This window comes from Ruminococcus sp. MCC718, assembly GCF_018783905.1.
GTDB classification, from domain to species: Bacteria; Bacillota; Clostridia; order Lachnospirales; family Lachnospiraceae; genus Hominisplanchenecus; species Hominisplanchenecus faecis.
The window spans coordinates 57672-106081 of the sequence record NZ_WQNP01000131.1 but is presented as its reverse complement, the minus strand read 5'-3'; the positions used below and the strand labels follow the sequence as shown (position 1 = coordinate 106081).

The window sequence follows — 48410 nt, the reverse complement described above, 5'->3', positions numbered from 1 at the left end:
CCATCGGCAGTAAGTGTGGCAAGCTGGCTGTTACAGCTCTTATCAGAATAGACACCAAATGTCGCACCCTCAAAGGAATAGTTGGCGTTGTCATCTGTGACCGTGGGATTGGAAGAAGTCTTTTTGACCTTTGCATTTCCTACATTTAACTTTGCCCAGAACTGTCCAATGTCCTGTCCCTCGCCAGTGTAGATATAACCACCACATTCATAGCGTCCTTTATTTGCTTTCACAAATGCTTTCGCACCAGCGTAAACTTCATTCTGAACTGCCTGTGAGATTTCATTATAGGAAGCTCTGACATTATCGCATTGCCAGCCAAGCTGTTCGCTCAATCTCTGCCAGACAACACACTGTTCCAGCAAATACTTCTGGTTGTTATTCAGCCCTGTATGAGTAGCGGTATATTGCTTGACGTACTCTAAGGAAAGAGCAACGTCCGCAATCTGATCACTACTCATGCGTGTACTTGCGTCAGACCTTGTTTTATATCCATTCTTGAAATTGGTATTGATGTCCACGCAGTAGGCAGTTTCGCCCTCAACTTTCATGTGTCCCTCATGGAACGTGGATTTGATAGAACCGTCATTCATAATTTGTTCAATGTAGCCGACACGTTCTGCTGATTCTGTCCAGTATTGATTGCCGGAAGCATGAACCGCCGTCACTGGTAATGCCGTAAGAATGGTTGCAAAAGCAAGCGTTCCTATCAGCAATCGCTTTACTAGCTTATTCATATTTTCTCTTTCTCCTTTCGATTTTGGGTATGAAAAAAGACGCTCATTTCTGAACGCCTAAATATCGAAAACACTGGAACTATGTAGGATAGCTTGTTTTATCTTCATATTATATTGTGTAATGTTGTTCTTACGAAGTCGCCCCAGAACAAAAAGCACGCAGCACGTATGATAACATTTTGAGAATGGTAAAAGATCCGGATGTTGCAGATCCGATACGTTTTCTCAGAGCAAGAGAAATCGTACATTTTCAGAGATTCGGTGAAGCACTTCGCATTTTGCAGGATGAACTGGATTCTAAAAATTTTTATGCATACAATCCAAGTTTTGATAAACCCGTCAGTTGTCCTTCTTCTTCAAATGGATGTATGAAAAACAATTAATATAGAAAAAACAGAAAGGGGCTGTCGCTGTCACGGCAGCCCAACAATTCTCGATTGCAGCATAACAGGTATTTTTCACTTGAAAGTGCATAAATACCTCAATAATATACGAAAGTGCAGCGGACTAAAGTTATGTTTTCTTAAAAATGCTGTCTGATATGGGTTTTCTTTGACTTTAAAATATGTTATGATACATAGTAATCCTAATAGAAAGGCAGGATTTTATATGGCACAGACAAACACAAAAACCGTCAGGAGAAAACGTAAGGTAAGACTTCTGACAAGAAACGGTCAGTATTATGATTACAATCTTCTGGCCTGTGTAGTCCTTCTCACCTGTTTTGGGCTTATCATGCTTTACAGTACAAGTGCTTATGATGCCCAGGTTGAGTATGGAAGTGATACATATTTTCTTTTCCGGCAGGCATTGTTCAGCGTTGGTGGATTGGCAGCGATTTTTGTTTTTTCCATGATCGATTACCATTTTTACGCCAGATATGCCGGCTATTTTTACCTTTTCAGCAATCTTTTGCTTTTGGTTACCAAATTCATCGGTCACGAGGTAAACGGTGCAAAACGATGGATCAAAATTGGTCCGATCCAGTTTCAGTCAGCAGAACCTGCCAAACTGGCAATCATTCTGTTCCTTTCTGTACTGATCGTGCAGTTCGGCAAAAAGTTAAAAGGCTTTAAGGCACCGGCTGTTCTTTTTGCTTTTGGTGCACTTACGTTCCTTCTGACCTGGAAATTTACCGAAAACTTAAGTACCGCCATCATCATCCTCGGCATTACCTGTGCACTGATTTTTGTTGCACATCCAAAGACTGCACCGTTTGTTCTCACAGCCGGCATTGGTCTTCCTGTCGGTATCGTAGGCGTGCGTGGATATGTTTCTTCGCTTGGTGCAAGTGGAAACTTCCGTTTCAACCGTGTCCTTGCATGGATCGATCCGGAAAAATATTCCGATGGCGGCGGCTATCAGGTACTTCAGGGATTATACGCTATCGGCTCCGGCGGTCTGTTCGGCAAGGGTCTTGGCAACAGTACTCAGAAAATCCAGTCTATCCCGGAAGCTCAGAATGATATGATCTTTTCGATCATCTGCGAAGAACTTGGACTCTTTGGTGCTGTTCTTCTGACCATCCTGTTTGTTTTTCTGCTGTACCGACTGATGTTTATCGCACAGAATGCACCGGATCTACTCGGTTCTCTGATCGTTACCGGTATTTTTGCACATATCGCTTTGCAGGTCATTCTGAATATTGCCGTTGTATTGAACGTAATTCCTACAACCGGTGTTACGCTCCCATTTATCAGTTACGGCGGTACTTCGATTCTCTTCCTGATGACGGAAATGGGAATCGCCCTGAATGTCTCGCGGCAGATCCGGATAAAAGACAACTGATGATTATTTCTGCAAAGGGAGGTTCTTAATTATGATCGATCTTCATGTTCATTCTACCTTTTCAGACGGAACACTGACACCAACGCAGCTGGTAGAACATGCCATGGAAAATCATCTTACGGCTTTCGCTCTGACCGATCACGACACCGTAGATGGTCTCGGTGAGGCGTTTCAGGCTGCCGAGGACAAACCAATAAAAGTCATTTCCGGCATTGAGTTTTCTACTGAATACAATGGTCAGGATATCCATATCGTCGGTCTCGATTTTGACTGGCACGATACTTCTTTCTGCCAGGAACTGGATCATTTCCGCAATGCCCGTTTTGAACGGAATCGTAAAATGGCTGAAAAGCTTGCCGACTGTGGATTTCCGATCACTATCGAGGCTTTGCAGGAAATGTTTGGTGATGCCGTTCTGACAAGAGCACATTTCGCACGTTTTTTATATGAAAAGGGCTGTATTCCATCTATGAATGATGCTTTTTTTCATTATATTGGAAATGACGGACCTTGTTTTGTCCCACGTGAAAAGGTAACCCCGGCAATGGCCGTGCACCTGATCCATAAACTGGATGGAATTGCCGTCCTTGCACATCCAATGCAGTACCACCTTTCTGATTCTCAGTTAAAGGAACTGATCCGTACCCTGAAGCCAGAAGGCCTCAACGGGATCGAAGCCATGTATTCACGTCACTCGGTTTCTCAGGAAAACCGTGTACGCCGGCTCGCCCAGGTTATGGGACTTGCCGTTTCCGGTGGTTCTGATTTTCACGGCAGCAATATACCGGGGATTGATCTGGGTGTGGGACGCGGCAATCTTCGCATACCGGACACGACTTTTGAGAACCTCAGAAAACATCGTGACAGACAATACTAAAAGGAGTTTTTATGATGAAATTCAGAGAACGTTTTATGATGGGAGAAGTCCCATTTGATGATATCTTTTCTTTAACAGACAAATGGAACTTCAGTGATGAAGCATGTACTTTGCGTGAATATCTCGGCCTTACTGCCAAAGAAGAAGATGTGTGGATCAGCGACAGTGACGATGCCCTGGAAGAATTAATGGAAAAAGAAAAAAATACCAAGGCAGTTTTCCTGGATCTGGACGGAACGCTCTTTACCGACGAAAAGACTTTTTCTGCCGGCAACTGTCAGGCGATCGAAGAGGCTCTTGCAGCCGGGCACCATATCGTGATCTCCACCGGCCGCCCTCTTGCCAGTGCGATCATGCAGGCAAAAGAACTTGGTTTTACGAAAAAGGGCTGTTTTGTGATTTCTTTTAACGGCGGTGAAATCTACGATATGTACCGCAAAAAGAGTATTTTCAAAAAACCGCTTGCAATGCCGCTCGTTCGCCGCATTTTTGACGAAGCCCTTCAGTGCGGTCTTCACTGCCAGACCTATTCCGACAGTGAGATCGTTACAGAGCACGATACCGAAGAGGTAAAACGCTACTCTTCCATCGTCAAGATTCCATACAAAGTCGTTCCGGATGTGACCGCTTTTCTGAAATCAGAACCGGTCAAAGTGCTGGTTGTAAATTATGAAAACAAGGAGCATCTCCGTGATTATCTTGAAAAGACCGCTGACTTTGCAGACGGCAAGATCAACCGTTTCTTCTCCAGCAATGAATACCTGGAGCACGTCGCTCCCGGTATTGACAAGGGCTCTGCCGTTCGTTTTCTCTGTGAATACACCGGAATCCCACTGTGTAATACCATTGCTGCCGGAGATGCCGAAAATGATATTTCCATGATCCGGGCCGCCCATATCGGCTGTGCTATGAGAAATGCCGAAGAAGAAGTGAAGCAGGCTGCTGACTATATCACAGAAAATGACAACAACCACGACGGCGTTGCCGAGATCATCCATAAATTTGTATTAAAATAAGATATCCGGATAAGTACCTCTGCAATCCGCCGCTTAAAAAGGAGATGTGCCTTTCACTGCACATCTCCCATTTTTATACGAGTTTTTCCAGTTCTGTAAGATATTGTTCAAACACCTTCAATGCCTCTTCTACCGGTTTTTTCTTTTCCATATCAACACCACAGAGTTTCAGCAGGTCGATCGGATCCATAGAACAGCCACCGCTTAAAAAGGCTTTATATTTCTCAACAATCCCTTCTTCCTTTGCAAGGATCTTGGTGCTGATCGCAATGGCCGCTGAAAATCCGGTCGCATATTGATAAACATAAAACGGTGTGTAAAAATGTGGAATCCTTGCCCACTCATAGCGGATCAGATCATCCGAAACCATTGCTTCTCCATAGTATTTCTGATTTAATGCATAGTAAGCATCGCACAACACATCCGCTGTCAGTGTTTCGCCCTGTTCCACTTTCTGATGCATTTCCTGCTCAAAATGTGCAAACATGGTCTGACGATACAGAGTTGTGCGAAACTGCTCCAGGAAATAATTGATCAGATATGCCTTTTCTTTTTTATCTTCGGTCTTTTCCATCAGATCATGGATCAGCAGTGCCTCGTTACAGGTAGATGCCACTTCTGCAACAAATATGCGATATCCGGCATTCAGATAATTCTGGGCATGATCGGAATACCAGGAATGCAGAGCGTGCCCCATTTCATGGGCCAGCGTAAATACATGGTTTAAATTTCCCTGATAGTTCAGAAGGACATACGGATGCGTTCCATAAGCTCCCCAAGAATAGGCTCCTGAACGCTTTCCCTCATTTTCATAAATATCGATCCAACGCTCATGAAATCCTTTCTCAAGCAGGCCTGTGTATTCGCTTCCAAGAACGGAAAGTGCATTCAGCACCATATGTTTTGCCTCTTCGAAAGAATATTTTTTCTCGGTCTTTTCAATCATCGGAACATAGACATCATACATATGAAGCTGTTCTACGCCCAGCAGCCTTTTTCTCAGTTCCAGATAACGCTGCATCGGCTGCTGATGTTCTTCTACTGTGTGAATCAAATTAGTATAAACACTGATTGGAATATTTCCGCCATCCAGTGCTGCTTCCAGAGAAGAACTGTATTTGCGTTCTTTTGCAAAAAAAGCTGCCTGACGCACATTTGCATCAAAAACGGCCGCAATCGTATTTGCAAACCCTTTGTAGCCGCTATACAGGTTTGTAAACGCTTCTTTTCGGATCTCTCTGTTTTTATTTTCCAGATAATGTACATAGCGTTCCTGCGTCAGCGGCTGCTCATTTCCATTTTCATCTTTTACCGGCTGAAAGGTAATATCTGCATTATTAAACATACCGTAAATATTAGAAGGGGCACGGCCAAGTTCACTTACCCTTGCCAGAAGTTCTTCTTTCTCTTCACTGAGACTGTGCTCTTTTGTTCGCAGGATTTCTTCCAAAAATCGTCGATATTCCGAGAAAGGCTCATCCGCCAGATACTCCGTTAATTTTTCATCCGGAATTTTCAAAATCTCCGGCTCCAGAAAGGCAGACACTTCATTGACCTGATTCATCAGCACCTGTACCTGCCCGGAACATTTCTGGCTTTCGCCATTTGCCATATCCTGATGCAGAAGCTGATTTGCATATACATATGCTTTTTCGAATCTCTGATTCAGTTCACTGTAAAAATTCAGTGCCTTTTTCAGATTTTCTGCACCTTCCACAAGCGTTCCTTTGCAGGAATACAGCTCCTGTGCCAGTTTTCGGATTTTTTCAAGATCTTCACTCCATGCTGCCTGATCCTGATATAAATCTTCCAGTGCCCAGGTAAATTCTTTTGAAATTTCTTCTCGCTTTTTTACATGTTCCATTTTACGCCTCCTGCAGTTTTGCGACCACTACTTTACTGTTCTGCCGTTCATTCAGCACTGCCGTCTTCAGTATCGTAAGATTATTCTGTCTGCGGCACATTTCTTCAAGTAATGTTCCCTGACGATTATACAGCACAAGAACAGCTCCTCTCTTTAAAAGCGTTTCTGCTTTTTTAAAAAATGTCCTATAGAATGCTTCATCTGCGGAAGCCGGCATATCTGTAATCAGTTCATCAAACAGATAGTCATGTTCAAAGGTAAAGAAGTCTCTGGCAATATAATGGATCGGCATTCTCGTCACCGCAGTATTGTCTCTTGCTTTCTGAATCCCTTCCGCATAGATATCAACACCATACAACGGATCTGCAGAACGAAAATACTTGCGTTCGATCAGCATGGTTCCGACACCGCAGAACGGATCGAGTACCTGTGCATTTTCTTTCAGATGATCTCCGGCGATCTGCATGATCAGTGCTGCATTCACCGGGGCAATGGAAGCGGCAATGCTCTCTTTTCGATAAACAAAACGTTCATCTTCCATCGTATACAACCTCAGAAACGGCAGATAACCACCTTTTTTGCTCTCGACAATGCGGATTTCAATTTCATAATCCGAAATGGAATTGATCAGCATCCGTTCGCTTTTTTCTTCCAGCAAAGCTGCCGTTTTTTTCACAAATTCGCTTTTTTTGCGTTCATCCAGAGAACCTTTGTACTCGATGCGAAACAGAAACGCTCCTTTTTCCTCATGCAGACTTTGAAGCAGTTCCATGATCTCGGTGTTCCATACCGTCTGTGCCGCCGCCTCCGCCGTATACTCCCGTTCCACTTTTCCGTGAAGCGGAAATAGGAGCTCCTGCCAGGTTCGTATTTTCGCGATTTCCTGCAGATCTGCCCCCTGAATGCGAACGCCTCCGGCAAGCATGGAGACTTCACCGGTCTGGATCTGTCTGGCTGTGATCTGGCGGTTATTCCGATTGCACAAAAGAATCACATCTTCCGTCTTTCCCCCACAGAATGTATGATGTTTTGGCTTTTCATATTTTAAGATCATGCGGGAAAGAACGGCTGCTTCTTTCTGGAGATGTTTTTTCCCCTCGTCTGCCGCATAGAGCAGTTCTTCCTGCAATGTTTTCTGTCTTTTCTTTAATTTGGGAAGCATCTGTGAAAAATTCAGTTTTTCCATCGCTTTTAAATAAGACTCTCGGACAAAGAGCTGTTTTTCTTTCTCATAGGCTTCGTAGAGCCACGGAAGAACATCTTCGGATTCCAATTCTCCGAGGATCAGTGCTGCATTTTTCCGTATCTTGGCGTCTTTATCCTTTAATAGAGCTGCCAGTTTTCGAAAATCGCCTGCCAGCATATAAGCAAATGCACTTTTTTCTTTCTTATCTGCTATCAGCTGCTTTAAACAGATCAGATTTGCCCGGACATCTTCTCCCCTGCAAATACTTTCATATATATCTTTAACCATACCTTTCCTTTCTATACCTGTCTTCTCTTCCTGTTCTTATAATGGCTGCATATTTCTACTGTTCAGATTTTTGGATTAATTTCCATTTTCTTCAATATACTTTGCCACATCTTCTTTAAATGCATTCCATGCATCTTCATGCTCCACAAAATACTTTGGACAGTCTTTTCCGGTAACATCATAATGGCGGATCACATTGTCCATCGTCAGATTAAACTTTCCGCACAGAAATGCAACCAGCTCCACAAGAGACTGATACGTTACCTCCTGGAACGCTCCTGACTCATCCGGATGACAACATTCAATGGACACTGTATCGTTGTTGCGGTTGTTAGATGCATAGGCGATCTCATTTGTCGGAATGCACTGAATGATCTCTCCGTCCAGTCCGATGATAAAATTGCTGCTGACCTGATTTTCTCCGGTGTCCTTGAGGCTTTCAAAATAATCCCGATTATTCTGTGCGGTACTTCCTGGATTAGCCGTATAATGAACCACCACACCACGCACTCCATCGGTTGCAATCCCTGGTCTGGAGTATTCGTTGACAGTCAGAAGCTGCACATCAAGCTCCGGCTGTGGAACCTGTTTTACAGGATCTCCGATATCATACTGCTCCCATGCATCCATCCCTGCCTTCTGGTATGTCATTTTTTTCGTACCGGTGTTCCTGTGAAAGAAAAAGACAAAAAGCAGTACCAGAACAACTGCTGCCAAACTCGCCGATACGGTGATTCTTTTTTGAATTTGCCTTTTCCTCTCTGCCATTTTTCTTCGGCTTCTGTCGTTCTCCCACATATCTGCCTCCAATGTAAAATGCGATAATTGCAGTCTGCTTTCACTCCCGCCGGCGTGCAAAAAAGAAAGGCGGATTCCTTTTTCGGGAAATCCGCCTGTTCCGCTTTTATTCATCAACGCTGTAGTTTGGTGCCTCTTTTGTGATATGAATATCATGCGGATGAGATTCTTTCAGAGATGCTGCAGAAATCTTGATAAATCTTCCGTTCTCTTTCAGATATTCAATATCTTTTGCTCCGCAGTAACCCATACCGGAACGAAGACCGCCCATCAGCTGGAATACGGTATCTTCTACGCTTCCCTTATAAGCTACACGTCCTTCAACACCTTCCGGTACCAGCTTCTTCGCATCAGACTGGAAGTAACGGTCTTTGCTTCCGTTTTCCATTGCTGCGATAGATCCCATACCACGGTATACTTTATATTTTCTTCCCTGGTACAGTTCAAATGTTCCCGGGCTCTCATCACATCCAGCAAACATGCTTCCCATCATACAAACATTCGCACCGGCTGCGATCGCTTTTGTCATATCTCCGGAGTACTTAATACCGCCATCTGCGATAATCGGGATACCATACTCTTTTGCAACACTGTAGCAGTCCATAACAGCTGTGATCTGCGGTACACCGATACCTGCAACCACACGTGTTGTACAGATAGAACCAGGTCCGATACCAACTTTGACTGCATCTGCTCCGGCTTCAATCAATGCCTTTGTAGCTTCTGCTGTTGCCACGTTACCTGCGATAACCTGCAAATCCGGGAATTTCTCTTTGATCATGCGAACACAGTTCAGAACGTTTGCAGAATGTCCGTGTGCAGAGTCCAGAACAACGACATCGACATGTGCATTTACCAGCTCCTGTGCACGATCTAGAACGTTTGCTGTGATACCAAGTGCAGCACCGCACAGCAGACGGCCTTTGGAGTCTTTGGAAGAGAGCGGATACTTGATCTGTTTTTCAATATCCTTGATCGTGATCAGTCCTTTGAGATTGAAGTTATCATCCACGATCGGCAGTTTCTCTTTTCTTGCTTTTGCAAGGATCTTTTTTGCCTCTTCCAGTGTGATACCTTCTTTTGCAGTGATGAGGTTTTCAGAAGTCATGGATTCTTTGATCTTTTTGCTGAAATCCTCTTCAAACTTCAGATCACGGTTTGTGATGATACCTACCAGTTTTCCGTTTTCTGTAATCGGCACACCGGAAATACGGAACTTTGCCATCAGATTGTTTGCTTCTTCCAGTGTATTGTCAGGGGATAAATAAAACGGATCCGTGATAACACCATTTTCAGAACGTTTTACCTTATCAACTTCCTCTGCCTGCTCCTGAATGGACATATTTTTATGTATAATACCAATGCCGCCCTGTCGTGACATCGCAATCGCCATTCTGTGTTCCGTAACTGTGTCCATTCCTGCACTCATCATCGGGATATTCAGTCTGATAGACTTTGTCAGATAAGTAGACAGATCCACCTGATTCGGAATCACTTCCGAATAGGCCGGCACAAGGAGTACATCATCAAAAGTAATACCTTCGCCTATAATCGTACCCATTTTATTATCCTCACTTTCTTTCCTGAATTTCTAACATCTGTTGTTAGTTGTCAAGTTTATCAAATTTGTCGAAACCTGTCAACCCTGTTTTCAGGCAAATTGTACTTTTCCCGGAGAACGTCTTTGCATATCCAGGAGCATTCCCTGATCTGGTTCAAAAATCAGCAGATCCTTCTGCTCCGCTCTCGGTATCAGCATGCCATAGCGCATGCCTCTTCGCCCGGCGGAACAGTCTCTGATCTTGATGTTCTTATCTTTTCGATATTCTCGAAAACGTTTTGCATCCAGCGGAAACAGAGCTTCCATATCCGCCACTTTGTAAGTACCGATGTGTTCCCGTCTCTTTTTCAGGTAAATGCAGTCAATATCCAGCTCTCCATTCAGATACAGGTATTCATACTCCAGAATGGAACCGAAAATGGATCTTGAGACTCTTTTTTCTGTGTACCAATCCTTCATACATTTTCTTCCTGCTTTCTTCTGATTTCATACTATTATATGCCTTGTTTTTTATTATACACGAAATTCTCATCTTGTAAAAGGAATTTTTAAAAAAAGCAGTTACAGATTTGTTCTCTGTAACCGCTTTTTCTTAGCTCGGTTCTTTTATTACATCATTCCGCCCATTCCCGGGGCTCCGCCTGCCGGCATTGCTGGTGTTTCTTCTTTGATGTTCGCAACACAGGATTCAGTTGTCAGGAAAGTGGATGCAACACTGGTTGCATTCTGCAGTGCACTTCTTGTCACTTTTGCAGGATCCAGGATTCCTTCTTCTACCATGTTTACATATTTCTCATTGTATGCATCAAATCCGACACCTACCTCAGATTCTCTTACTTTGTTAATGATAACAGCTCCTTCCAGTCCTGCATTTGCAGCGATCTGATGCAGTGGAGCTTCCAGTGCTTTGAGGATCACGGATGCACCGGTCTTCTCATCTCCTTCCAGAGTATCTACCAGTTTTGCAACTTCCTTGGATGCATGGATGTATGCAGATCCGCCTCCTGCTACAATGCCTTCTTCTACGGCTGCTCTTGTTGCATTCAGAGCATCTTCCATACGCAGTTTTGCTTCTTTCATCTCTGTTTCGGTAGCTGCACCGACACGGATCACTGCTACGCCGCCTGCCAGTTTCGCAAGTCTCTCCTGCAGTTTTTCTTTATCAAATTCAGAAGTTGTAACTTCGATCGTAGCTTTGATCTGTGCGATTCTGTTTTCGATTTCTTTCTTATCGCCCATTCCGTCAACGATAACGGTATTCTCTTTTTTCACTTTGACAGATTTTGCACGTCCAAGCTGGCTGATCTGTGTATCTTTCAGTTCCAGTCCCAGTTCTTCGGAAATGACTTCACCGCCGGTCAGGATTGCGATATCTTTGAGCATTTCTTTTCTTCTGTCACCATAACCTGGAGCTTTTACACCGACTACCTGGAAAGTACCACGCAGTTTGTTCAGAATCAGAGTCGTCAGAGCTTCTCCTTCGATATCCTCTGCGATGATCAGCAGTTTCTTACCGGACTGTACAATCTGCTCCAGCAGAGGCAGAATCTCCTGGATATTGGAAATCTTTTTGTCTGTGATCAGGATGTACGGATCATCCAAGACAGCTTCCATTTTTTCCATATCGGTTGCCATGTATGCGGAAATATAGCCGCGGTCAAACTGCATACCTTCTACCAGATCCAGTTCTGTTTTCATGGTCTTGGACTCTTCAATCGTGATAACACCATCATTGGAAACTTTTTCCATAGCATCTGCTACCATATTTCCGACTTCATCATCACCTGCGGAAATAGCTGCTACTCTTGCCATCTGATGTTTGCCGTTTACTTTGCTGCTCATAGCTGCGATAGCATCCACAGCTGCCTGTGTTGCTTTTTTCATACCTTTACGCAGGATGATCGGGTTTGCACCTGCTGCCAGATTTTTCATACCTGCCTGGATCATTGCCTGAGCCAGAACGGTAGCAGTTGTGGTACCATCACCTGCTACATCATTGGTCTTGGTAGCAACTTCTTTTACCAGCTGTGCACCCATGTTCTCGAATGCATCTTCCAGCTCGATCTCCTTTGCAATGGTAACACCGTCGTTTGTAATCAGCGGAGCACCATACTGTTTATCCAGAACAACGTTTCTTCCTTTCGGTCCAAGTGTTACTTTTACTGTATTTGCCAGTTTATCAACACCTGCTGCCAGTGCTGTTCTTGCTTCTGAACCGTATTTAATTTCCTTTGCCATATCAATCAACCTCCAGTTAATTCTTGATTTAATCTATCCTGTTATTCAACAACTGCCAGAATATCATTCTGTTTTACGATGATATATTCTTCGTCTTCCAGTTTTACTTCATTTCCTGCATATTTTGAATAGATAACTTTATCTCCGACTTTCACCTGCATGGTTACTTCTTTGCCGTCTACCATTCCGCCAGGTCCGACTGCAACAACTTCTGCTTCCTGTGGTTTTTCCTGAGATTTGCTTGCCAGAATAATACCGGACTTTGTTGTCTCTTCTGCTTCAAACTGTTTTAATACAACTCTGTCACCTAATGGTACTAACTTCATTTTATATTCCTCCTTAAATTATAATCGCCTTATTTATCATGTTATTAGCACTCACTTTTATCGAGTGCTAACTTTAGTACATATAATAGTGAACTTTCTCAAAATGTGCAAGCGGAATTATTTTCGTATATTTATTTATATTCTCTTTAATTCTTTTTATTCCTCGTATTTTCTCATGTTTTCTCATTTTTTTGTATTTTATACTTTTTTTATAGATGATGTGGGTGTCAAAAGTAATTGTACAATCTCTTCTGACTTTAACATTATACTTAGAAAAAGAACCACTGCAAAAACTGAAAATCCCGTTTTTCTGCAATGGTTCTTTTCCTGTTTAAATCGTTTCAAGTCGAACGCACGTGAGACTTGGTGCGTGATTCTGGTCAGCGAAAGCTGACATATTCTTCTCAGAATCACTGCACATTCTCGCGGAGCGTTTATCTCAGTCGGAGATTGTACTCCCACTGAGAAAGACTTGTTATTACTCACCACTTACAGAAGTGGGAGTCTTCTCGACTGAGATAAAACAATTTTACGTGCTTATCCCTGGGCGTTCTCTTTTCGTTTCTTTTTAATATCATCCAGTTCCTGAAATACCACATCATTCAGGACTTTGATGTACGTTCCTTTCATTCCGGAGGAACGGGACTCAATCACACCTGCACTTTCAAATTTCCGAAGTGCATTTACAATAACCGAACGTGTGATTCCGACACGGTCTGCGATCTTGCTGGCTACCAGAATGCCTTCTGTTCCGTCCAGTTCATCAAAAATATGGATGATCGCCTCAAGTTCTGAGAAAGAAAGTGTACTGATAGCTGATTTTACGATTTGAACTTTACGATTTTCCTCCGCATTCTCTTCATGCACAGAACGCATCATTTCCAGACCGACCACGGTCGTACCATACTCGCTGAGGATGATATCATCAATATCATATCCTTCTCCGCATTTGTACATAAATACCGTACCGAGACGCTCTCCTGCAATATCGATCGGATTGATAATCGCCTGATATTTTTTCACATCTCCGCTTTCAAATCCCAGTGTCTCCAGATTGACATTTTCTTTTGTAGATAAAACACCCAGAAAACGTTCATTCAGAAGTTCATCAATGTGGCCCCCAACTTCATCATCGATCAGTTCTTTGATTTCTTCTACGTTTGGTGTGATGCTGATTCCAAGTACTTTTCCTTTTTTGCTGATCACAAGCACATTGGACTCCAGAATTTCTGACAGTACTTCACAGATATCATTGAATACGACTTTACTGCTGTTGTTGTTGTGTAAAAGTTTGTTGATTTTTCGAGTCTTGTCTAATAACTGTACACTCATCGCTCTTCTCCCTTCTGCCTTTTTTGTCTTTTGCACGATTTCCCCTGCTATTCTTGGCATATTTTTAATTTATCATAATTCTTTTGAATTTTCAATATATTTAACGCAAAAAAGCTGCAAACAGCAGCTTCTTTTGCTTTTCTGGCGTGAAATTTCGCACAATTATTCTTTTTGAGATTTATTTTCAATATAACCGCATGCTTCATTGATGCAAAGAAGCTTATTTCCCTTCTCAACCATAATGCCTCCGCATTTCGGACATTTTTCTTTGGAAGGTTTCTGCCAGGACATGAAATCACAGTCCGGATTATTTTCACATCCATAATACTTTCTGCCCTTTTTGGTCTTTCGAAGCACAATGTCCTTGCCGCATTTCGGGCATGCCACACCGATCTTTTCCAGATAGGGTTTGGTATTTCGGCACTCTGGGAATCCCGGGCAGGCAAGGAATCTGCCATGCGGACCATATTTAATGACCATGTTGCGGCCGCACTCTTCACAGACAATATCGGTCACTTCGTCTTCAATCTTGACTTTTGCAAGTTCTTTCTCTGCATTTAAAACTGCTTCGTCCAGATCCGGATAGAAATTGCTGACAACCGTTTTCCAGTTGACCACGCCTTCCTCCACTTTATCCAGCAGAGATTCCATGTTTGCTGTAAAATTGACATCCACAATACTCGGGAATGCCTGTACCATGATATTGTTTACGACTTCTCCAAGTTCTGTCATATACAGATTTTTATTTTCTTTTGCCACATAGCGGCGGTTGATGATCGTGGTGATCGTCGGTGCATAAGTACTTGGACGTCCGATTCCAAGCTCTTCCAGCGTTTTGACAAGAGCGGCCTCTGTATAATGTGCCGGCGGCTGTGTAAAATGCTGCTTTTCCTCACAACTCTTAAAGTTCAGCTGTGTCTCTGAGGAAATTTCTTTCACGAGAAGATTTCCCTCGCCCTTTTCTTCTTCGTCCTGCACATAAACTGCCATAAAACCGTCAAATTTTTTCTTGGAGGCGGATACATGGAAACGGTATCCGGCTGCATCGATTTTAACGGAAGTCGTAGTATACTGTGCATTTGCCATACGGCTTGCGGCAAATCGTTTCCAGATCAGCTGATACAGACGGAACTGATCTCTTGTGAGCGATTCTTTTAAAGCAAACGGTGTCCTCGTGATGTCCGTCGGACGGATTGCTTCATGAGCATCCTGGATCTTTTTACCGCTCTTTTTCTCCTGCACAGCTGCAGAAACGTATTCTTTTCCGTAGTTTTCTTCGACATAAGCTCTCGCTGATGCATCGGCTTCATCTGAAATACGCGTGGAATCCGTACGCAGATAGGTGATGATACCAACGGTCCCGCTGCCCTTTACATCCACTCCTTCATATAACTGCTGTGCAACACGCATGGTTTTCTGTGTGGAGAAATTCAGCACCTTGGAAGCTTCCTGCTGAAGCGTACTGGTTGTAAACGGAACCGGAGCTTTTTTGGTACGTTCTCCTTTTTTCACTTCCGCCACCTGGTACTTTGCACCTTCCAGCTTTTTCGTGATCGTATCCAGCTCTTCTTTTGAATGAATCGTTATCTTTTCTTTTTCCGTACCGTAAAATCTGGCAGTCAGCGGTTTTCGCTCTCCCTGAATCGTAAAATCGGCATCCAGGGTCCAGTATTCTTCCGGTATAAAGGCTGCGATCTCTTCCTCGCGGTCTGCAATGATCCGTAGAGTGACAGACTGTACACGGCCTGCACTTAAGCCTCGTTTGACTTTCGCCCACAGAAGCGGACTGATCCGGTATCCAACCATACGGTCCAGCATACGTCTTGCCTGCTGTGCATCCACCAGATCCATATCGATCGCACGCGGATGTTTCAGAGATTCTTTTACAGCTGTTTTCGTAATTTCATTGAAGGTAATCCTGTGGATATCTTTTTCTTCTAGTTTCAGTGCCTTTGATAAATGCCAGGAGATTGCTTCTCCTTCGCGGTCAGGGTCCGTTGCAAGATATACTTTATCTGACTTTTTTACAGACTTGCGAAGTGCTGCCAGAATATCTCCCTTTCCGCGTATGGTAATATATTTCGGTTCATAATTATTTTCAACATCAAACCCCAGCTGACTTTTTGGCATATCACGTACATGTCCGTTTGATGCTGCGACATCATAGTTAGAGCCAAGAAATTTTTTGATGGTTTTTACTTTGGTAGGTGACTCAACAATAATCAGATATTTTGCCATATGTTTACCCCTTTTTCAACTGTTTACGCCCAAAATCGGTGCAACGGCTTTCACAGTGCTTATTGTTTTTCCTCAGACCTTCGAATAATGATTTTTTACATCCTCCGCAACAAGCCCGCACAGCATCAGGCGAACCAGTATTGCACTTACTTTCTGCGGGGTGAGGTTTGTCTCATCTGCTATGCTCTGAAGATTTTTCGCCTGAAATTCCAGAACACTATACACCAAATTTTCTTCGCTTTCAAGTGCAATGTATGTTTTTTTTGTGTTTGTATGATTTTTTTTCTTAATTTTAAGACGTTCCAGGATCTGATCTGTGGAGAGAAAAATGCCGGCTCCCTGGTCGATCAGGCGGTTGCATCCGGCACTGAGTGCATCTCCGGCTCTGCCCGGCAACACCATAACATCTCTGCCCTGTTCCAGTGCCTGATCTGCTGTGATGAGTGATCCGCTTTTTTCTCTTGCCTCTATCACGATCACCAAATCCGAAAGGCCACTGATAATGCGATTTCGCATTGGGAAATGAAAAGGAAGCGGACTACTTCCCGGCGGATATTCCGATAAGACTCCTCCATTTTTCAGTAAATTCTGATACAGATCCCGGTTTTGCATCGGGTAACAGATATCCGGTCCGCATCCAAGTACCGCATAGCTCTTTCCGCCTCCTTTTATGGCAGCTCTCTGGGCAGTGCCATCGATTCCTCTTGCCATGCCGCTTACAAGTGAAATATCATATCCTGCCAGCTCTTCTGCGATCTTTACCGCAAAATGTCTGCCATAGGCACTGCACAGTCTGGCACCGACGATCGCCACGGTCTTCTCATTTTCCTTTGGAAGCTCACCTCTTATAAAAAGTCCGAACGGATAATCATAAATTTCTTTTAATTTCTGCGGATAGGATGTATCTTCACAGCTGATAAAACGTATGCCTTTTTTCTGCATTTCATTCCATGCCTTTTTCGCATCCCAGGCAGCTTTTTCACGAAAAAAGGCTTTCTTATGTTCTTCATTTTCCCAAAAAACTTCACCGATTTCTCTTTCATCGGCCTGCCATATTTCTTCCGGCGTACCGAAAAAATCCAGCAGCATCTGTTTTTCTTTTCTTCCAAAGCTTAAGATACTGCAAAGCCAGAACCATTTTTCTCTCCGTTTTTCATCCTCTGTTTTTTCTTCTTTTTCCTGCATCCCTTCTGTCTCACCTCCAGATCTGCCGCTGTTCAAAAATGCGGTAACCGATCGCCTCATACAGATGTTCTTCGGCAATCTGCTCTTTCTGCTCCATATCCGCAATAGTACGGGCTACCTTCAAAATCTTATGACACGCTCTTGCCGTAAGATCCATTTTCTCATAAGCATCCCGTAAAACTTTCTTTTCTTTTTCTCCGATCCTACAATATTTTTTAATACCCGCCGCATCCAGATCGGCATTATAGCGATAACCGGTATCCCGATAACGCTCCCTCTGGATCTGCCCCGCCAGCTCAACTCTTTTTCGTATCGTCTTGGAATCTTCACTCTTCTTTTCACAGATCAGTGCATCGTAATCTACTCTTACGGCCTCCACACTGATATCCATGCGGTCAAGGATCGGGCGGCTGATCCGGCTCTGATAACGGCGTATCTCCGCCTCACTGCAGATACATTTCTCAAGATTGGGAAAATTCCCACACTTGCAGAAATTGGTGGCTGCAACGATCATACAGTCTGCCGGAAACACATAGCTCCCATACACTCTTGAAATATGGACTCTTCGCTCCTCCATAGGCTGCCGCAGGATTTCGATCGTTTCTCTTTTAAACTCTGCCAGTTCATCCAAAAACAGGACACCTTTATGTGCAAGACTGATCTCTCCCGGCCGCGGAATCCTGCCTCCGCCTGCCAGGGCAGAAGGCGATATGGTATGGTGCGGTGCACGGAATGGACGCTTTCTGATCAGCGGCTGTTGACTGGACAGTAAACCTGCCACACTGTAAATGGAAGATACTTCCAGACTCTCTTCCATTGTCAGGGACGGCAGAATACCCGGCATGCATTTTGCAAGCAGCGATTTCCCGGCTCCGGGCGGTCCCATCATCAGAAAATGATGTCTTCCGCCGGCCGCAATCTCTGCGGCTCTCCTCACTGCACTCTGACCGTGAATATCTGCAAAATCAGGAATTTCTGTTTCTTCTATATTATATACATCTTTTTTGATTTTCCCGGGGATTGTGCCTTTCTGAAGATAGCGCAATACTTCTTTTAAGGTACTTACTCCGACAATGTGGATATCCGATACCATTTCTCCTTCTGTGCGGTTTCTCTCCGGCAGGATACAGGTATGACATCCGTTTTTTTTTGCCAGCTGAACAATGGGCAACGCCCCTTTGATCCCTTTGACTGCTCCATTTAATCCCAGCTCACCTGCCACCAGGACACCTTTTAAAGTCTCCATGGGCAAAAGCTGGTACGCTGCAAGAATGGCAAGTGCTACCGGAAGGTCATAGCTGCTGCCGTCTTTATGTATGTCTGCCGGAGAGAGATTGACTGTGATTCTTTTCGGACGAAGCTGGATTCCGCTGTTGCGAAATGCTGTCATAACCCGATCCTGTGCTTCTTTTACTTTCGCTGACAGATCTCCCACCATGGAAAATCCCGGAAGCCCTTCACTGACATCTGCTTCTACAAAAATCGGCAGACCCTGGATTCCGCAGATGGCTGCGGATAAGACTCTGCTGAACATATTCTTTTCTCCTTTGATTCGTTGTGATAATGTGCCGAAATGGCGGAAATAATGATAGATTGTTTCCAGTTTATCATATTTTCTTTTAAAATGCAACACTTTCTTTTCAAACGTTACAGATTATTGTTTTCGTTTTCTTCCATATAAATAACAGAAAGGTTCGAAAGCATTTTTTTTGTTTTCAGACAGACTGCCGCCTGAAAATCTTCTCCGTCCAGAAAGAAAAAATGATACACTTCCTCATAGGTCTTTCCATCGAGCACTTCGGAAAGATCCAGATTCGAAAGCTTCTGCCGGATGCCTGTTCCGATGCATTTCAGATAACTTTCTTTTGCCGTCCAGATTTTGCTGAAGTATCTGATCTGCACGGCAGGATCTTCGATTGCGAGTAACATCTTTTTTTCATTTTCATGGCATACCGCACGGATCAGACGTTCCGTCGGATGGATCAGACGTTCTATGTCCACGCCAAGCGGTGTTTCTGCAATCCCGCATAAAATGCCGGCATCCGCATGACTGTAATTAAAACAAATCTCCGGGTATTCCGGAAAGTAAGGCTTTCCGTAGATTCCTTTTCCAATAGCCGGCAGTTCCTTTAACGAATATTCTTTTCTGATGCCGTAAAGGAGTACTCTTTTTGCCATATTGCTCTGTATTTTATGCCGTGCGGCACTTTTTTCCATTCTTTCTTTTGTTCTCATAAGATAGATCACGTTCTTTTCCTCCTTCGCACAGTGTAACACGCTTTTTTTTTCCTGTCATCTGCTTTCGCGTATGCCTGTTTTTCCTTTTTCCCGAAAACAGGAACGCAGTTTGCTCAGGGCATTTTTCTCAATCCTGGAGACATACGATCTGGAAATACCAAGTTTCTGTGCAATTTCCCGCTGTGTTGTTTCCTTCTGTCCAAGGATCCCATAACGCAGACTCAGTATCTGTCGCTCCCTTTCATTTAACTGTGCCATATAATGATACATTTCACGGATTTCCTGCTTTTTATTGATCATCTCTGCCAGGTCTGTATTTTTTCCTTCCACAATATCTACCAGGCAGATTTCATTTCCTTCTTTATCCATACCGATCGGTTCGTAGAGAGAGATTTCTTTTGAAGTCTTCTTTTTTAACCGCAGCATCATCAGCAGTTCATTGTCAATGCATCTTGCCGCATAGGCCGCCAGTCTGTTGTTTTTCGTATGATCAAAGGTCAGGACTGCCTTGATAAGGCCAACCGTCCCTATGGATATCAGATCATCTGCATCTTCATCCGGATGCTGATACTTTTTAGCCACATGGGCAACCAGCCTCAGATTACGTTCAATGAGAATCTGCTTTGCCTCCTCGTCGCCTTCTTTATACTTCTGGAGATAGTATTTTTCTTCTTTGACGGTAAGTGGTTTTGGAAATGTCTTCAAAGAAAAACCTCGAAGCAGATTTATATTATCATATGCTGATTTTCTTTTTGCTGTGCCTTTCCACTTTTTTCTTTTTTAATCCTGTGCTATACTGACAGAAAAGATATTAAGATCAAAAGGTCTTTTGACCCTGGCATCACAGAAAGTAAAGTTTTCACGATCACAAAGGAGATTCTTATGGCCGCACTTTTTCTTGCACCCTTTTATCTTGCGGTGTGCTTTTATGTTTTAAACTGGATGTTAAAATGGATGGCCGTCTGCAATAATATTTTTGCTCTGGCTGCTTTCCGCTATGGATTTTCTGCCCTGTACATTCTGACAGCTACCACTTTGCTGTCTTCTTTTCTGATCAAAAAGCCCGATGGACTGCATCGGACTTTAAAACACATCAGCAATCTGTGGCTGGGCACATTTCTCTATGCCCTGATCGGTATCGGCATTGCAGATTTCATCCGCATCCTGCTCTATTTTTCTCCGCTTGCCGATGCTTCCTGGTTTCATTCCAGACTGATGTTTGCAGCCACCGGCTTTTTTACCGGCGTTCTGATCCTTTTTTTTAGTTTTTATGGATTTTTTCATGCCAAAAAACTCTACACAACAACCTGGAATATCTCCTCTGCCAAAAGCTGCAGCGGACATGACACTCTGAAGATTGCCCTGATCGCCGATCTGCATTTGGGCTATAACACAGACGAAATTTTTCTGAAACGCCTTGTAAAACGGATCAACAAACTGCAGCCGGATCTGATCATCGTGGCAGGGGATACGTTTGACAATGATTTTCATGCGATAAAACATCCTCAAAAATGTGCATCCATTTTATCCGCTCTGAAAAGCACGTACGGAACTTACTGCTGCTATGGAAATCACGATCTGGACGAGGCGATTCTCGCCGGTTTTACTTTCGGAGGACAGAAAGAAAATGCCGATGAACGGTTTGAGCAGTTTTTTCACGATGCCGGCATGACTCTGCTGGATGACGAAGTCCGTCTGATCGAGAACCACTTCTATCTAGTCGGAAGAAAAGATCCTGCACGCTGCAAAAAACTGATTTCCGAAAAAGAACGCTTAACTCCGAATCAGCTTACACAACATCTGGACAAGTCCAAACCGATCCTGATCATCGACCATCAGCCAAAAGAACTTTCGCTTCTTGCGGATGCCGGTGCTGATCTGATCCTTGGCGGTCATACACACAACGGGCAGCTTTTCCCCGGCAATCTGCTCCTGCCGCTGATGTGGGAGAATCCTTACGGTCTTCTGAAAAAAGGAAATGCCTACAGTGTTGTTACCTCAGGTGCCGGTGTATGGGGACCGAATATGCGTCTTGGAACAAAAAGTGAAATCTGTCTTGTAAAAATGCAGTTCCATTCTTGAACAGTTCTTCTTTAAGACAAATTTTCACCGATTTTATATGGTAATTGTGAAATCTTTTCACAGTTGCCATATTTTTTATTTTAGGTATGGTCATTTTTACCTGTTAGTGTTAAAATTGTAACACACGTTTGTACATCAGAAACAAATTTGCCCTTTTCAAAAAGACGGCTTCCAAAGTGACCGTAAGTGTTCCAAAGAGCATCCGGAACAATAAGAAAAAAGCTGCTGCTTTCCAGAAGAAGCTGACCAAGAGTGGCATGAGCAAAAAACCGAAGCTCAAATGACCAGTATCTTTTCTGCTTTGGCAGAAAATGGTCAGATTTATCAAAACAATCCTGTATGCGAAACCTGTATTTTCAGGTTTCGCATATTTTTTATGGATTTCCACACATTTTTCTGGTCATTTTGTTCAAAAACTGCTAAGATAATATCATGGTATTTTTAAACCATTTTATTTTTAAGAAGGAGGAACACATGAAAAAGAACATCAAAAAACTGCTGACAGTCACATTAGCCGCTTCTCTTTGTATTCCGTCAATTCCGAGAAGCATGACAAACGCTGCCGCCTCTTCTGCCACGTTTGGGGAGGCAGAAGACATTTCCGTAAGCCAGATCGTTACGGAACGCACCAACCTCTTCAATTCCGGATGGAAATTCTTTCTTGGAAATTCCACCTCTGCACAGAATCCAGATTTCAATGATGCTGACTGGCAGTCTGTTGATCTGCCGCACGATTTCAGCATCAGCCAGAATTTTACAACATCCGGTGAAGCAGAAAGTGGATTTTTACCGGGCGGCACCGGCTGGTACCGCAAATCTTTCACACTCCCTTCCAATCTTTCCGGCAAATCACTCGTTCTCAATTTTGACGGTGTTTACAACAATGCCTATGTCTATGTGAACGGAAAACAGATCGGGGAACATCACTACGGTTATACGCCGTTTTCCCTTGATATCAGTGATTACGTCACCTGTGACGGCAGTACACAGAATGTCGTTGCAGTCAAAGTCGTACATACTACACCGTCCAGCCGTTGGTATTCCGGCAGCGGTATTTACCGTGATGTCAATCTGATCGTTACCGATCCGATACACGTTGCCGTAGACGGAACGACTGTCACTACACCGGATATCGAGAGCGGAAAGGGAACCGTCAACACAAAAGTAGAAGTGGTCAATGACAAAAATGCTTCTGCAAATGTTACCGTCCGCACAACGGTTTATGATTCCAACGATCAGAAAGTTTCGGATACTGTCCAGAAAACCGTAAGCGTGGCCGCAAATTCCACTTCGGAAGCAGAACTCTCTGCCCTAGTTGCAAACCCATCTCTCTGGTCTGTGGACGATCCGACCCTTTACTATGTCCGCACAGAACTTGTTTCCGATGGAAAAGTAACTGATACTTATGATACAACCTTTGGATTCCGCTGGTATAAATTTACAAGCGGCAGCGGATTTTCTCTCAATGGAAAAAATGTAAAATTAAATGGTGTCTGCATGCATCACGATCAGGGTGCCTTAGGCTCTGCCGCTTACTATGATGCCATGTATCGCCAGCTTAAGATCATGAAAGATATGGGAGCCAATGCAATCCGTATCACACACAACCCGGGTGACAAAGATTTTATTGAAATCTGCAACAAACTCGGACTTCTTGTGATCGAAGAACTGTTCGATGGATGGGTAGATCCGAAAAACGGAAACAGCTATGATTTCAGCTCCTATTTTACCAAAACACTTGGCGATGACAGCTTGCTTGGCAGCAGCAGTGACATGACCTGGGCAGAATTTGCAGCAAGATCCGTCGTTCGCCGTGACCGCAACGATCCTTCCATCATCCTCTGGTCTTTGTGCAATGAGGTACAGGAAGGTACCTACTGGAACAATGTCGGCTCCTACGCAGGCATCGCCCAGAATATGATCAACTGGATCAAAGAGGAAGACGCTACAAGACCGACCACCAGCGGTGACAACAACCGTGGCGGTGATTCCAGACTGGTTGCCGTTTTAAATACGATCCTGAAAAACGGCGGTGTAGTCGGCTTCAACTATGCAAACACCAGCAGCCAGCTGCAGAGCCTTGCTTCACAGTACGGCGGTGTGATCCTCGCCAGTGAAACATCTTCCCATGTCAACAGCCGCGGTATTTACAGTACACAGGCAACCCGTGCCAATGCCGACGGTAAATTCCATCTGACCAGCTATGATACTTCTGCTGTTGGATGGGGAATCACAGCACATGAATCCATTTACAATACCTATCAGTCCGACAGTGTTGCCGGTGAATTTGTATGGACCGGTTTTGATTACATCGGTGAACCGACTCCATGGAACGGCACCGGAAGCGGTTCTGTCAGCTACAGCGGTGCTATTCCAAACAGCAGCTATTTTGGTATTGTAGAAACCAGCGGTTTTCCGAAAGATTCCTATTATCTCTACCGCAGCCAATGGAATAAAGAAGAAAACACGCTTCACCTTGTCACTGCATGGGACAGCAACAATATGCTTACCTCAGGCGGCAAAACACCGGTATGGGTATACAGCAATGCACCGAAGGTAGAACTTTACCGCAACGGTACTCTGATCGGTACCACTACTAGGCAGGCACACACTTCTGCTGCCGGTCATACTTACTACACTTACTCTTCTGTAAGCAACAACAGCAGCGTTTGTACAGCTTCCAATGGAAACGGTTCCGATGCCACCTACGCCGTATTCAATGTTGCATTTGAAAAAGGTACGATTTCTGCAAAAGCCTTCGATGAAAACGGCGAAGAAATCACAGAGTTTGAAGGCAATGCTTCTGTTTCTACTCCGGATGGAGCAACAAAACTGAAAGTCAGTGCTGACAAAACAGAACTTGTCGCCGATGGCAGCAGCCTTGCTTATGTCACCGTTGATGTGACTGATGCAAACGGAAACCTGAACACCAAAGCAACCAATACCATCAACTTTACTCTGGAAGGCAACGGCAGCATTGCCGGCGTGGACAACGGAGACCAGGCAACCACGGATAAATTCCAGCAGGCAAGCGTTCTTCCAGACAGCACATCTGCCAGGATCAATGCTTACGCCGGAAAAGCACTGGTGATCATAAAATCCACCAAAGATGCCGGTGATATCAAACTGAATATTACATCTGGCGGCATGACTGCCCAGAGTATCCGCATCCAGACAAAAGCTGCTGCAAATACTTCTTCCGATGCGATAAGCAGCTACCGCATGTCAAAACACTGCTATATTCTCAGCGGTTCTTCCAGTATCCCGCTTCCGCAAAGTGTAGAGGCTACTTTTGCAAATGGAACAACGAAAAATCTTCCAGTAACCTGGAATGATTATGACAAAGATGCCCTGAAAAAGAGCAAAGCCATCTTCCAGGTGACTGGTTCTATCAAAAACGGAGAAGAAAAAATCCCGGTAACAATGACGATCCACGTATACAGCCAGATTGTCACTGCCCAGAATTATTCCGGTATTACAGCACCGGATACCATGCCAACCCTGCCAACGGTTTCCATGACCTACAGCAAAGACGGTTCTGCATTTGAAGAATTTCCGGTAACCTGGGATACTTCAAAACTGACAAATACAAGCTTTTCCAAGGTTGGCGGCCTTGTGACCATAAATGGCAGTGTAACCGCTCTCGGAGAGACTTATCCAGTAACTGCGAGCATCCGTGTTGCTTCCCCGGTTTACGGCGAGAGTGTCAATATCGCTCCGGATTATCTGGATCTGACACAAAGCTGTAAGAGTGCATCAGACAACCTTCTGGCGATCGTAGACGGTATCCGCAGCGATACAAACGGAGGCGGAAGTTCCAGTTCTCTGCGTTGGACCAACTGGAATACAAGAAACGATACAGATTCTCCGGTGATTACCCTGACATGGGCTACTGCTCACCTGGTAGATCAAATCAATCTCTACTACTATACCGAGAATGTTTCCACTTCCCAGGAACCAACCAGCGTCAAATTTGAATATTCCCTGGACGGATCCGATTTCGTGGAGATCGACCATGAAGAGGCTGTAAAAATCCCGGATGTGACAACCGGTTCTGCTACTGATAAAATCTCCAACGGTTACAGCTTCAAACTGAAAAGTACCATCAATCCGATCGCCGTTCGTATTATCCTCGGACATGATACCGGCAAATTTATTGGTCTGACGGAAGTAGAAGTTATGAGCAGCAGCATTTCTTATACAAGAAACAGATCTGCATCCTTAAAAGGTATTACTTACGGAACAAAAAGCATTACGTTCAATCAGAATACCAGTTACAAGATCACAGGAGATTCCTTTGACAGCAATCTTCTGAAGATTTCCAACGATGTGAACGCAGCGGTAAGCGTCATACCGGTAAGCGACAAACAGTTTACTCTGATTTCCGTATCAGAAGACGGTTCTGAGACAAAAACTTACACGATCACCTTGACCGAAAATGGCAGCGGTGAGACTGAGACCGAAACTCCAGCTACTGAAACTGAGACCGAAACTCCGGCCACCGAAACTGAGACCGAAACCGAAACCCCGGCTACGGAGACCGAGACTCCGGTTACGCATCCGCCACTGACGGAAAGGCCAGAAACAGAAGCACCGGAAACTTCTTCCAATGATAAGAATGAAAGTCAAACGCCCGCTGCCAAACCGGAAACACCTTCTACGGACAAACCGCAGACACCTTCCACTCCAGCTCTCAAAAAAGGTGACACCTTTAAGGTTAAAAACATCCAGTACAAAGTCCTGAATGTTTCCAAAAAGACGGTAGCCGTTGTCAAGGGAACAGACAGAAAACCGGGTAAAGTAACAAAAGTAACGATTCCAAACACTGTAAAAAATGCTGCAAGCAAAACCACCTTTACGGTAACTCAGATCCAGGCAAATGCATTTAAAAACTACAAAAACCTGAAATCTGTCATTATCGGAAAGAACGTTACGTCCATTGGCAAAAACAGCTTCTACGGATGCCAGAAACTTGCAAAAGTAACTTTCAAGGGAACTTCTGTAAAAACGATTAAATCCAAAGCCTTCAAAAAGACGGCTTCCAAAGTGACCGTAAGTGTTCCAAAGAGCATCCGGAACAATAAGAAAAAAGCGGCTGCTTTCCAGAAGAAGCTGACCAAGAGTGGCATGAGCAAAAAACTGAAACTGAAATAAGAAAGTTTGATTATCACACACAAAAAAGATGCGAGTCCATTGCGGATTCGCATCTTTTGGTTTATAAAGGACTATTTTCTTTCATTTAATTGTTTTCTCATCTAAAGCTTTTTGGCTCATCTTATTCTTTTCTTCTTAAAATATCATATGCTTCCGCTCTTCCGCCTTCCAGCTCCACATGCAGGATCTGTTTGGAATGCGGTGCACTTTCCTGTTCTTCACCGTCCTCATTGAGGATCCTCTTTACTGTAACCTCTACATTCTGACCGTCCGGTTTCATGATCTCAATCTGCTCACCGACACTGAATTTATTTCTCTGCTCAATGCGACAGCGACCTTCTGCATCGACTTCCCCGACGATACCAAGATAGGTATATTCTTTCACGTAAGTATTATTATCGTATATCTGCGTGTTCTCATCCGGTCTTCCATAAAAGAAACCGGTCGTGAACTGGCGGTAGGTACAGCTTGCAATCTGTGTGCGGTACCACGGCATATGCTCTTCATAAAGTTTTGGATCTTCCAGATAATCATCGATCGCTTTGCGATACGTTCTCGCAACCGTTGCCACATAGAGGGCCGTTTTCATTCTGCCTTCGATCTTAAAGCTGTCAATCCCCGCATCAAGCAGATCCGGGATATGTTCGATCATGCAAAGATCCTTGGAATTAAAAATATAGGTGCCTCTTTCATTTTCATAAACCGGAAGATACTCACCCGGTCGTTTCTCTTCCACAACTGCATATTTCCAGCGACACGGATGCGTACAAGCTCCCTGGTTGGCATCTCTGCCTGTAAAATAACTGCTGAGCAGACATCTTCCGGAATAAGAAATGCACATAGCTCCATGCACAAAGGTCTCAATCTCCAGATCCTCCGGAATGTTTGCACGGATCTCTTTGATTTCCTGCATGGAAAGCTCCCTTGCAGAAACCACTCTCTTCGCTCCCAGTGTATGCCAGAAATGATAGGTAGCATAGTTTGTGTTATTCGCCTGGGTACTGATATGGCGTTCGATTTCCGGACAGATACGTTTTGCGATCTCAAACACCCCCGGATCGGCAATGATCAGTGCGTCCGGTTTCACTTCTTTTAATTCTCTGAAATATTCCTCAACGCCCTCCAGATCCCGGTTGTGTGCCAGGATATTGGCTGTCACGTAAACTTTCACGCCATGCTCATGGGCAAAGGCAATGCCCTCTTTCATATCTTCCATCGAAAAATTCTTGGCTTTTGCACGCAGTCCAAATGCTTCGCCGCCAATGTAAACGGCATCCGCTCCAAAGATGACCGCCGTCTTTAATACTTCCAGGCTGCTTGCCGGCACCAGCAATTCCGGTTTCCTCATCGTTCTTCCTCCCATTTATCTATTCCTTTATTTTCACGCTGAGTGTTGCTCCATCCCCGATAGGCACAATGCTGGTCACCAGATGCTCATTGTGTTTCAGTTCATAGAGATACTCCCGCATCCGTTTGTATATTGTCCTGTTTCTTCGCTCTACTGCATAATGGGACTCGATAATGTCACCATCCTGCAGCACATTATCCGAGATCAGGATGCCGCCGACTTTCAGCAGACGCATCACATCCGGCAGAAAATGAATATACTGCCCTTTTGCAGCGTCCATAAAGATAAAATCATAAGAACCCTCAAGTTCTGCAAGAATCTCTGTGGCATCCCCTTCCAGAAAACGGATCTGTGACTCCTTCCCGGCTTTTCTGAAATTTTCTTTTGCGATCGGAATGCGTTTTTCATACTTTTCAATTGTTGTGATTTTGGCTTCCTTTGGTGCATATTCACAGAACAGCAGTGTGGAAAATCCAACTGCTGTCCCTACTTCCAATATATTGACCGGACGCTGCATCTGCAGCAGCACCTTGAGAAAGCTCTGCATTTCTCTTCGTATGATCGGCACATGATCTTCCAGTGCTTTTACCTCAAGCTCCGTCAGGAACGGGGTATTTCCCGTATCCAGGGAGTTGATAAAAGCTGTCATTCTTTCATCTACTATCATATCGTTACTCCGTCTCAGTCTCTTTTTCATCCGCCCGGCTCAGTACTCTCAGCATCTCTTCTGCTGTCTGTGAGGTGTTCAGTACATAGCTTCCGGGCTCAATTTCTCCTTTATATTCAGAAAGCATATATTGAATGCGAAAAACATTCTTATCTTTGATCAGTTTCTTCTCTTCCAGAAGCTTTGCGATTTCACCAAAGGACATATCTTTGGTGATCGTAACTGCTACCTTTTTTCCGGGAGCCTCACTCATCGCTTCCTGTGCAAATATCTGATATCCGAATGTGTAGGCCCGTCTGCCGGTAAAAATCAGAACAAGCACAAGAACCGCCAGCAATACGATTTTCACGGCAATGCCGACTGCAATTGATTTTGCACTGTTCTCTTTCATGCACCCTCTCCTGTCTTACCAGTACATTAATCCTGCAAGGAACAGTACTAGTCCGTTTCTATGATATCTGCAAAATTTTCAATTTCCATATCCACAGATGTCAGTATCTCATCCGCACATCTCTGAATGATCCTGCATATCTGAAGCTCCGCTGCCAGATACTCCTGTATAACCGGATTCTTCTGCATATCTTCGTATTCCCGCTCCAGATTCTGCACATCATCAAACAGATCGTAAGCATTGCTTCCATTCTGAAGCAGATAATTCTTTTTGCGGAACTCATCCAGCCTCTGTCGAAGCTGCGGCTCTTCGGATACTTTTCTGCTCACTTCCCGAAACGCTTTGTACGCTTCGCTTCCGCGAAGTGCAGCCGAAAGCTGCACCGTATATTCCTTTATTTCATCCATTTTCTATCAGCCCCATCATACTTCCATAATGATCGGCAGGATCATCGGGCTTCTCTTTGTTCTCTTCCAGAGGAACTCGCTTAAGCTGTCACGGATTGCTGTCTTTAAACGTCCCCAGTCGGTCACTCTTCGATCCATGCAGTCCTCAATAGCTTCTTCTACTACATGTTTTGCTTCATCCATCAGTCCTTCGGATTCTCTGACGTATACAAATCCTCTGGATACAATATCCGGACCTGCAAGAACTTGATTGCTGTATTTTTCAAGCGTCAGTACCACGATCAGAATACCGTCCTCCGCCAGATGCTGTCTGTCGCGAAGAACGATATTTCCGACATCACCAACACCCAGTCCGTCTACCAGGATCGCTCCGGTCTGTACACGGTCTACAACCTGTGCTTTTTCTTCATCTAACTCCAAAACATCTCCTGAGGACAACAGGAAAATATTGTCCTTTGGAATACCAAGACTCTCCGCAACCTGTGCCTGTGCTTTCAGATGACGGTATTCACCATGCACCGGAATCGCATATTTCGGATGAACCAAAGAATAGATCAGCTTGATCTCTTCCTGACATGCATGGCCGGATACGTGGGCATCCTGGAAAATAACATCCGCCCCTTTCATCGAAAGCTCATTGATCACTCGGGAAACTGCTTTTTCATTTCCCGGAATCGGGTTGGAGCTGAAAATAACGGTATCGCCCGGCTTGATCTGCACTTTACGATGCATGTTGGATGCCATACGGGAAAGTGCCGCCATGGACTCGCCCTGGCTTCCGGTTGTGATCAGCACCATTTGCTCATCCGGATAATTCTTCATCTGATCCAACTCGATCAGGGTATTCTCCGGCACGTTCAGATAGCCAAGCTCTGCCGCTGTGCTGATAACATTGACCATACTGCGACCCTCTACCACACATTTGCGTCCATATTTATAGGCAGAATTGATGATCTGCTGTACACGGTCCACATTGGATGCAAACGTTGCAATGATGATCCTTGTATTTTTATGCTCTGCGAAAATATTATCAAACGTCTTACCAACGGTACGCTCGGACATCGTAAATCCTTTTCGTTCTGCATTGGTACTATCGCACATCAGTGCCAGCACACCCTTTTTGCCGATTTCTCCAAAACGCTGCAGATCGATCGCATCTCCGAATACCGGAGTGTAATCCACTTTAAAGTCACCGGTGTGCACCACGATACCTGCCGGTGAATAAATTGCAAGTGCAGAAGCATCTGCAATACTATGGTTTGTCTTGATAAACTCAATGCGGAATTTCCCAAGATTGATCGACTGTCCGTGCTTTACGACTTTTCTCTTTACGGACTTCAGAAGATTATGCTCTTTGAGCTTATGCTCGATCAGTGCGATCGTAAGTCTTGTCGCATAGACCGGAACATTCAGTTCTTTTAATACATATGGCAATGCTCCGATATGATCCTCATGACCATGTGTAATGACAAAACCTTTTACTTTATGTGCATTGTTTTTCAGGTATGTGATATCCGGTATCACAAGGTCGATCCCCAGCATATCGTCCTCAGGAAAGGACAGCCCACAGTCAACCACAACAATACTGTCTTCGAATTCGAAGGCAGTAATGTTCATGCCGATCTGTTCCAGACCGCCCAGAGGAATGATCCTCAATTTCGAATTGTTAATATTTTTCAAAAATTTTTACCTCCTGTTTCTTTTCCGTTCAGGCTCTTTATTCAAATTCAATATCATCCAGCATTTCCTGGAAGATTTTTGAAACTGCCTCTAATTCATCATCGTCATCCACGATCTCATATAACGCTTCATCATCACCTGGCTTTGACAGATCTTTCAGGATCAGTGCTTCTGCCTCATCGTCCTCAGAATCCGTTACCAGAATATAGCTGATGCCGCCAAGTACTGTCTGTTCCAGTACATAAAACTCAACTATCTGATCGTCCGCCAGTGTAAATGTAATTTTCTCCATAATAAACCTGTTGCAGCCCTGCTTCAAATCACTCTGGCTGCGTCCTTTCCCTTTTCATTCCTTCATGATCTAAATAACCCTGAAGAATATAGACAGCTGCAAGTTTGTCCACATACTTCTTACGGTCCTCTCTTCGCACGCCGCTCTCCATCATCGTCCGATGTGCCTCTACTGTGGTCAGTCTCTCATCCCACATCACAACCGGCAGACCGGTACGCTTCTCCAGCATTTTCTGAAATTCCAGAGATTTTTCCGCACGGTCTCCCACGGTATTGTTCATATTTTTCGGGTATCCAAGCACCAGGATCCCGACATCATACTCTGCGATCAGTTCTTCGATCCGTGCCAGCGTCTTCCTCAGTTTGTTCTCCTGAGTCCTGCGGATGATCTCCACGCCCTGTGCAGTAATCCCAAGCCCGTCACTGACTGCGACTCCAACCGTCTTGGAGCCGTAATCCAGTCCGAGTGCTCTTTTCTTTACTTCTGTTCCCATGTTCTGTTTTTAATATACTCCTTCAGAAGTTCTTCTACCAGCTCATCACGTTCCACTTTCATGATCATGCTTCTTGCATTTTTATAACTGGTGATATAAGTAGGATCGCCTGACATAATGTAGCCTACAATCTGGTTCACCGGATTATAGCCCTTTTCTGCCATTGCGTCATAAACAGTATCCAGGATCTCTTTTACGCGATATTCCGGATCTGTATTTACTTTGAAATATTGTGTATTACTGATATTTGCCATTCTTTTCACGTCCTTACCGTACAAACTATACTTCTATTCTAATATAACTGTCTGAAAAATTCAATTGTTTTTTGTAATTAATGCTTCTTCGCGTGATTTTTATAATGGCTTTGAAAACAATCCGCTGCTCAGGACCGAGCTTTTGTGCACAGCAGACAGTCCTGACAGCGTTCTTTTCCTGCCTTTACCAAAAGAATCTGATTGTCTAAATCTTCCGTCGTCTCCATCAACATGCGAATATACTCCATGGTATGGCCGGATGCATATACCTTCCCGTCAATCGTCACGCTTTCTTCAAAGAGTACTTTTGTGACGGTTTCGCTGATTTTTTCTTCAAATCGCTGCTTCCGCACTTTGCCGTCTGCGATCAGGATCGCACTTCTTCTGTGTGCCACATCGGACGGCACCTGATTTTCCATGACGGCTGCTTTCGTTCCTTTTCTTCTGGAATACTGGAAAATATGCGTTTCATAAAAATCTACTTTATTTAAGAAATCTCTGGTGATTGCAAACTCTTCCTCGGTTTCCCCCGGAAATCCGACGATCACATCGGTCGTCAGGGCCGGATGTTTAAAGTACTTGCGGATCAGTATGCATTTTTCATAGTATTCTTCTGATGTGTATCTTCGATTCATTCTTTTTAAAGTTGCATCACATCCACTCTGCAGGGAAAGGTGGAAGTGCGGGCAGAATTTCGGAAGAGCAGAAAGTGTTTTCACAAAATTTTCTGTAATGATACCCGGTTCCAGTGACCCAAGGCGAATACGCTCGACCCCCGCAACCTCATGCACTGCAAGGATCAGTTCCTGCAGTGTGCTGCCATGATCGATCCCGTAAGAACTCAAATGGATACCGGTAAGAACCACCTCTTTGCATCCATTGCCTGCCAGCGTTTTTACTTCCTCTACGACCTCTTCTTTTCTGCGGCTGCGTACACGTCCTCTCGCATAGGGAATGATGCAGTAGCTGCAGAACTGATTACAGCCATCCTGTACTTTCAGATAGGCTCTGGTGTGTTCCACCGTTTTTTCCAGAGACAGTTTCTCATACTCTTTTGTGTGATTGATATCGATCAGAGATTCCTGCACGGCACTGCGTTCATAATGTTCCAGAATACTGACCAGATCTTTTTTGCGGTTATTTCCGATAATAATGTCGATTGCAGAGTCTTCTTCCAGCTCAGTTCCTGCTGCCTGCACATAACATCCGGCTGCCACCACGATCGCATGCGGATTCATTTTCTTTGCTTTGTGCAGCATCTGTCTGGACTTGCGGTCTGCCATATTCGTCACCGTACAGGTGTTGATCACATAAACATCTGCCCCTGGTGCAAACGGCACAATCTCATACCCTGCTTTTTCCAGAAGCTGCTGCATCGCCTCCGTCTCATATGCATTTACCTTGCATCCCAGATTGTGGAATGCCGCTTTGCGTTTTTCCATATTTTATCCAATTCCTTTCTTTTAAGCTTGACAGTCTCCTCCGAAATGGGTATGATTAATGTATACAAAAACACATATTACAGGAGGTTTTATGACAATGAAAACTGTACAGATTTCTTTAAATTCGATTGATAAAGTAAAGTCATTCGTAAACGAAATTACAAAATTTGATTATGATTTTGATCTGGTATCCGGAAGATACGTAATCGACGCAAAATCTATTATGGGTATTTTCAGTCTGGACCTTTCCAAGCCGATCGACCTGAATATCCATGCTGAAGATGATTCCGATGTAATTCTTCAGGCATTAAAACCATACATCATCGACTGAAAAACCACATAAAATTTCAGATTTCTTTTGATTTTGATATTTTTAACTGCCGCAGTTCTCCTGCGGCAGCTTTTTTGTGACCATTTTTCCGTGTCTTTTTATTCTACCCAGAGTGTCTCAGCCGTATCGATTGCTTTTTTCACCATCTCGTCGATCTCTTCCTGCAGTTTCTCTTCACTGCGTTTGATCACTTTGATATTCGGTTTGGTAACCGGATGTTTTGCCACAAAGATCGTACAGCAGTCTTCGTACGGCTGGATCGATGTCTCATAAGTATCGATCTTCAGAGATACATCCACGATCTCCTGTTTATCAAAACCGATCACCGGACGGAATACCGGAAGGGTGCAGACTTCGTTGGTTGCTGCAAGACTCTGCATGGTCTGGCTTGCTACCTGTCCGATGCTTTCTCCTGTGATCAGTCCCAGGCATCCGGTCTCTTTCGCGATGTGCTCTGCGATACGCATCATGTAACGTCTCATAATGATTGTGAGTTCATCATGAGGGCATTTATCATAAATATACAGCTGAATGTCAGTAAAGTTTACGACATGCAGAACGATCGGTCCGCTGTATTTCGACACCAGACGTGCCAGGTCAACCACTTTCTGTTTTGCACGCTCACTGGTGTATGGCGGTGCATGGAAATAAACGGCATCAATCTTAACGCCGCGTTTTGCGATCATGTAGCCTGCAACCGGGCTGTCAATTCCACCGGATAACAGAAGCATAGCTTTTCCGTTTGTTCCGACCGGCATACCACCAGGTCCCGGAATGATCTTTGAATAGATATAGATCTTTTCACGAATCTCCACGTTCAGGGTGATTTCCGGATGATGTACGTCAACGCTCATATTCGGGAACGCTTCCAGAATACGCTCGCCAAGATCTGCATTTAATTCCATGGAATTTTTCGGATAATTTTTTCTTGCTCTTCTTGCATTGACTTTGAACGTATGCTCTCCATCCGGATATACGCGTGCCATATAATCGATCACTTCCTGAGAAAGCTGATCAAATCCTTCATCATTTACTTTCAGTACCGGACAGATACCCACAATACCGAAAACTCTCTGCAGTGCCTCCACTACTTCTTCAAAATCAAACAGGCCTTCGCTCTCCACAAAGATACGTCCCTGTTCTTTTCGTACATTAAATTCACCTTCCACTTTCTTCAGTGCATGGCGAATCTGTTTTACCAGTGCATCTTCGAAGAGATAACGGTTTTTTCCCTTGATACCGATCTCTCCGTATTTGATCAGAAATGCATGAAACATAAATTTCTTTTCTCCTTTTCTTTTCCTGTATCGCAGTTGTTTCGTATATTCACAGTTACATCATATCTTTTAATGTCTGCTGTATCTGCGGAGCACCACAAGCAGTTCCTTTAACTGCTGCAGGCAGTATTCCAGCTCTTCTTTTGTTGTATTCTCACAGAAACTGAATCGCACGGTAGAATCCAGCAAATCTTTTTTCAGACCAATTTCTTTTAATACCGGACTGACCGGAAGTTTTTTGTTGGAAGAACATGCTGAACCGGAAGATACCTGAATCCCCCGCTCTTCCAGTGCATGGAGCAGCACTTCGCTTCGCACGCCTGCAAAGCTCACACTTACAATGTGCGGTGCTCCCTGATCCCCCGGAAGGCTGTTCAGAACCGTATCCGGTATTTTCTGCACTTCTTCCATGAAAAACTGTTTCAGCTCACAGAGATGTGTCACTTTTTTATCAAAATCTGTGTAGGCTTCTTTTGCTGCACAACCAAGTCCGGCGATTCCAGGCACATTATCTGTCCCGGATCGCATCCCTTTCTGCTGACCTCCGCCCAGGATCAGCGGATGGATCTTCACTCCGTTTCGAACATAAAGGAATCCAACTCCTTTTGGTCCATGCAGCTTATGTCCGCTGACCGAGAGCATATCAATGCCAAGTTTTTTCGGATAAATACGGTACTTTCCATAGGCCTGGATTGCATCCACATGCCAGAGTGCCTTTGGATTTTTTTCTTTGATGATCTTCCCGATCTCTTCGATCGGCTCCAGAGTCCCGATCTCATTATTGACATACATGGTGGACACCAGGATCGTATCTTCCCGGATCGCATCGGAAAACTTCTGAAGATCTATTCTTCCATAGCGGTCTACCGGTATGTAACTGACCTCAAATCCCTGCTCCTGAAGATAGATCATCGGCTGGATCACGGCAGCATGTTCGATCGCCGTTGTAATAATGTGTTTTCCGGCACGTTTGTTTGCCATCGCCGTTCCGATCAGTGCCCAGTTGTCTGACTCGGTTCCGCCAGAAGTAAAATAAATCTCTTTTTCATCTGCTTTTAAAGTAGCCGCAATGTCCATTCTGGCTTCGCGAAGATATTTTTCTGCCTCCATTCCCTTGTCGTGTCTGGATGACGGATTTCCGAAATCCTCCATCATCACTTTTACGACGATGTCACGCACACCTTCGGAACATCTTGTCGTTGCTGAATTATCCAAATATGCCTGCATTATTCTCTGCCCTCCAACTGAAACATCAGAACCGAAAGCACCGCCATACCGGCAGTTTCCGTCCGCAAGATCCGTTTTCCCAGTGTAATCGGGCTGATGCCATTTTCCTGTGCCAGTGCAATCTCACTTTCATCAAATCCGCCCTCCGGGCCAATGAAAATACCGATAGACTGCCCCGGCTGTATTGTCTCAAATATTTGTTTTGTCTTTTCCATGTCTTCCGCCAGCTCATAAGGGATCAGCGTGATATCCAGATTTTTTGCATAATCCACAGCCTGACCAAATTTCACAACCTCGTGGATATGCGGAATGATATTTCTCCTGGACTGTTTGGCTGCACTTTCTGCAATGCTCTGCCAGCGTTTCTGCTTCGCTTCCGCCTTTTTTGCATCCAATTTTACAACTGCCCTTTTCGTTGCCACAGGGATGATCTCATACACTCCAAGCTCTACTGCTTTCTGAATGATCAGTTCCATTTTATCGCCCTTTGGCAGCCCCTGGAACAGATAAATTTTCGATGGCAGCTCACGGTTTGCCTCTTCCACCCACATAATGTGCAGATGTGCCACATCTTTTTCATATCCGGCAATTTCGCAGCGATACTCTTTTCCGGTACTTTCCTCATGGATGCAGATCTGTTCTCCAATCTGAAGGCGCAGCACATTTTTCATATGATTCAGGTCGCTTCCGCGGATGATGATCTCTTTTTCACCGATTGCAGATGAGTCTGCAAAAAAATCGTACATAATCTTCCTCCGGTACTATGCCTGTTTTCTTGCAGTGACAGAAACCCATTCGCCCTGATGTGTAACTTCCAGAATTTCCAGTCCTGCATCTTTTACTGCTTTTACGACAACGTCTTCTTTTACATCCAGAATACCGGAAGTAATATAAAGAGCTCCCGGTTTCATCTGATGGCAGATCACCGGCGTCAGTGGGATCAGGACATCTGCCAGAATATTTGCCGTTACAATATCATACTTTTCATATCCGACCTGATCCTGCACGGCTTTATCATCAATGATATTTCCGATCATCACATCCATGCTGCCTTCCGGAATCTGGTTTGCTTCCAGATTTTCTCTGGTAGCAGAGATCGCACATGGATCAAGATCCGTACCGACCGCATGACCTGCTCCCAGTTTCAGTGCTGCGATGGACAGGATACCGCTTCCGGTGCCGACATCCAGGATCTCCATACCGTCCTTCACATATTTTTTCAGCTGACGCATGCAAAGCTGTGTCGTCTCATGCATACCGGTACCAAACGCCGTGCCAGGATCAATATGAATGATCATCTTATCCTTATCTTCCGGTTTTACTTCTTCCCAGGACGGGATGATCAGGATATCATCCACATAAAACTGATGAAAATACTGTTTCCAGTTGTTGATCCAGTCCTTGTCTTCGGTCTGGGATTCTGTGATCGTTCCCTCTCCGATATCCACAAACATACGAAGCTCTTCCAGAGCATCTTTTACATTTGCAAGCAACTCTTCTTTATCTTCTTTCTCATCCAGGTAAAAGTTCAGATAAGCGATCCCGTCATCTGCCGGTCCGTCTGGAAGAATATCGACAAACATCTGCTGTTTGTCCTGTTCCGTCAACGGTACTTTATCTTCAATCTCTACGCCTTCCACGCCGGCTTCTGCCAGTGTGGAGATCACGATATCTTCTACTTCTGATCTTGTTTTTAACGTAAATTTATTCCATCTCATAAATGTCAAATATCCTTTCGTATATATAATGCCAGATTAACAAAATTTTTTATTTCAAAATGATGCTACACCGTTTGTTCCTGTACAAAATAGTATGATAATCCATACATGTCTGTTCGTACTTTACAGCCACAAAATAAGAGGTGTTTTTACACACCCCTTATCATAACATCTGTGCTTACTTTTTAAAAGTACTATTTTTCTTCCTTTTTCCGCTTCTTAAGCGTCAGTGCAAGTGCTGCTCCGGAAACAACAAGTGCTGCTGCCACCGGCACAACCGGTGTAGTATCCCCGGTCTTTGCTGCTGTATTGGTGCTGCCAGAAGAAGAGCTGCTGCTGCTTCCGCTTCCGGAAGTAGAACTGGATGTTCCGCTTTCATTTGCCTTAAACGTGATGGATTTCTTCACATCATCTCCCTCACTGTATACCCACTTCTTGCCATCATATACATATTTGCGGAATGTTGCCACGATCGTATAAGTGCCGGCCTGTGTCGGAGTCATCGTAAAGGTCTGTGTGGACTTATCTCCCTTCCAGGTTGTGGTATCCGTCAGTTTCCAGGAATACGGTACATATTTTTCATCATCTGCTGACGGTTTGTAATCCTTGTCATCCACATAAGTAGAACCGGTTGCTGTAAATGTCAGTGCCGTATTTAACTTCTGTGTGGAATTATCCGTTACACCGGTGAATTTCACATCACTCTCTTTTGCTTCCTGCGGAGCACGCAATGTCTTTACCGATACCGAAACCGGATCACTTGCCAGATAATTGTCGGATTCCGGGATTCTTGTATAAATCTTATAGCTTGTTCCCGCCTTCAGATCCTGCTCTTCACCGTCCACTTCATTGACATAGGTGATTGTGGAAGCTTTTTTCGCCAGTTTCCATTCATCATCCTTTGCCTTTTCCGAATAAGCATATTCCTGACCGGCTACAGTCTTGTATTTCAGATACTGATAATGACGTTCGGTCACTTCCGGCTTGGTCAGTGTGATGCCGAGGGATTTCATCAGTTCCTCAGTAAGAGGAGCCTTTGTGATCTCTGCGGAGATATCATCAACGGAAGCAACGGTGTAGCACTCTGCCGGATCACCGGAAAGTGTCACTTCTGCTTTGATATTCTTTGCTGTTGCCACATCCGCATGGTCATATACAAAAGTTGCTTTTGCCACAGCAAGAACATCTGATGCTTTGTCACCGTCTACGATACCGGAAAATCCGGATAAGGTACAGGTATCATCCGGAACATCGGTCGTACCGTCATACACTTTGGTTGCTTTGTTCTTAGATGTTGTGCTTGTTTTATTGACACTGATCAGCGGTGTCAGTTCTTTCTTTTCGATTTTATAGTTTACGGTTCCGGACAATATGTGATCATAACCAAAAGTATCCGTCACAAGCACTTCATTCAGACTAAACGATTTTTCATCCGGTTTTTCTTTTATATTTTTCTTTGTTACTTTATAACCTTTTGCTGTTCCGTCTTTCAGTTCCAGAGAAGAATCCATTGCTTCATCATAATCTCTCAAGGAAACCTCTGGCGTATAATCTTTTGCCGCACTGACGGTGATAATATCTACATTTTCCAGTTTTTCACCATATGTTGTCGTGAGGTCTGCTCCGACCTTTACAGTATACGCCGTCGCACTCTTGCCCTTTTTCAGATTACCGTCTTCGTAAGTGTAGTTCTGCTCTTTTGCAGTGATGCTGTCCGTTGTTTCCTCAGAAGAAGTAAAGGTAACTGCTTTGATGGAAAATGCTACGGTAGATGCAGGCTGAAAATATACAACTGCTTTTCCGTTGCTGTCGCTCCAGACCGTATTGGCATCCATGCTGATATCTGCACCATTTAATTGTACGTTATCAATCGTGCATACTGCATCTTTCTCTACGGTAAACTCCGATGCTTTTAACGTAAGATCTCCTGATTTTACATCATTTGTGACTTTACATGCAATAGAACCACCATTAAGAGAAACCTGTGTACTTTTGATCGTACCACTTCCAAATAATGTTCCACCTTCTACGGTTGTTTCAGCTACATCAATACTGCCCTTCAGATTTGCCTTACCATTGCTGGTCTTTGCGAACTGAACCTTTCCTTCTCCACTGATCGTACCGATTATATTAGTCGTTGTTCCTTTCAAAACAATCGTCAGCGTTGCTCCAGATTTTACGATAACTTCTCCAAGAGAAGCACCATCACTTAAAGTTAATGTAACTGCTTTATCTTCCAAAATAGTATACTTTCCATTTTCATTTTTATAATCCACGTTCGGTGTACCATTCGGAGTTATTTTTCCGGCTGTCTTTACTTTTTTTCCAACCGCACCTTTTTTTTGTCCGGCTTCGCCTTCTGTTTGAGGTGTCTGCTCTGTTATCACTGCTTCGCTCTCAATAACTGCCTGTGACTCACTTTCCGGGACAAAACCACCCTTGATCTCAGTTTCTTTGTCTTTGTGATGTTTTGTCTCCTGGTTTTTTGTCTCTTGATGCTTTGTCTCTGTTTCTGTATTTGCAGACTCACTTTCTGTATCACTTGAAATAACCTGTACTGCCTGCGTATCGCCCTCAGAGCTGTCTTTTCCTGCCGCCAGCACAGATGCCGGAACCATGGAAACTGACAAGCTGAAAGACATACATATAATCATTAACTTTTTCAGTAATTTTAATTTCATATCCAACTTACCTGCTTTCACCAAATCTATGTATAAAGCTATAGTTATACCTATACATCATATTCTATTCTTTTCAAGCTTTCTTGTCAACGTCAGAAACCTTAAGTTTCTGTTACGTCATGCACGAATCCTGTTTCTGCATATCAAAACAGCAAGTATTTTTATGGTGAAAATGTTTCCTTTCCGATAACTTTCACGTACAAAAATGCACCGCGGATCTCTCCCGGGTGCATTTTTTGAATTTCAGCTTTTTTATTGTTCTCAGGGTCAGTCTTCAAATGTTTCTTTTATTTTTTCCATAAAGCTCTTCTTTTTCGGCTTTTCCTGTTTACTATCGTTAATCTTCCCGTTGACTGCCTCATCATACTTACGCAGGTATTCCTTTGCCTCTTCGTTCAGCTTTGTCGGAACCTGAACAACAAGTGTTACATAATGGTCTCCGCGGATATTTTTGTTGCGAAGAGAAGGCACACCTTTTCCTTTAAGACGGATCTTGGTATCCGTCTGTGTTCCAGGTTTGATATCGTATGCCATATCGCCGTCTACAGTTGTGATATGGATCTGTCCGCCCAGTGCTGCCTGTGCAAAGGTGACAGGAGCAGTAGAATAAATATTCATATCCTGTCTCTGGAAGATCGGATGACGTTCTACCTGAACTTCAACCAGCAGATCCCCTCTTGGGCCGCCATTTACACCCGGTTCACCCTTTTCACGAATACGGATGCTCTGTCCGTTGTCAATACCGGCCGGGATCGTCACTGCGATCTTCTTGCGGTTTGTGATGTAACCGCTTCCATGGCAGTCCGCACATTTCTCTTTTACGATCTTACCGCTTCCGTTACAGTCCGGACAGGTCTGTACATTTCTTACTGTGCCAAACAGGGACTGCTGTGTATATACGATCTGACCTTTACCGCCGCATTTCGGACAAGTCTCCGGACTGGTTCCTGGTTTTGCACCTGTTCCATGGCAGGTTGTACACTCATCCTTCAGATTCAGATCCAGCTGTTTTTCGCATCCGAATACTGCCTCTTCAAAGGTAATCCTTACCGCTGTCCTGACATTGGCACCTTTCATCGGTCCATTGTTTGCACGTCTGCTGCGACCGCCTCCGAAAAGATCTCCGAAAATATCACCAAAGATATCTCCCATATCGCCGCCGTTGAAATCAAAGCCGCCGAATCCTCCGGCACCTCCGCCGCCCTGTTCAAACGCAGCATGTCCGAATTGATCATACTGTCTGCGTTTTTCTGCATCGCTTAACACGGCATATGCTTCCGATGCCTCTTTAAATTTCTTTTCTGCTTCTTTGTCTCCCGGGTTCATATCTGGATGATATTTTTTTGCAAGCTGACGGTATGCTTTTTTAATGGTAGCTTCATCCGCCCCTCTGTCAACGCCGAGAACTTCATAGTAATCTCGCTTATTCTCTGCCATCTTTAATCCTCCACATGCACGGCAACCTTCCAGAACCTGCCTGTTTGCAGTTCCTTATGGCCTGATTGCTGACACAAGGCAGGAATGAACACATCCCTGCCTGTGTATATTGTAACTGTTTAGCATCTTAACAGTTACGATGCAAAAATTTATTAAAAGTTACTTTTTTTATACTTCTTTGTAATCACCGTCTACAACATCATCAGACTGATAGCTGCTGTTATCTGCTCCGGCATTCATATCAGGACCTGCCTGAGCTGCTCCGTTTGCCTGTGCCTGCTGCTCATACATCTTTGCAAATACTTTCTGAGCACTTTCCATCAGTTTTTCTTTTGCTGCTTTGATCTCAGCAACCTGTGACTCTGTCATTTCTTCCGGATTGCTCTTTGCGATCAGGTCTTTCAGTTCGTTCAAGTCAGCTTCTACTGCTGTCTTGTCATTTGCATCTACTTTATCGCCAACTTCTTCCAATGCTTTTTCGGTCTGGAATACCATAGCGTCTGCATCGTTTCTTGTGTCGATTGCTTCTTTTCTCTTCTTATCCTGAGCTTCGTACTCAGCAGCTTCTTTGACTGCTTTGTCGATATCAGACTCAGACATATTAGATCCGGAAGTAATGGTGATGTGCTGTTCTTTTCCGGTTCCCAGATCTTTTGCGGATACGTTTACGATACCGTTTGCATCAATATCGAATGTAACTTCGATCTGAGGCACACCTCTTCTTGCTGGTGGGATACCATCCAGACGGAACTGGCCAAGAGATTTGTTATCTTTCGCAAACTGTCTTTCACCCTGTACAACGTGGATATCAACAGCTGTCTGATTATCTGCTGCGGTTGAGAAGATCTGGCTCTTCTTGGTCGGAATGGTTGTATTTCTCTCGATCAGTCTTGTTGCAACACCACCCATTGTCTCAATAGACAGTGACAGCGGAGTTACATCCAGCAACAGGATATCGCCTGCACCGGCATCGCCTGCCAGTTTACCACCCTGTACGGAAGCACCAAGTGCTACACACTCATCCGGGTTCAGAGATTTGCTTGGTTCATGTCCGGTCAGAGCTTTTACTTTATCCTGTACAGCCGGGATACGTGTAGAACCACCAACCAGCAGTACTTTGGAGATCTCGCTTGCTGTCAGACCTGCATCTCTCAGTGCGGTGTTAACAGGTGTAGCGGTTCTCTCTACCAGATCGTGTGTCAGTTCATCGAATTTTGCTCTTGTCAGATTCATATCGAAATGTTTCGGACCTTCAGCAGTTGCTGTGATGAATGGCAGGTTGATGTTTGTGGTTGTTGCAGAAGAAAGCTCTTTCTTTGCTTTCTCAGCAGCTTCTTTTAATCTCTGCAGTGCCATTTTATCGTTTGACAGGTCTACGCCCTCATTTTTCTTGAACTCAGCCAGCATGTAGTCTGTGATCTTCTGGTCGAAGTCATCACCACCCAGTCTGTTGTCTCCGGCTGTTGACAGTACTTCGATAACGCCGTCACCGATCTCAATGATGGATACGTCGAATGTACCGCCACCTAAGTCGTATACCATGATCTTCTGTTCTTTTTCATTGTCCAGTCCATATGCCAGAGCTGCTGCGGTCGGCTCGTTGATGATACGTTTTACATCCAGACCTGCGATCTTACCGGCATCTTTGGTTGCCTGACGCTGTGCATCATTAAAATATGCCGGTACCGTGATAACTGCTTCGGTAACTTTTTCGCCCAGGTAGTTTTCTGCATCTGCTTTCAGTTTCTGCAGGATCATTGCGGAAATCTCCTGCGGAGAATATTTCTTGTCGTCGATGGTTACACGATAATCGGTACCCATATGTCTTTTAATAGAAGAAATTGTTTTGTCAGCGTTTGTAACTGCCTGACGTTTTGCAGGTTCACCGACCAGTCTCTCACCTGTTTTTGTGAATGCCACAACAGATGGTGTTGTTCTTGCACCTTCTGTATTTGCGATAACAACCGGTTTGCCACCTTCCATAACTGCTACACAGCTGTTCGTTGTTCCTAAGTCAATACCAATAATTTTACCCATGATAAATTCCTCCTGTTTTATTCTGCTTTTATACTAAATTTTGTCAACTTTTTAATTTAGTTTGCTACTTTTACCATGCTGTGGCGAACCACACTGTCACGGTACATATAGCCTTTCTGAAGTTCTTCCGCTACGACATTTTCGCCGTACTGTTCATCTTCCACATGCATCACTGCATTATGGAAATTCGGATCGAACTCATTTCCTTCTGCCTCGATGGCTTTTACTCCGAGCTCTTCCAGGCTTGCTACAAACTGTTTGTAGATCTTATCCATACCCTGTGCAAATGGCTGTTCTTTTTCCTCATCGGAAAGAGTTGCCAGTCCGCGTTCGAAATTATCGATCACCGGAAGCATCTTTTCAATGACACTCTTTGCACCGACCTCAAACATGGCTGCTTTTTCTTTTTCCGTTCTTTTACGGAAATTATCAAACTCTGCCATCTGGCGTTTCAGACGATCAGTCAGTTCTTCGATCTGCTCGTCTTTTTTATCTTTCTTTTCTTTTTTCTTACCAAAGAAGCCTTTCTTTTCCGGCTGTTCTTCTTTTGCGGCAGCTGTATCGCTTTCTGCCTTTTCCGTTTCCGGCTGTTTTTCTTCTCCTGCAGTCGGTTCTGCAGTTTTTTCTATTTCTTCATCAGCAGGCTTTGTGTTTTTTGTTTCCTCTGCCATACAATCACCTCTCTAGTTGTCTTCTTTTTTCTTACCAAATATATCATCCAATTGAGTTGTCAGTGTTTTTAAGGTACCGACAACTCTGTCATAATCCATTCTTTTCGGTCCGATGATACCGATCGTACCTCGCATACCATCGCCCAGCTCGTAAGTAGCTGTCACAACACTGCAGTCCTTCATCGTCTGCACCGGTGTCTCATTTCCGATGTAAACCTGAATGCCGGTGTTCTTGTCATCTGCCATCGTATCGGCTACCAGATCCGCCAGCTGTTTCTTTTCTTCAAAGGTACCGATCAGGCTGCTCGCCTTTTCACTGTCTGACAGTTCCGGATATTTGAAGATGTTCGTCGCTCCGCTTGTATAGATCTCCATCTCTTCTTCATCCATCTGGATCGCTTCTGCGACTGCATCCAGAACGCTGTTTACAACCTCGCTGTGGATACCAGCCTCCTCTTTGATCTTTGCGATCGTTGTCAGATTGATCTGATCCATCGTAAGACCATTCAAACTGGTGTTAAGCAGAATATTCAGCTTCAATACCGTTTCCTGATCCAGTCCGTGATGAAGCGAGATCATTTTATTCTTCACTACGTTGCCTTCCGTAACAACAACAGCTAACAGCTGATCTTCGCTTACTATGGAAAGCTGGATAAACTTAAGCTTTGTTCTGTGATACTGCGGCCCTGTGATCATCGAAGCATAATTTGTGTTGGCTGCAAGGAACTGTGCCACACGCTTCAGGACCATTTCCATCTTATCCTGCTTTTCGATCATCAGCTCCTTCATTTCGGTTACCTGCTGTTCTTTCTCTTCCATCAGGTGGTTCACATACAGACGATAACCAAGGTCTGAAGGAATCCTGCCGGCTGAAGTATGCGGCTGGATGATGTATCCAAGCTCTTCCAGATCTGCCATTTCATTTCGGATGGTTGCGGAGCTCAGATTCAAATCCGCATATTTGGAGATCGTCCTCGAACCAACCGGCTCTCCCGTCTCCAGATACGTCTTGATGATCGCCTGAAGTATCTTCCATTTTCTCTCATCTAACTGCATCCTTGAATCCTCCTTCCTGTTATTAGCACTCATCTTAGTGGAGTGCTAACATCCTTGTACCTAAAATAGCACTACGCATATTCTTTGTCAAGAGGTTTTTTTCATTTTTTATAAAAATTGACTTTTTTCCGGAATGCGTTATACTAAAGAGGTCAGAAAAACAGAATCTGACCTAAAAAAACGATCACATAAAATTTCAGGGGGTTCTTATGAAACGAAAAACCACAAATCTTGTCATTGTACTGCTCAGTTTTCTGATTGCAGCTCTGATCGCACTGACCGTATTTATGACCTGGTTTACAAAGGAACAGACCGCTTTTCTGGAAAAAAGCTTACGTGATGCGAAAAACGAACATTCTGTGCAGGATTCATCTGATACCGCAGACACTTCTGACCATAATGTCTCCTCTTCCTGTCATCACTTTCTTTTTGTCGGAGATTCCAGAACGGTCGGCATGGAGGAAGCCATGCAGGATTCCGATGATGCGGATACCTGCTCTTATATAGGAAAAGTCGGGGAAGGTTACTACTGGCTTGTGAACGAGGGCATCGATCAGCTTCGCGCCTCTCTTTCCAAAGAGCCGGATGCTACTGTTGTGTTTAATCTTGGCGTTAATGATCTGAGTGAGATCGACCGTTATCTTGCGTTTTATCCTCAGATTTTTGCAGAATATCCGGATGCTTCTTTCTATATTATGTCTGTGAATCCGGTAGGCGATGCATGCTCCGGTGCTTCCAACGAAGAAATCCGGGATTTTAATGCAAAATTAAAAGAATCTTTTCCGGATCAGTACCTGGATTGCTATGATTATCTGGAACAGAATGGTTTTTCAACGGTAGATGATCTTCATTATACAAACGATACTTACCGTGCGATCCATGATTATACCGTAAGTGCAATTTCAGAAATGGAAAATCCGTAACGCATATTTGTGTTCCTTCGTATATTCAAGAATGCCTCTGGCATTCTTGCTGCGAGGTGCACGTCATGCATCGCATGACATATTCTTCTGTGCACCTCTGCAATCCGCCGGAGGCTATATCAGATGGGAGATTGAATCCCGCCACTAATACAAGCTTGTTGCCTGCCGCCTACAGCGGGAGTCATCTCCCATCTGATATAAAATGGCAGAACAAACATTTCAGCTTGTTCTGCCATTTCTGTATAAAGCGAACATTTGCAATCCGCTTTTCTGTTTTATCTTTATCCGAGCAAAAACTCAGAAAGCACCATGTTACTTAAATCAATCCCTTTTTCTGTCAGGGAAATGCGGTCCTCTTCCATTCTCAGCAATCCTTTTTCTGTGAGCTTTTGGATCTCCCTTTGGTAGATCACCGTCAGCGGACAGTGAAAATGCTCTTCAAATGCAGACAGGCTGACGCCTTCCATCATGCGAAGTCCCAAAAACAAGGTTTCTTCGATCTGATTGTCTTTTGTCAGCACCAGTAATTCTTTTTTTGAGAAATCCCGGTTTAAGTATTCCTGCAGATCATCGGTATTTTTATAACGGAGCGGATTCTGCAATGTGGATGCTCCAAGTCCAAAACCGATGTAGTCCACTCGTTTCCAGTATCCGACGTTGTGTCTGCATACATACCCTGCTTTTGCATAATTCGATATCTCATAACGATGATATCCATATTCGGAAAGAATCTCTGCCGTATCCTCGTACATCTGACGTTCCTCATCCTCCGAAGGCAAAAACTGCGGTTTTTCTCCGGCTTCTCTTTTTGCGGCATCCTGTCTGTAACGCTTTGCAAACGGCGTGCCATCCTCGATGATCAGACTGTAGGCGGAGATATGCTCCGGTCCAAGTTCACATACCTTTTTCAGAGTACAGCGATAGCTCTCTACACTCTGACCCGGAAGCGCCGACATCAGATCGACATTGATATTCGCAAATCCGATCCTTCTTGCCAGATAAAAATTCTCTTTGAACTGATTGTACGTGTGGATACGTCCTAAAAGCTTTAACTCCTCCTGATCTGCGGACTGCAGCCCCAGGCTTAAACGATTGATCCCTGCTTTTTGGTAAATCTGCAGTTTTTCTTCCGTCAGTGTCCCCGGATTGCATTCAATCGTAATTTCCGCA

The 48410-nt window shown here is 44.2% G+C and carries 40 protein-coding genes and 2 pseudogenes (1 of these 42 only partly in view); 9 read left to right on the top strand and 33 right to left on the bottom strand.

Annotated features, from left to right (window positions below):
• Positions 1-737, bottom strand: a pseudogene (locus GPK60_RS15375) (hypothetical protein); the annotation flags it as partial.
• A 134-nt stretch (positions 738-871) separates the two neighbouring features.
• On the opposite strand from GPK60_RS15375, the pseudogene GPK60_RS11450 reads away from it, so the two are divergent.
• The 4 genes and pseudogenes from GPK60_RS11450 to GPK60_RS11435 form a co-directional block, all read left to right on the top strand.
• A pseudogene (locus GPK60_RS11450) lies at positions 872-1120 on the top strand (manganese catalase family protein); the annotation flags it as partial.
• A gap of 226 nt (positions 1121-1346) precedes the next feature.
• Positions 1347-2525, top strand: coding sequence for a putative peptidoglycan glycosyltransferase FtsW (locus tag GPK60_RS11445; protein ID WP_173866027.1), 1179 nt, complete (start codon positions 1347-1349; stop codon positions 2523-2525).
• A gap of 31 nt (positions 2526-2556) precedes the next feature.
• Positions 2557-3402, top strand: coding sequence for a PHP domain-containing protein (locus tag GPK60_RS11440; RefSeq protein ID WP_173866028.1), 846 nt, complete (start codon positions 2557-2559; stop codon positions 3400-3402).
• A gap of 11 nt (positions 3403-3413) precedes the next feature.
• Positions 3414-4418: a Cof-type HAD-IIB family hydrolase gene (locus GPK60_RS11435; RefSeq protein WP_173895807.1), complete on the top strand. Its 1005-nt coding sequence runs from the start codon at positions 3414-3416 to the stop codon at positions 4416-4418.
• 73 nt (positions 4419-4491) lie between these two features.
• On the opposite strand, the gene pepF is transcribed toward GPK60_RS11435, so the two are convergent.
• From pepF to sigK, 13 genes are all read right to left on the bottom strand, one after another.
• Positions 4492-6282, bottom strand: coding sequence for an oligoendopeptidase F (pepF, locus tag GPK60_RS11430; protein WP_215660166.1), 1791 nt, complete (start codon positions 6280-6282; stop codon positions 4492-4494).
• 1 nt (position 6283) lies between these two features.
• On the bottom strand, positions 6284-7756 hold the full coding sequence (locus tag GPK60_RS11425) for a methyltransferase domain-containing protein (RefSeq protein WP_215660151.1): 1473 nt from the start codon (positions 7754-7756) through the stop codon (positions 6284-6286).
• A gap of 75 nt (positions 7757-7831) precedes the next feature.
• A complete protein-coding gene (locus GPK60_RS11420) occupies positions 7832-8554 on the bottom strand; it encodes a peptidoglycan recognition family protein (RefSeq protein WP_243867595.1) in 723 nt (240 codons plus the stop codon).
• 106 nt (positions 8555-8660) lie between these two features.
• Positions 8661-10115 carry an IMP dehydrogenase gene (gene guaB, locus GPK60_RS11415; RefSeq protein WP_022118035.1) on the bottom strand — a complete coding sequence of 485 codons (1455 nt, stop codon included), beginning with the start codon at positions 10113-10115 and terminating at the stop codon, positions 8661-8663.
• A gap of 90 nt (positions 10116-10205) precedes the next feature.
• Positions 10206-10574 (bottom strand): hypothetical protein, encoded by a 369-nt coding sequence (locus tag GPK60_RS11410; protein ID WP_022118034.1) that lies wholly within the window; start codon positions 10572-10574, stop codon positions 10206-10208.
• Between the two features lie 150 nt (positions 10575-10724).
• Positions 10725-12353: a chaperonin GroEL gene (gene groL, locus GPK60_RS11405; protein ID WP_147631617.1), complete on the bottom strand. Its 1629-nt coding sequence runs from the start codon at positions 12351-12353 to the stop codon at positions 10725-10727.
• Positions 12354-12394: 41 nt separating this feature from the next.
• Entirely contained in the window at positions 12395-12679 is a 285-nt protein-coding gene (locus tag GPK60_RS11400; RefSeq protein ID WP_022118875.1) for a co-chaperone GroES, read from the bottom strand.
• Positions 12680-13216: 537 nt separating this feature from the next.
• Complete coding sequence (codY, locus tag GPK60_RS11395) at positions 13217-14011, bottom strand: GTP-sensing pleiotropic transcriptional regulator CodY (protein ID WP_022118873.1); 795 nt, start codon at positions 14009-14011, stop codon at positions 13217-13219.
• Positions 14012-14173: 162 nt separating this feature from the next.
• Positions 14174-16249: a type I DNA topoisomerase gene (gene topA / locus GPK60_RS11390; protein WP_215660149.1), complete on the bottom strand. Its 2076-nt coding sequence runs from the start codon at positions 16247-16249 to the stop codon at positions 14174-14176.
• A gap of 72 nt (positions 16250-16321) precedes the next feature.
• Positions 16322-17434: a DNA-processing protein DprA gene (dprA, locus tag GPK60_RS11385; RefSeq protein ID WP_252191383.1), complete on the bottom strand. Its 1113-nt coding sequence runs from the start codon at positions 17432-17434 to the stop codon at positions 16322-16324.
• Positions 17435-17444: 10 nt separating this feature from the next.
• Positions 17445-19067 (bottom strand): YifB family Mg chelatase-like AAA ATPase, encoded by a 1623-nt coding sequence (locus tag GPK60_RS11380; RefSeq protein WP_346727775.1) that lies wholly within the window; start codon positions 19065-19067, stop codon positions 17445-17447.
• A 14-nt stretch (positions 19068-19081) separates the two neighbouring features.
• Entirely contained in the window at positions 19082-19681 is a 600-nt protein-coding gene (locus GPK60_RS11375; RefSeq protein ID WP_022118869.1) for a 4'-phosphopantetheinyl transferase superfamily protein, read from the bottom strand.
• Between the two features lie 45 nt (positions 19682-19726).
• The gene (gene sigK, locus GPK60_RS11370) at positions 19727-20377 is read right to left on the bottom strand and encodes an RNA polymerase sporulation sigma factor SigK (RefSeq protein ID WP_215660146.1); all 651 of its coding nucleotides are present in this window, start codon (positions 20375-20377) and stop codon (positions 19727-19729) included.
• A gap of 177 nt (positions 20378-20554) precedes the next feature.
• Here sigK and GPK60_RS11365 point away from each other — a divergent pair, with 177 nt between their 5' ends.
• From GPK60_RS11365 to GPK60_RS11355, 3 genes are all read left to right on the top strand, one after another.
• Positions 20555-21754 carry a metallophosphoesterase gene (locus tag GPK60_RS11365; protein WP_215660144.1) on the top strand — a complete coding sequence of 400 codons (1200 nt, stop codon included), beginning with the start codon at positions 20555-20557 and terminating at the stop codon, positions 21752-21754.
• Positions 21755-21882: 128 nt separating this feature from the next.
• Entirely contained in the window at positions 21883-22038 is a 156-nt protein-coding gene (locus GPK60_RS11360) for a hypothetical protein (RefSeq protein ID WP_215660139.1), read from the top strand.
• Between the two features lie 190 nt (positions 22039-22228).
• On the top strand, positions 22229-26908 hold the full coding sequence (locus tag GPK60_RS11355; RefSeq protein ID WP_215660137.1) for a glycoside hydrolase family 2 TIM barrel-domain containing protein: 4680 nt from the start codon (positions 22229-22231) through the stop codon (positions 26906-26908).
• A gap of 121 nt (positions 26909-27029) precedes the next feature.
• On the opposite strand, the gene GPK60_RS11350 is transcribed toward GPK60_RS11355, so the two are convergent.
• From GPK60_RS11350 to mtaB, 9 genes are all read right to left on the bottom strand, one after another.
• Positions 27030-28256 (bottom strand): U32 family peptidase, encoded by a 1227-nt coding sequence (locus tag GPK60_RS11350; RefSeq protein ID WP_215660134.1) that lies wholly within the window; start codon positions 28254-28256, stop codon positions 27030-27032.
• 19 nt (positions 28257-28275) lie between these two features.
• The gene (locus GPK60_RS11345; protein WP_215660172.1) at positions 28276-28923 is read right to left on the bottom strand and encodes an O-methyltransferase; all 648 of its coding nucleotides are present in this window, start codon (positions 28921-28923) and stop codon (positions 28276-28278) included.
• A 4-nt stretch (positions 28924-28927) separates the two neighbouring features.
• A complete protein-coding gene (locus tag GPK60_RS11340) occupies positions 28928-29314 on the bottom strand; it encodes an endolytic transglycosylase MltG (RefSeq protein WP_215660131.1) in 387 nt (128 codons plus the stop codon).
• A gap of 47 nt (positions 29315-29361) precedes the next feature.
• Positions 29362-29721: a YlbF family regulator gene (locus tag GPK60_RS11335; protein WP_173896471.1), complete on the bottom strand. Its 360-nt coding sequence runs from the start codon at positions 29719-29721 to the stop codon at positions 29362-29364.
• Between the two features lie 15 nt (positions 29722-29736).
• Positions 29737-31401 (bottom strand): ribonuclease J, encoded by a 1665-nt coding sequence (locus GPK60_RS11330; protein WP_022118860.1) that lies wholly within the window; start codon positions 31399-31401, stop codon positions 29737-29739.
• A gap of 37 nt (positions 31402-31438) precedes the next feature.
• Positions 31439-31693 (bottom strand): DUF1292 domain-containing protein, encoded by a 255-nt coding sequence (locus tag GPK60_RS11325; protein WP_022118859.1) that lies wholly within the window; start codon positions 31691-31693, stop codon positions 31439-31441.
• A 28-nt stretch (positions 31694-31721) separates the two neighbouring features.
• Positions 31722-32186, bottom strand: a complete 465-nt coding sequence (gene ruvX / locus GPK60_RS11320) for a Holliday junction resolvase RuvX (RefSeq protein ID WP_022118858.1) — start codon at positions 32184-32186, stop codon at positions 31722-31724.
• A complete protein-coding gene (locus GPK60_RS11315; protein ID WP_022118857.1) occupies positions 32171-32440 on the bottom strand; it encodes an IreB family regulatory phosphoprotein in 270 nt (89 codons plus the stop codon). Before GPK60_RS11315 ends, ruvX begins: the two co-directional genes overlap by 16 nt.
• 128 nt (positions 32441-32568) lie before the next feature.
• Positions 32569-33882 carry a tRNA (N(6)-L-threonylcarbamoyladenosine(37)-C(2))-methylthiotransferase MtaB gene (gene mtaB / locus GPK60_RS11310; protein WP_215660128.1) on the bottom strand — a complete coding sequence of 438 codons (1314 nt, stop codon included), beginning with the start codon at positions 33880-33882 and terminating at the stop codon, positions 32569-32571.
• 97 nt (positions 33883-33979) lie between these two features.
• On the opposite strand from mtaB, the gene GPK60_RS11305 reads away from it, so the two are divergent.
• Positions 33980-34213, top strand: a complete 234-nt coding sequence (locus tag GPK60_RS11305; protein WP_022118855.1) for an HPr family phosphocarrier protein — start codon at positions 33980-33982, stop codon at positions 34211-34213.
• Between the two features lie 98 nt (positions 34214-34311).
• On the opposite strand, the gene thiI is transcribed toward GPK60_RS11305, so the two are convergent.
• From thiI to hrcA, 9 genes are all read right to left on the bottom strand, one after another.
• Positions 34312-35490: a tRNA uracil 4-sulfurtransferase ThiI gene (thiI, locus tag GPK60_RS11300; protein WP_147631629.1), complete on the bottom strand. Its 1179-nt coding sequence runs from the start codon at positions 35488-35490 to the stop codon at positions 34312-34314.
• A 69-nt stretch (positions 35491-35559) separates the two neighbouring features.
• Entirely contained in the window at positions 35560-36717 is a 1158-nt protein-coding gene (locus GPK60_RS11295) for a cysteine desulfurase family protein (protein WP_173898048.1), read from the bottom strand.
• Complete coding sequence (locus tag GPK60_RS11290; protein ID WP_022118852.1) at positions 36717-37463, bottom strand: 16S rRNA (uracil(1498)-N(3))-methyltransferase; 747 nt, start codon at positions 37461-37463, stop codon at positions 36717-36719. Before GPK60_RS11290 ends, GPK60_RS11295 begins: the two co-directional genes overlap by 1 nt.
• Positions 37464-37478: 15 nt before the next feature.
• Positions 37479-38435, bottom strand: coding sequence for a 50S ribosomal protein L11 methyltransferase (prmA, locus tag GPK60_RS11285; RefSeq protein WP_147631632.1), 957 nt, complete (start codon positions 38433-38435; stop codon positions 37479-37481).
• A 194-nt stretch (positions 38436-38629) separates the two neighbouring features.
• On the bottom strand, positions 38630-41116 hold the full coding sequence (locus GPK60_RS11280) for a YDG domain-containing protein (protein ID WP_215660126.1): 2487 nt from the start codon (positions 41114-41116) through the stop codon (positions 38630-38632).
• A 267-nt stretch (positions 41117-41383) separates the two neighbouring features.
• The gene (gene dnaJ / locus GPK60_RS11275; RefSeq protein ID WP_022118849.1) at positions 41384-42553 is read right to left on the bottom strand and encodes a molecular chaperone DnaJ; all 1170 of its coding nucleotides are present in this window, start codon (positions 42551-42553) and stop codon (positions 41384-41386) included.
• 168 nt (positions 42554-42721) lie between these two features.
• On the bottom strand, positions 42722-44590 hold the full coding sequence (dnaK, locus tag GPK60_RS11270; RefSeq protein ID WP_173866101.1) for a molecular chaperone DnaK: 1869 nt from the start codon (positions 44588-44590) through the stop codon (positions 42722-42724).
• A gap of 56 nt (positions 44591-44646) precedes the next feature.
• Complete coding sequence (gene grpE / locus GPK60_RS11265; protein WP_022118847.1) at positions 44647-45261, bottom strand: nucleotide exchange factor GrpE; 615 nt, start codon at positions 45259-45261, stop codon at positions 44647-44649.
• Between the two features lie 12 nt (positions 45262-45273).
• Positions 45274-46317 (bottom strand): heat-inducible transcriptional repressor HrcA, encoded by a 1044-nt coding sequence (gene hrcA / locus GPK60_RS11260; protein ID WP_022118846.1) that lies wholly within the window; start codon positions 46315-46317, stop codon positions 45274-45276.
• A gap of 209 nt (positions 46318-46526) precedes the next feature.
• Between hrcA and GPK60_RS11255 the strand changes: the two genes are divergently transcribed.
• Positions 46527-47240 carry an SGNH/GDSL hydrolase family protein gene (locus GPK60_RS11255; RefSeq protein ID WP_215660123.1) on the top strand — a complete coding sequence of 238 codons (714 nt, stop codon included), beginning with the start codon at positions 46527-46529 and terminating at the stop codon, positions 47238-47240.
• A gap of 281 nt (positions 47241-47521) precedes the next feature.
• Here the strand turns inward: GPK60_RS11255 and hemW are convergent, their stop codons facing one another.
• Positions 47522-48410, bottom strand: the 3' portion of a protein-coding gene (hemW, locus tag GPK60_RS11250) for a radical SAM family heme chaperone HemW (protein ID WP_346727769.1). It continues 281 nt past the right edge of the window; the window shows 889 of its 1170 coding nt (coding positions 282-1170); its start codon lies beyond the right edge, outside the window — the gene reads right to left on this strand; the stop codon is at positions 47522-47524.

Bases quoted from the DNA above. Each gene is read 5' to 3' on its own strand.
- GPK60_RS11325 (WP_022118859.1), bottom strand. From the start codon at position 31,693: ATGGAGAAAATTACATTTACACTGGCGGACGATCAGATAGTTGAGTTT.
- GPK60_RS11410 (WP_022118034.1), bottom strand. From the start codon at position 10,574: ATGAAGGATTGGTACACAGAAAAAAGAGTCTCAAGATCCATTTTCGGT.
- GPK60_RS11295 (WP_173898048.1), bottom strand. From the start codon at position 36,717: ATGCAGGCATATTTGGATAATTCAGCAACGACAAGATGTTCCGAAGGT.
- GPK60_RS11425 (WP_215660151.1), bottom strand. From the start codon at position 7,756: ATGGTTAAAGATATATATGAAAGTATTTGCAGGGGAGAAGATGTCCGG.
- GPK60_RS11280 (WP_215660126.1), bottom strand. From the start codon at position 41,116: ATGAAATTAAAATTACTGAAAAAGTTAATGATTATATGTATGTCTTTC.
- dprA (WP_252191383.1), bottom strand. From the start codon at position 17,434: ATGCAGGAAAAAGAAGAAAAAACAGAGGATGAAAAACGGAGAGAAAAA.
- GPK60_RS11365 (WP_215660144.1), top strand. From the start codon at position 20,555: ATGGCCGCACTTTTTCTTGCACCCTTTTATCTTGCGGTGTGCTTTTAT.
- mtaB (WP_215660128.1), bottom strand. From the start codon at position 33,882: ATGGAAAAACGCAAAGCGGCATTCCACAATCTGGGATGCAAGGTAAAT.
- ruvX (WP_022118858.1), bottom strand. From the start codon at position 32,186: ATGGGAACAGAAGTAAAGAAAAGAGCACTCGGACTGGATTACGGCTCC.
- dnaK (WP_173866101.1), bottom strand. From the start codon at position 44,590: ATGGGTAAAATTATTGGTATTGACTTAGGAACAACGAACAGCTGTGTA.
- GPK60_RS11440 (WP_173866028.1), top strand. From the start codon at position 2,557: ATGATCGATCTTCATGTTCATTCTACCTTTTCAGACGGAACACTGACA.
- GPK60_RS11400 (WP_022118875.1), bottom strand. From the start codon at position 12,679: ATGAAGTTAGTACCATTAGGTGACAGAGTTGTATTAAAACAGTTTGAA.
- GPK60_RS11445 (WP_173866027.1), top strand. From the start codon at position 1,347: ATGGCACAGACAAACACAAAAACCGTCAGGAGAAAACGTAAGGTAAGA.
- dnaJ (WP_022118849.1), bottom strand. From the start codon at position 42,553: ATGGCAGAGAATAAGCGAGATTACTATGAAGTTCTCGGCGTTGACAGA.
- grpE (WP_022118847.1), bottom strand. From the start codon at position 45,261: ATGGCAGAGGAAACAAAAAACACAAAGCCTGCTGATGAAGAAATAGAA.
- codY (WP_022118873.1), bottom strand. From the start codon at position 14,011: ATGAGTGTACAGTTATTAGACAAGACTCGAAAAATCAACAAACTTTTA.
- GPK60_RS11335 (WP_173896471.1), bottom strand. From the start codon at position 29,721: ATGGATGAAATAAAGGAATATACGGTGCAGCTTTCGGCTGCACTTCGC.
- GPK60_RS11255 (WP_215660123.1), top strand. From the start codon at position 46,527: ATGAAACGAAAAACCACAAATCTTGTCATTGTACTGCTCAGTTTTCTG.
- GPK60_RS11355 (WP_215660137.1), top strand. From the start codon at position 22,229: ATGAAAAAGAACATCAAAAAACTGCTGACAGTCACATTAGCCGCTTCT.
- GPK60_RS11350 (WP_215660134.1), bottom strand. From the start codon at position 28,256: ATGAGGAAACCGGAATTGCTGGTGCCGGCAAGCAGCCTGGAAGTATTA.
- topA (WP_215660149.1), bottom strand. From the start codon at position 16,249: ATGGCAAAATATCTGATTATTGTTGAGTCACCTACCAAAGTAAAAACC.
- GPK60_RS11435 (WP_173895807.1), top strand. From the start codon at position 3,414: ATGATGAAATTCAGAGAACGTTTTATGATGGGAGAAGTCCCATTTGAT.
- pepF (WP_215660166.1), bottom strand. From the start codon at position 6,282: ATGGAACATGTAAAAAAGCGAGAAGAAATTTCAAAAGAATTTACCTGG.
- GPK60_RS11420 (WP_243867595.1), bottom strand. From the start codon at position 8,554: ATGTGGGAGAACGACAGAAGCCGAAGAAAAATGGCAGAGAGGAAAAGG.
- GPK60_RS11305 (WP_022118855.1), top strand. From the start codon at position 33,980: ATGAAAACTGTACAGATTTCTTTAAATTCGATTGATAAAGTAAAGTCA.
- GPK60_RS11345 (WP_215660172.1), bottom strand. From the start codon at position 28,923: ATGATAGTAGATGAAAGAATGACAGCTTTTATCAACTCCCTGGATACG.
- thiI (WP_147631629.1), bottom strand. From the start codon at position 35,490: ATGTTTCATGCATTTCTGATCAAATACGGAGAGATCGGTATCAAGGGA.
- GPK60_RS11315 (WP_022118857.1), bottom strand. From the start codon at position 32,440: ATGGCAAATATCAGTAATACACAATATTTCAAAGTAAATACAGATCCG.
- GPK60_RS11340 (WP_215660131.1), bottom strand. From the start codon at position 29,314: ATGAAAGAGAACAGTGCAAAATCAATTGCAGTCGGCATTGCCGTGAAA.
- prmA (WP_147631632.1), bottom strand. From the start codon at position 38,435: ATGAGATGGAATAAATTTACGTTAAAAACAAGATCAGAAGTAGAAGAT.
- groL (WP_147631617.1), bottom strand. From the start codon at position 12,353: ATGGCAAAGGAAATTAAATACGGTTCAGAAGCAAGAACAGCACTGGCA.
- guaB (WP_022118035.1), bottom strand. From the start codon at position 10,115: ATGGGTACGATTATAGGCGAAGGTATTACTTTTGATGATGTACTCCTT.
- hrcA (WP_022118846.1), bottom strand. From the start codon at position 46,317: ATGCAGTTAGATGAGAGAAAATGGAAGATACTTCAGGCGATCATCAAG.
- GPK60_RS11290 (WP_022118852.1), bottom strand. From the start codon at position 37,463: ATGTACGATTTTTTTGCAGACTCATCTGCAATCGGTGAAAAAGAGATC.